General features: G+C 73.5%; 40 protein-coding genes and 2 tRNA genes. 20 read left to right on the top strand and 22 right to left on the bottom strand.

What is annotated here, in order from left to right; genetic code table 11:
* Positions 1-405: 405 nt before the first annotated feature.
* From QT381_RS13945 to QT381_RS13935, 3 genes are all read right to left on the bottom strand, one after another.
* Positions 406-1,410 carry an FtsX-like permease family protein gene (locus tag QT381_RS13945; RefSeq protein WP_289249642.1) on the bottom strand — a complete coding sequence of 335 codons (1,005 nt, stop codon included), beginning with the start codon at positions 1,408-1,410 and terminating at the stop codon, positions 406-408.
* Positions 1,411-1,489: 79 nt separating this feature from the next.
* Positions 1,490-2,146, bottom strand: coding sequence for an ABC transporter ATP-binding protein (locus QT381_RS13940; protein ID WP_289249641.1), 657 nt, complete (start codon positions 2,144-2,146; stop codon positions 1,490-1,492).
* Complete coding sequence (locus tag QT381_RS13935; protein ID WP_289249640.1) at positions 2,143-3,162, bottom strand: peptidoglycan-binding domain-containing protein; 1,020 nt, start codon at positions 3,160-3,162, stop codon at positions 2,143-2,145. Before QT381_RS13935 ends, QT381_RS13940 begins: the two co-directional genes overlap by 4 nt.
* A 584-nt stretch (positions 3,163-3,746) precedes the next feature.
* Between QT381_RS13935 and QT381_RS13930 the strand changes: the two genes are divergently transcribed.
* On the top strand, positions 3,747-4,133 hold the full coding sequence (locus QT381_RS13930) for a hypothetical protein (RefSeq protein WP_289249639.1): 387 nt from the start codon (positions 3,747-3,749) through the stop codon (positions 4,131-4,133).
* A 694-nt stretch (positions 4,134-4,827) separates the two neighbouring features.
* On the opposite strand, the gene QT381_RS13925 is transcribed toward QT381_RS13930, so the two are convergent.
* The 5 genes from QT381_RS13925 to clpX form a co-directional block, all read right to left on the bottom strand.
* Complete coding sequence (locus tag QT381_RS13925; protein ID WP_289249638.1) at positions 4,828-5,832, bottom strand: LLM class flavin-dependent oxidoreductase; 1,005 nt, start codon at positions 5,830-5,832, stop codon at positions 4,828-4,830.
* A 92-nt stretch (positions 5,833-5,924) separates the two neighbouring features.
* Complete coding sequence (locus QT381_RS13920) at positions 5,925-7,067, bottom strand: benzoate/H(+) symporter BenE family transporter (protein WP_289249644.1); 1,143 nt, start codon at positions 7,065-7,067, stop codon at positions 5,925-5,927.
* A 98-nt stretch (positions 7,068-7,165) separates the two neighbouring features.
* Entirely contained in the window at positions 7,166-7,534 is a 369-nt protein-coding gene (locus QT381_RS13915) for a type II toxin-antitoxin system death-on-curing family toxin (RefSeq protein WP_289249637.1), read from the bottom strand.
* Positions 7,531-7,737 (bottom strand): hypothetical protein, encoded by a 207-nt coding sequence (locus tag QT381_RS13910; protein ID WP_289249636.1) that lies wholly within the window; start codon positions 7,735-7,737, stop codon positions 7,531-7,533. The genes QT381_RS13915 and QT381_RS13910 overlap by 4 nt, the downstream gene beginning before the upstream one ends.
* A 334-nt stretch (positions 7,738-8,071) precedes the next feature.
* The gene (gene clpX, locus QT381_RS13905; protein WP_289249635.1) at positions 8,072-9,349 is read right to left on the bottom strand and encodes an ATP-dependent Clp protease ATP-binding subunit ClpX; all 1,278 of its coding nucleotides are present in this window, start codon (positions 9,347-9,349) and stop codon (positions 8,072-8,074) included.
* A gap of 152 nt (positions 9,350-9,501) precedes the next feature.
* Between clpX and QT381_RS13900 the strand changes: the two genes are divergently transcribed.
* The 3 genes from QT381_RS13900 (at position 9,502) to QT381_RS13890 (ending at position 11,439) form a co-directional block, all read left to right on the top strand.
* Positions 9,502-10,098, top strand: a complete 597-nt coding sequence (locus QT381_RS13900; protein ID WP_289249634.1) for a hypothetical protein — start codon at positions 9,502-9,504, stop codon at positions 10,096-10,098.
* 88 nt (positions 10,099-10,186) lie between these two features.
* Entirely contained in the window at positions 10,187-10,807 is a 621-nt protein-coding gene (locus tag QT381_RS13895; RefSeq protein WP_289249633.1) for a YcnI family copper-binding membrane protein, read from the top strand.
* Entirely contained in the window at positions 10,807-11,439 is a 633-nt protein-coding gene (locus QT381_RS13890; protein WP_289249632.1) for a copper resistance CopC family protein, read from the top strand. The genes QT381_RS13895 and QT381_RS13890 overlap by 1 nt, the downstream gene beginning before the upstream one ends.
* Before the next feature lie 173 nt (positions 11,440-11,612).
* Here QT381_RS13890 and QT381_RS13885 read toward each other — a convergent pair whose 3' ends face one another.
* Together QT381_RS13885 and QT381_RS13880 are read right to left on the bottom strand one after the other, a co-directional pair.
* Positions 11,613-12,272 (bottom strand): ATP-dependent Clp protease proteolytic subunit, encoded by a 660-nt coding sequence (locus QT381_RS13885; RefSeq protein WP_289249631.1) that lies wholly within the window; start codon positions 12,270-12,272, stop codon positions 11,613-11,615.
* Positions 12,273-12,293: 21 nt separating this feature from the next.
* Positions 12,294-12,908: an ATP-dependent Clp protease proteolytic subunit gene (locus QT381_RS13880; protein ID WP_289249630.1), complete on the bottom strand. Its 615-nt coding sequence runs from the start codon at positions 12,906-12,908 to the stop codon at positions 12,294-12,296.
* Positions 12,909-12,962: 54 nt separating this feature from the next.
* Here QT381_RS13880 and QT381_RS13875 point away from each other — a divergent pair, with 54 nt between their 5' ends.
* Positions 12,963-13,670: a tetratricopeptide repeat protein gene (locus QT381_RS13875; protein WP_289249629.1), complete on the top strand. Its 708-nt coding sequence runs from the start codon at positions 12,963-12,965 to the stop codon at positions 13,668-13,670.
* Positions 13,671-13,743: 73 nt separating this feature from the next.
* Here the strand turns inward: QT381_RS13875 and tig are convergent, their stop codons facing one another.
* Both tig and QT381_RS13865 read right to left on the bottom strand, forming a co-directional pair.
* On the bottom strand, positions 13,744-15,117 hold the full coding sequence (gene tig, locus QT381_RS13870; RefSeq protein ID WP_353889786.1) for a trigger factor: 1,374 nt from the start codon (positions 15,115-15,117) through the stop codon (positions 13,744-13,746).
* A 185-nt stretch (positions 15,118-15,302) separates the two neighbouring features.
* Entirely contained in the window at positions 15,303-15,491 is a 189-nt protein-coding gene (locus tag QT381_RS13865; RefSeq protein WP_289249628.1) for a hypothetical protein, read from the bottom strand.
* A gap of 151 nt (positions 15,492-15,642) precedes the next feature.
* On the opposite strand from QT381_RS13865, the gene QT381_RS13860 reads away from it, so the two are divergent.
* Together QT381_RS13860 and QT381_RS13855 are read left to right on the top strand one after the other, a co-directional pair.
* Positions 15,643-15,921 carry an ArsR/SmtB family transcription factor gene (locus QT381_RS13860; protein WP_289249627.1) on the top strand — a complete coding sequence of 93 codons (279 nt, stop codon included), beginning with the start codon at positions 15,643-15,645 and terminating at the stop codon, positions 15,919-15,921.
* A gap of 1 nt (position 15,922) precedes the next feature.
* Complete coding sequence (locus tag QT381_RS13855) at positions 15,923-16,315, top strand: VOC family protein (protein ID WP_289249626.1); 393 nt, start codon at positions 15,923-15,925, stop codon at positions 16,313-16,315.
* 101 nt (positions 16,316-16,416) lie between these two features.
* On the opposite strand, the gene QT381_RS13850 is transcribed toward QT381_RS13855, so the two are convergent.
* Both QT381_RS13850 and QT381_RS13845 read right to left on the bottom strand, forming a co-directional pair.
* Positions 16,417-16,491, bottom strand: a tRNA-Pro gene (locus QT381_RS13850).
* A 19-nt stretch (positions 16,492-16,510) separates the two neighbouring features.
* Positions 16,511-16,584, bottom strand: a tRNA-Gly gene (locus QT381_RS13845).
* A gap of 318 nt (positions 16,585-16,902) precedes the next feature.
* Between QT381_RS13845 and QT381_RS13840 the strand changes: the two genes are divergently transcribed.
* The gene (locus QT381_RS13840) at positions 16,903-21,024 is read left to right on the top strand and encodes an SCO7613 C-terminal domain-containing membrane protein (protein WP_289249625.1); all 4,122 of its coding nucleotides are present in this window, start codon (positions 16,903-16,905) and stop codon (positions 21,022-21,024) included.
* A gap of 115 nt (positions 21,025-21,139) precedes the next feature.
* On the opposite strand, the gene QT381_RS13835 is transcribed toward QT381_RS13840, so the two are convergent.
* Both QT381_RS13835 and QT381_RS13830 read right to left on the bottom strand, forming a co-directional pair.
* Positions 21,140-21,817 carry a response regulator transcription factor gene (locus QT381_RS13835; protein ID WP_289249624.1) on the bottom strand — a complete coding sequence of 226 codons (678 nt, stop codon included), beginning with the start codon at positions 21,815-21,817 and terminating at the stop codon, positions 21,140-21,142.
* 9 nt (positions 21,818-21,826) lie between these two features.
* Positions 21,827-23,380, bottom strand: a complete 1,554-nt coding sequence (locus QT381_RS13830; RefSeq protein ID WP_289249623.1) for a sensor histidine kinase — start codon at positions 23,378-23,380, stop codon at positions 21,827-21,829.
* 200 nt (positions 23,381-23,580) lie between these two features.
* On the opposite strand from QT381_RS13830, the gene QT381_RS13825 reads away from it, so the two are divergent.
* Complete coding sequence (locus tag QT381_RS13825; RefSeq protein WP_289249622.1) at positions 23,581-24,066, top strand: Dps family protein; 486 nt, start codon at positions 23,581-23,583, stop codon at positions 24,064-24,066.
* Positions 24,067-24,787: 721 nt separating this feature from the next.
* Here the strand turns inward: QT381_RS13825 and QT381_RS13820 are convergent.
* From QT381_RS13820 to QT381_RS13805, 4 genes are read right to left on the bottom strand one after another with little or no spacing between them, the layout of a single operon-like run.
* Entirely contained in the window at positions 24,788-26,227 is a 1,440-nt protein-coding gene (locus tag QT381_RS13820) for an amidohydrolase (protein ID WP_289249621.1), read from the bottom strand.
* Entirely contained in the window at positions 26,224-27,033 is an 810-nt protein-coding gene (locus QT381_RS13815; protein ID WP_353889785.1) for an FMN-binding negative transcriptional regulator, read from the bottom strand. The genes QT381_RS13820 and QT381_RS13815 overlap by 4 nt, the downstream gene beginning before the upstream one ends.
* A complete protein-coding gene (locus QT381_RS13810) occupies positions 27,030-28,010 on the bottom strand; it encodes an Fpg/Nei family DNA glycosylase (protein WP_289249620.1) in 981 nt (326 codons plus the stop codon). Before QT381_RS13810 ends, QT381_RS13815 begins: the two co-directional genes overlap by 4 nt.
* A gap of 4 nt (positions 28,011-28,014) precedes the next feature.
* A complete protein-coding gene (locus tag QT381_RS13805; RefSeq protein ID WP_289249619.1) occupies positions 28,015-28,500 on the bottom strand; it encodes a ribose-5-phosphate isomerase in 486 nt (161 codons plus the stop codon).
* 121 nt (positions 28,501-28,621) lie between these two features.
* Between QT381_RS13805 and pepN the strand changes: the two genes are divergently transcribed.
* The 11 genes from pepN (at position 28,622) to QT381_RS13750 (ending at position 41,251) form a co-directional block, all read left to right on the top strand.
* Positions 28,622-31,165 carry an aminopeptidase N gene (pepN, locus tag QT381_RS13800; protein WP_289249618.1) on the top strand — a complete coding sequence of 848 codons (2,544 nt, stop codon included), beginning with the start codon at positions 28,622-28,624 and terminating at the stop codon, positions 31,163-31,165.
* Complete coding sequence (locus tag QT381_RS13795; protein ID WP_289249617.1) at positions 31,162-32,073, top strand: ABC transporter ATP-binding protein; 912 nt, start codon at positions 31,162-31,164, stop codon at positions 32,071-32,073. The genes pepN and QT381_RS13795 overlap by 4 nt, the downstream gene beginning before the upstream one ends.
* Positions 32,070-32,897: a DUF2705 family protein gene (locus QT381_RS13790; RefSeq protein ID WP_289249616.1), complete on the top strand. Its 828-nt coding sequence runs from the start codon at positions 32,070-32,072 to the stop codon at positions 32,895-32,897. Before QT381_RS13795 ends, QT381_RS13790 begins: the two co-directional genes overlap by 4 nt.
* 101 nt (positions 32,898-32,998) lie before the next feature.
* On the top strand, positions 32,999-33,529 hold the full coding sequence (locus QT381_RS13785; protein ID WP_289249615.1) for a hypothetical protein: 531 nt from the start codon (positions 32,999-33,001) through the stop codon (positions 33,527-33,529).
* Between the two features lie 133 nt (positions 33,530-33,662).
* Complete coding sequence (locus tag QT381_RS13780; RefSeq protein WP_289249614.1) at positions 33,663-34,859, top strand: sensor histidine kinase; 1,197 nt, start codon at positions 33,663-33,665, stop codon at positions 34,857-34,859.
* Positions 34,856-35,488, top strand: a complete 633-nt coding sequence (locus QT381_RS13775; protein ID WP_289249613.1) for a response regulator — start codon at positions 34,856-34,858, stop codon at positions 35,486-35,488. Before QT381_RS13780 ends, QT381_RS13775 begins: the two co-directional genes overlap by 4 nt.
* A gap of 41 nt (positions 35,489-35,529) precedes the next feature.
* The gene (locus tag QT381_RS13770) at positions 35,530-36,537 is read left to right on the top strand and encodes a mechanosensitive ion channel family protein (RefSeq protein WP_353889784.1); all 1,008 of its coding nucleotides are present in this window, start codon (positions 35,530-35,532) and stop codon (positions 36,535-36,537) included.
* A 38-nt stretch (positions 36,538-36,575) separates the two neighbouring features.
* Positions 36,576-36,971 (top strand): globin, encoded by a 396-nt coding sequence (locus tag QT381_RS13765; protein ID WP_289249643.1) that lies wholly within the window; start codon positions 36,576-36,578, stop codon positions 36,969-36,971.
* The gene (locus QT381_RS13760; RefSeq protein ID WP_289249611.1) at positions 36,968-37,948 is read left to right on the top strand and encodes an asparaginase; all 981 of its coding nucleotides are present in this window, start codon (positions 36,968-36,970) and stop codon (positions 37,946-37,948) included. Before QT381_RS13765 ends, QT381_RS13760 begins: the two co-directional genes overlap by 4 nt.
* Positions 37,949-38,528: 580 nt before the next feature.
* Positions 38,529-40,169 (top strand): FAD-binding dehydrogenase, encoded by a 1,641-nt coding sequence (locus QT381_RS13755; RefSeq protein ID WP_289249610.1) that lies wholly within the window; start codon positions 38,529-38,531, stop codon positions 40,167-40,169.
* A 119-nt stretch (positions 40,170-40,288) separates the two neighbouring features.
* On the top strand, positions 40,289-41,251 hold the full coding sequence (locus QT381_RS13750) for a DUF2510 domain-containing protein (RefSeq protein ID WP_289249609.1): 963 nt from the start codon (positions 40,289-40,291) through the stop codon (positions 41,249-41,251).
* Positions 41,252-41,314: 63 nt separating this feature from the next.
* Here the strand turns inward: QT381_RS13750 and QT381_RS13745 are convergent, their stop codons facing one another.
* Positions 41,315-42,268, bottom strand: a complete 954-nt coding sequence (locus QT381_RS13745) for a nucleoside hydrolase (protein WP_289249608.1) — start codon at positions 42,266-42,268, stop codon at positions 41,315-41,317.
* The coding region (locus QT381_RS13740; RefSeq protein WP_289249607.1) for a DUF8185 domain-containing protein at positions 42,265-42,796 on the bottom strand (532 nt) is incomplete at its 5' end. The genes QT381_RS13745 and QT381_RS13740, both read right to left, overlap by 4 nt.

The following is a 42,796-nucleotide window of genomic DNA, read 5'->3' as shown; positions in this document are numbered from 1 at the left end:
CGCAGCGAGGCCGCGTCTCGAGACCACCACGGCTCCGCAACCCGCACAGGCCTGGTCTCGAGACGTCAGTTCGCTGCGCTCACGGACTCCTCGACCAGCGGACGCGACGCAGCACTTCGCGTCCGCCCCGCCGCCGCACCGCTGGTCGAGGAGCGCCCGCCCCCACTGGTCGAGGAGCGCCCGAGCGCAGCGAGGCCGCGTCTCGAGACCACAACCCCCGCCACAACCCCCACAGGCCTGGTCTCGAGACGTCAGTTCGCTGCGCTCACGGACTCCTCGACCAGCGGAGACCAACGGGCGCGACGGATACCAACGGAGACCAACGGACATGACGCATCCCGACCCTTCGAGGCGCCGCTCAGCGAGCGAGCGCCCCGAGCGCCGAGACCTTCTGCGCGGTGCACGTCACGGGACGCGCAGAGTTCTGACCGGGTCCCGCCATGCGGCCGTGAGCGTCGGCGGCACGGCTGCTATGACACCGATGACGACGACGAGAGCCAGGGCTCCGACGCAGAACGCCGCCGGGGGCGCCTCCCCGGTGAGCGCGGCGGTCGCGACCGCTCCCCCGATCGTGCCCAGGATCGCGCCCGCACCGATGGGGATCGCGGACTCCATGAGCGTGAGCGCGAGAAGGGCGGACCGGGTCGCGCCCAGGGCGCGACGTCGCCCGAAGTCCCGGCGCCGGTTCAGCAGTGACATCGTGACTGTCAGAGCGATCAGCAGCAGCCCGATGAGGATCGCGGAGAAAGCGAGCTGTCTCCCGAGCGTGCCGATCTGACCGGACACCGCGTGGCCGAGTTCGATCAGGTCCGGCGACGTGTCCACGGTCACGCTGTCCGTGTCCTCGATGCCCGAGAGCGCCTGCACCTCCTTCACGATCGATGCGACGTCATCCGCCTGATCGGCCAGAACGTAGAGCAGCGCCGCGGAGGCGTGCTGGCGATCGACGGGCTCGAAGAGCACCAGACGGCCGAGGCTCGAGAGCTCCGCCCTGGCCGAGAACCGGCCGACGACCGGGATGCGGTCCTCCTGGCTCACGACCAGACCCGATGGCTCGAGCAGGCGCAGCCGACTCTGCGTCGAGTCGGAGACGATCGCCTCGCCAGGTCGCGGCGCACGACCCGCCGAGATCGACACCTCGGGCGGCAGCGGTGTGGCGAGCTCCCGGCCGGCGACGTTCGTGCCGAGGCCGGCGAGCGCGGGGTGGACGTCCCGAGCGACCCCGAGGCCGAGCACCCAGGTGACCCCGCGGATGGCTTCGACCCGTGCGAGCGCGGCCTGGTCGAATCCGGGCGATGGCGCGGCGACGTTGATGGTGATGAGGCGAGGACCCGCACTCTCCACAGCGGCCTGGATGTCGCGCTCGGCTGCCGCAGCCCGCCCGGCGGTGAGCAGGGTGACGGCGCTCATGGCCAGGGCAATGAGCGCGAGCACGATCGTGCTGGGGGTGTGGCTGCGCGCGCTCCGCCACGCCTCCCCGGGCGCGGACCTAGGCGACAGCGGCACGATCGACCTCGATGATCCGATCGCACCCGTCGGCGCGACCGCGATCGTGGGTTGCGACGATCACGGTGGCCCCCGCATCCGCCGCATCCGCGAGCGCGCGCCAGACGACATCCGCCGTCACGCTGTCGAGGTTGCCGGTGGGCTCGTCGGCGAGCACGATCGAGGGCTCGTGCACGAGCGCCCGGCACAGGGCGACGCGCTGCGCCTGGCCGCCCGAGATCTGGCCGGGTCGGCGCAGCGGGTCGACGAGCACCCCGAATCGATCGAGCAGCTCCGCCGCCCGTCTTCGCGCCTCCACCCGCGGAAGGGCGGTGTAGAGCGCACCCTCGAGAACGTTGTCCTGGATGCTGCGAGCGGGATCGAGGATCGCATCCTGGAACACGAATCCCATCCGCGTGGCCCGCAGGTCCGCGCGGCGCGCATCCGACAGCCGGGCCGTCGGCACGCCGTCGACGACGATCTCGCCCTCGGACGGCCGAAGCATGAGCCCGAGCAGGTACAGGAGGGTCGACTTGCCCGACCCGCTGCGGCCGACCAGGGCCGTGATCATCCCCGGCTCGAAGCTCAGCGAGAGGTCGGCGAGCGTGCTCGGTGCGCGTGGTCCCCCGTAACGGAAGCCCATGCCGCGCGTCTCGATCATCCGCTCGCCGCCTCGGCGAAGAGCCGGATGGTGGTGCCGTCGGCGAGTCCGTCGACGACCGCCATCCCGTTCGCCTGCTCGTCGACCGTCACCGCGACCCGCTGCCCGGTGTCGTCGACCACGGCGTACCCGCCATCCGGCAGTACCGCGAGCGCGGACTCCGGCACGAGCACGCCGGTCGTCGTCGGCACGAGCTGAATGGTCACGGGGGTCTGCGACTGGATCGTGATCGCGAACGTCGCAGCGCACGTCGCGTCGCAGGGCGATGTGCCGTCCGCGGTCTCGATCGGATAGCCCAGGCCACCGTTGCTGTCGGACTGGGGCGAGCCGAGGGTGCCTGTCACGGCCGTCGTGCCCGAGCCCAGGGTCGCTGCCATGCCGGGCTGCAGCCCCAGGCCGCCGTCGGGATCGGAGACAGCGACCCGGGGGCGCGCCTGCACCGTCTGCACCACGACCGTCCCCGGCGACACGTACGAGCCGACCGCCATACCCTCCGCCAGGTATCCCCGCGTGGGCAGCTCGGGCAGGAAGACCACGTCGCCGAGCTCGACCTCACCGGTCGCGACGACGTGGTTCTTCGACTGCCAGGCGCGCACGGCCGCGGCGGTCGCCGAATCGAACGTCGTGCCGGATGCCAGCCCGAGCATGGACCTCAGCTGACGGATGTCGGGGCCGCTCTGCCCGAGTGCCATCGTGCGGAACGCAGGCACGGAACCCACCGCTGCGATGACGGGACGCAGGTCGACGGCATACAACTCGTGCCCGGCGTCGATCGTGCCGTCGGCGCCGATACTCGTCGAGGTAAGCGTTCCTGACACGGGAGCTACGGCGGGCGGGCCAGGGAGGAACGTGACCAGCGCCGACGCGGGAACGTCGGCATCCAGCACTCCGGTCGAGGCCACGTACGTCGCGGGCTGAGTCTCGTGAGACGTCGCGGTCGCGTACGGACGAACGACCAGCACGGTGCCCGTGACGGCCAGCGCGATGGCGACGACGAGCGCGATCGCCCACGCCACATGTACACGCCAACGCGGTCGGACCTGGGCGGTGGGTGAGTGATCCACATGCTCACGATACGAAAGATCCACCAGGGATGCCTACCCGGGGAGGCGCGCCCCGCCCGGGGGTAGACAGGTGCGATTGCAAAGGCGTGTAATACTTCCCAAAGGTCGACGTCGTCCGCTTGGACGGTCCCGTCCGGCGGTCAGCGCCGCTGATGATGCCAGGAGGAAACGATGCACCTTCGCAAGGTCGTCACGGGCGGGACGACCAAATCAGGTGGCGGGGCCCGGACGCAGACGGGCGGCATCACCGCCCATCTGGAGTACTGCCGGGCCCTCGGATGAGGGTTGCGCCGCCCGCCGGTTTGAGGAAAGAACGCCGCTCGGCCGCTGGGCGGCTCGTGCTCGGTGGCGTGGCACTCGTCGTGTCGATGGTCACCGCGACCACCCTCGTGGCGTGCTCGGCAGGCGACCGAGGCGCCGATTCCGCGGGGACGCCCGGACAACCATCAGATGCGTCTACCCGGCATGGAGGCCCCGCCCCGACCGCCATCTTCACGGGCACGCCCGACGAGTACACGACACTTGTGCGCGCCTGCATGGCCGACCACGGCGTGGCGACGGAGCCGGACCCGAACGACTCCGCCTCCTTCTCCTTTAGCGCACCCTCGGGCATGACCCCGGATCAGGCGGCCGAGATCGGACAGTCGTGTCAAGCATCTGTGGGCGAGATACCGTATGCGTCGCTGACAGACGCACAGTTGAAGGCCGGCTACGACGCACGCGTCGACCAGTTGGCCTGCCTTGTCGCCCACGGCTTCACCACCGACGCGACACCGATCAGCTACGACGTGTACCTCTCGCGGTACAAGCGCAGCAAGGGCAAAGACCTCTGGGAACCCACCGACGGGCTCGGCCGCATTGTCGTCAACGGCAAACCCGAAGGACCGTCGAACAAGTGCCCCCGCGTCGGAACCGCCTGGTAGGCATCCGTCCCGGGATGGTCTCGAGACGTCGGTTCGCTGCGCTCACGGACTCCTCGACCAACGGACGCGACGCAGCACTTCGCGTCCGCCCCGCCGCCCCCGCTGGTCGAGGAGCGCCGCCTCCGCTGGTCGAGGAGCGCCCGAGCGCAGCGAGGCCGCGTCTCGAGACCACCACGGCTCCGCAACCCGCACAGGCCTGGTCTCGAGACGTCAGTTCGCTGCGCTCACGGACTCCTCGACCAGCGGACGCGACGCAGCACTTCGCGTCGGCCCCGCCGCCGCACCGCTGGTCGAGGAGCGCCCGCCTCCGCTGGTCGAGGAGCGCCCGAGCGCAGCGAGGCCGCGTCTCGAGACCACCACGGCTCCGCAACCCGCACAGGGCCTGGTCTCGAGACGTCAGTTCGCTGCGCTCACGGACTCCTCGACCAACGGACGTGACGCAGCACTTCGCGTCCGCCCCGCCGCACCGCTGGTCGAGGAGCGCCCGCCCCCGCTGGTCGAGGAGCGCCCGAGCGCAGCGAGGCCGCGTCTCGAGACCACCACGGCCCCGCCGCCGCACAGGCCTGGTCTCGAGACGTCAGTTCGCTGCGCTCACGGGCTCCTCGACCAACGGAGACCAACGGAGACCAACGGACGCGACGGAGACCAACCGGGACCAACGCACGTGACGCATCCCGACCCTTCGCGGCGCCGCTCAGCGAGCGAGCGCCTCGAGCGTCGAGACCTTCTGCGCGGTGTCGGCGCCCTGGGGCACCACGATGACCTCGTCGGCCCCCGTCTCGCCGACGAGCGAACGGATGCGGCCCTCCACCGCGGAGAGGGTGCCGACCGCCTGGCTCGCGTTGCGCGACGCCACGAAGGCGAGCTCCGCATCCGTCCACGGGTGCGCGTCGGCCTCCTCGGCCGTCGGCGTGCGCCCGGGGGCGCCCGAGCGCAGCCGGATCATCGAGAGCTGCTGCGGCAGGGTGCGGCGGCGCGCCTCCTCGTCGGTCTCTCCGAGGGCGACCGCGACGGCGACGCCCGAGTGCGGCGCGTCGAGCCACGCCGAGGGCTCGAACCGCTCCCGGTACAGCTCGAACGCGGCCGGGGTCTGATCGCCGCCCGCGAAGTGGTGCGCGAACGCGAACCGCACACCGAGGATGCCGGCGAGCTGCGCGCTGAACCCGCTCGATCCCAGCAGCCAGATCTCGGGCGCGGCCCCCGCGCCCGGCGTCGCGACGATGCGCGAGCCGATGCCGTTGTCGAGCGGCGGCGCCATGCCGAACCAGGCGAACAGCTCGAGCACCTGGTTCGGGAAGTCCTGAGCCGTCTCGTCGACGCTGCCGCGGCGCAGCACGGATGCCGTGAACTGATCGGTGCCCGGCGCACGCCCCAGCCCGAGGTCGATCCGGTCGCCGTAGAGGGAGACGAGCGTGCCGAACTGCTCGGCGATCACGAGCGAGGAGTGGTTGGGCAGCATCACGCCGCCCGACCCCACGCGGATGCGTTCCGTCGCCGCAGCGACGCCCGCGATGAGCACGGCGGGGGCCGAGCTCGCCACCCCGGGCATGCCGTGGTGCTCGGCAAGCCAGAAGCGCTCGTAGCCCAGCCGGTCGGCGGCCCGCGCGAGCTCGATCGTGTGGGCCACCGCATCCGTCGTCGTCTCGTCGGACCGCACCGTCGAGAGATCCAGCACGGAGAGCGGCACGTCGACGGTCATGCGGGAGTCAACCCGCCGCACCGCCCGCAGATTCCGCTCAGGGGACGCAGATCGTCGTTATCCCGACCCGCAAAGCGACCGGATGCGTCCCCTCAGCGAGCGGCACGCCGGGGGTGCAGCCAGAGCATCACGACACCGCCGACGAGGAGGCCCCAGAACGCCGAGCCGATGCCGAGCACGACGACGCCCGACACGACGACGAGGAACGTCGCGATCGCGGCGATCCGGTGCGCGGGCTCCTCGAGCGCGCTCGTGACGCTCGTGACGAGGGCGCCGAGCACGGCGAGTCCCGCGACCGCGGTGATGAGCACGGTGGGCGCCGCGGCGACGAGCGCCGTCGCGACGCCCGCGACGAGCCCGAGCGGCACGTAGAGCGCGCCGTTGGTGAGGGTCGCGATCCAGCGCCGGGAGTGCTCCGGATGCGACTCGGGTCCCGTCATGATGGCGGCCGTGATCGCCCCAAGGTTGATCGCATGGCCGCCGAACAGCGCGGCGGCCGCCGAACCGAGACCCTGCCCGACGAAGGCGTAGCGCACGGGCGGCTCGTAGCCGTGCGCCTGCAGCACCGTGAAGCCGGGCACGTTCTGGCCCGCCATCGTGACGATGAACAGCGGTAGCCCGACGCCGACGACAACACTCGGATCGAGGGTCGGGGCGACGAACTCGAGGTGCGGCACGGCCCGCGCCGGATCGAACCAGCCCGTGCCGGCCGACACGAGGATGCCGACGACCGCGACGACCATCGCCGCCGGCACCGCCCAGCGCGGCGCGAGCCGGAACAGCACGAGCCACACGACGACGACCGGCGCCGCGAACAGCGGCAGCTGCGCGACCGCCTGCACGGGCGCGAGGCAGATCGGCAGCAGCACACCCGCGAGCATGGCGCTCGCGAGCGGGCGCGGGATGCGCGTGATGAGCCGCCCGAGCGCGGGCCACACGCCGCACAGCAGCATGAGCGCGGCCGAGACGAGGAACGCGCCGACGGCGTCCGAGAAGCGGATGCCGTGGTCGACCGCCGCGAGCAGCACCGCGGCGCCGGGCGTCGACCACGCGATCGCGACCGGGAGCCGCAACGCAAGCGCGGCCGTGATGCTCACGACGGCGGTCGCGAGGCACAGCGCGAACAGGCCCGAGGCGGCCTGGCCATCGCTCGCGCCCACCGCCTTCAGACCGGCGACGACGAGCGCGAACGAGCTCGCGAATCCCGAGATGGCCGCCACGAACCCCGCCGAGATCGGCTGGAGAACGGATGACGCGGCGATGCGATCCAGCGTATCGAGGGCCGCAACGCGCCCGGGTCACGGGAGGGGGGCCAATCGACGACGCGTGGACGTCAGCGCGCGACGAGATGCGCGCGGATCACGGATCCCGCCGCGTCGAGCTCGAGGTCGCCTCGCGCGACACCGAGCACGAGGTCGAAGGCGGTGTCCTCGGGCATGACCACGCGGAATCCGTTGAGGGCGAGGAACGCGAGCGTGAGGTACCAGGAGAACCGTTTATTGCCGTCGAACAGCGCGTGGTTGCGGGCGACGGAGTGCATGAGCGCGGCGGCCTTGAGGTCGAGCGTCGGGTAGGCGTCCTCCCCGAAGGCGCTCGCCGCTGGCCGAGCGAGGGCCGAGAACAGCAGTCCCTCGTCGCGCACGTGCAACCCGAGCCGAGCGGCGGCCGCGAGCGCCTGCTCGGGGTCGACGTACTCGGTCACGCGTCCTCGAGGCGTCGGATGAGGCCGGCGTACTCCCTGCTCGTCTCGTCGAGGCTCGCGAGCACTGCCTGGGTCCTTTGCTCGCGCATCAGGTACTCCTCCACTGCTCGTGCGACAACGACGGATTTGGGAGTCTGTCGCTCCTCGGCGAAGCGCTCGAGGCGCGCGTCAAGATCGATGGAGAAACGCACGGTCATAGCCATGGTCGGGATGATACCAAAGTGGTATCACTCGCGTCGAGCCATCCGATCTGGGGCCCTCGGCGGGGGAGAAGTTGTCCATACGATTCCTCAGTAGGAGATCGTCCGCGTCGCGCAGTGGCGCGCTGACCACGGGCCGTGCCCTCTCTCTGGCCCCCGCCCTCGCCCTCGTGGTTGCACCTCTGACCGTTGCTGCGGAAGCGGACGCCACCGTCTTGCCGCATGTCCGAATCTCGGGCGCGCCCCGGGTCGGCGAAAAGCTCTCGTCCGGCAGCGACAGCGATCCAAGGCTCCCCGCAGGCCCGCATCCGCTCTTCGCGGACGGCGCCCAGAGCGACTACGCGCTCTTCTCGCGGCGGAGGTCCTTGCGGGGCACGATCGTCGGCGCGGCGTTCGCGACCACGGCATCCTTCGTGACGATGACGCGCGCCACGCGGTCGTCGGAGGGCACCTCGAACATGATCGGCCCGAGCACCTCCTCGAGGATCGCGCGGAGGCCGCGGGCGCCGGTCTGGCGCAGCACCGCGAGGTCGGCGATCGCCTCGAGGGCGTCATCCGTGAACTCCAGGTCGACGCCGTCGATCTGGAACATGCGCTGATACTGCTTGACGAGCGCGTTCTTCGGCTGGGTGAGGATGTCCATGAGCGCCTCCTGGTCGAGAGGCGTGACGCTCGCGATGACCGGCAGGCGGCCGATGAACTCCGGGATGAGGCCGAACTTGTGCAGGTCTTCGGGCAGCACCTCGCTGAACAGGTGCTTCTCGAGCTTCTTGTCGTGCAGCGGGGCGCCGAAGCCGATGCCGCGCTTGCCCGCGCGGCTCGAGATGATGTCCTCGAGGCCGGCGAACGCGCCCGCGACGATGAAGAGCACGTTCGTCGTGTCGACCTGGATGAACTCCTGGTGCGGATGCTTGCGGCCGCCCTGCGGCGGGACGGAGGCGACCGTGCCCTCGAGGATCTTGAGCAGTGCCTGCTGCACGCCCTCGCCCGACACGTCGCGCGTGATCGACGGGTTCTCGGCCTTGCGGGCGATCTTGTCGATCTCGTCGATGTAGATGATGCCCGTCTCGGCGCGCTTGACGTCGAAGTCGGCGGCCTGGATGAGCTTGAGCAGGATGTTCTCGACGTCTTCGCCGACGTACCCGGCCTCGGTGAGCGCCGTGGCATCCGCGACCGCGAACGGCACGTTGAGCCGCTTCGCGAGCGTCTGGGCGAGGTAGGTCTTGCCGCAGCCCGTCGGGCCGATGAGCAGGATGTTCGACTTCGAGATCTCAACCTCGTCGCCGATCTCGTCGACGCTCGCGAGAGTGTTCTTCGCCCGCACGCGCTTGTAGTGGTTGTAGACGGCGACCGAGAGGGCGCGCTTCGCCCGCTCCTGCCCGATCACGTACTCCTCGAGGAACGCGTAGATCTCCTTGGGCTTCGGCAGGTCGAACTCGCTCTGCGCCTCCTCGCCGGCCTCGGCGAGACGCTCCTCGATGATCTCGTTGCAGAGCTCGACGCACTCGTCGCAGATGTACACGCCGGGACCGGCGATCAGCTGCTGCACCTGCTTCTGGCTCTTGCCGCAGAACGAGCACTTGAGCAGGTCAGCGCTCTCTCCGATGCGTGCCATCGTCGGTCTCCCGTTCCGCTCGTCCGGCGACCGCCGGCGGGTGTTCCAGGAAGCCTAACGCGATCGGGTGACGCACGCGGGCACCGTGTGCATCCGCGACGCGGCGCGTCGCCCCTCGTACCATGGGACCGACCGCAGCGGGAGGAGAGCGGATGCCGGCACGCGCCCGTCGCACGCTTCGCGGCCTCGCGACCGCCGTCGTCGCGACCGCGGTGGCGGCCGGCGCGCACGCCCTGGCCGGCGGGTACGTGCCCAACGCGCCGAGCCTCGCACTCGCCCTCGTCTTCGCCGCGCTCACGAGCGTCGCGCTCGCCGGCCGCCGCTCGCGCGCGTGGCGCACGGCCGCGTCCGTCGCCGTGAGCCAGCTCGCATTCCACACCGTGTTCGCCGCGATCGGAACGGATGCCACCCTCATCGCCGTCGGACACGGGCACGGCGGCGCGCACGGCGTCGCCCACGGCGGGTCGGTGCTCGTCACGGCCGCCGAGCACGCGCACACCGCCGACCCGCGAATGTGGATCGCCCACGTCGTCGCGGGTGCGCTCACCGTCGCGCTGCTGCGGCACGGCGAGTCGGCGCTACGCTCGCTGGGCCGGGCGCTCGTGCCGCGCGCAGCCACGGCATCCGTTCGTGCGCCGATCGCGCGGGTGCCGCTCGCTCCGGTCGGCGCGGAGCCGCCCCGCGCCCTCGCGCGGATGGCGACCTCCCTCTCGCGGCGGGGTCCGCCGACCGGGTGCGCCGCGCTCTGACGCGGCACGCGCTCACCCGATTCGGCGACGGGCCACCGCGCCGTCGCCACCCGACGCACGGTCGCGCCCGCGACCGGGGAAGAACCCCATGAGAAACAGAATCGTCCTGCCCGCCGCCGCCCTCGGCGCGGGCCTCGCCCTCGCGCTCGCCGCGCCGCTCGCCGCGAGCGCGCACGTGACGCTCGACGACAACACGGCCGCCGCCGGCTCGTACGCGCTGCTCACGTTCAAGGTGCCCAACGAGTCGGCGACCGCGGTCACCGACCGGCTCGTCATCACGCTGCCCGACGGCGTCGACGGCGCCTCCTACGTGCCCGTCCCGGGCTGGACGGGCAGCGTCGCCGACGGCGCCGTGACGTTCACCGCCGGACCCGACGCGGCCATCGCCGACGGCCAGCTGCAGCTGTTCCGGCTGTCGATCGGACCGGTTCCCGACGTCGACTCGGTCGCCTTCCGCGTCGAGCAGGACTACTCCGACGGCACCGTCGTGAACTGGTCCGGCGCCCCGGACGCGGAGGAGCCCGCGCCGGTGCTCTACGTGAACGCGACGCCGCCGGCCGCCCAGCACGGCGGGCACGCCGCGACGGTCACCGCGGATCCGGCGGATGCCGCCGGCACCGACGCGATCGGGCGCGTGCTCGGCATCGGCGGCCTCGTGCTCGGCGCCGTCGCGCTCGTCATCGCGCTCGCGTCACGGCGGCGGGCGTGATGACCCTGCGCACGCGCACGCGGGTCGGCGCGTCGGCGGCCGCGGGCCTCGCGCTCGCGGTCGCCGCCGTGCTCGCGGTGGCGGCCCCGGCATCCGCCCACAACTACGTCGTGTCGTCGACCCCGGTCGCGGGCAGCACCCTCGACACGCTTCCGGCCGAGTTCGCCGTCACGACGAACGGCCCGCTGCCCGACGCGTCGGGCGAGGGCCGCGGCTTCGGACTGCTGCTGACGGATGCCGCCGGCCGCTACTACGGCGACGGCTGCGTCACGATCGACGGCGACGGCATCTCCGCGCCCGCCGCGATCGGCGCCGCGGGCGACTACACGCTCACCTGGCAGGTCGTGTCGACCGACGGGCACATCGCGAGCGGCACGATTCCGTTCCGCTGGACGGGCGCGGCCACGAGCGACGGCTCGAGCGCGGTGCCCGACTGCGGGGGGAAGCATCCGCTCACGAGCGTCGTGCCGCCGTCCGCCGGCGCGCGGGGCTCGGCGCCGGAGACCGTCGACGTGAGCAGCCTGCTGTGGATCGGCGGCGCAGTGCTCGCGGTGCTCGTCGCCGTCGGCATCACGCTCGTGCTGGTGCGCCCCCGCAGACGCGCGGCCGACGACGATTCACCGGCCGGCTGAGGAGAACCGACGGAGCCCCGCCGACTGAGGAGCGCGCGAGCGCAGCGAGCCCGCGGCTCGAAGCCCCGGCCAGCAGAACCCCGCGCCGGCGCGCCTCCTCGGCCGGCAAGCCGAGGGCCGGAACGACGGATGCCCCGCCCCCGAAAGGGAGCGGGGCATCCGTTTGCGATGCGTCAGCGCGTGAGCGCCGGCAGCGACTTGCGGCTCGCGAGCACCTGGTCGATGAGGCCGTACTCGAGGGCCTCGTCCGCGCCGAGGATCTTGTCGCGGTCGATGTCCTTGTTCACCTGCGCGACCGTGCGGTTCGAGTGCTTCGAGAGCGTCTCCTCGAGCCAGGTGCGCATGCGCAGGATCTCGGCCGCCTGGATCTCGATGTCCGAGGCCTGGCCGCCCGAGCCGCCCGACGTCGCGGGCTGGTGGATGAGGATGCGCGCGTTCGGCAGCGCGAGGCGCTTGCCCGGCGTGCCGGCCGCCGCGAGCACCGCCGCCGCCGACGCGGCCTGGCCGAGCACCACGGTCTGCACCTCCGGGCGGATGTACTGCATGGTGTCGTAGATCGCCGTCATCGCGGTGAACGAGCCACCGGGCGAGTTGATGTACATGACGATGTCACGGTCGGGGTCCATCGACTCGAGCACGAGCAGCTGGGCCATGATGTCGTCGGCCGAGGCGTCGTCGATCTGCACGCCGAGGAAGATGATGCGGTCCTCGAAGAGCTTCGCGTAAGGGTCCTGGCGCTTGTAGCCGTAGGCGGTGCGCTCCTCGAAGGAGGGCAGGATGTAGCGGTTCTGGGGCAGGTCGCCCGCCTGACCGCGGAAGAGCATCTCGTTCATGGTTCTGATTCCTCGCGGCTCTCAGTTGGTCTTCGTCGGGTCGTCGGAGATGGTCTGGTCGGTGCCGCCGCCGCCGACGACGCCACCCGCGAACTCGCGGATGTGGTCGACGAAGCCGTACTCCAGCGCGCCCTTCGCGTCGAACCAGTTGTCGCGGTCGTTGTCCTCGAGCACCTGCTCGATCGACTTGCCGGTCTGCTCGGCCGTGAGCTCCGCCATCCGCTTCTTCATGTCGAGGATGACGAACGCCTGCGTCTGGATGTCGGCCGCGGTGCCGCCGAAGCCGCCCGACGGCTGGTGCAGCAGCACGCGCGCGTTGGGCGTGATGTAGCGCTTGCCCTTCGTGCCCGAGCTGAGCAGGAACTGGCCCATCGACGCCGCGAGGCCGATGCCGACCGTCACGATGTCGTTCGGCACGAACTGCATCGTGTCGTAGATCGCCATGCCCGCGGTGATCGAGCCGCCGGGCGAGTTGATGTAGAGGTAGATGTCCTTCTGCGGGTCCTCCGCGGACAGGGCCAGGATCTTCGCGCAGATCTCGTTCGCGTTGTCATCGCGCACCTCCGACCCGAGCCAGATGATGCGGTCCTTGAGTAGCTGGTCGAAGATGCTCGAAACCAGAGCCGGCTGGGCCATTGCGCTCCTTCAGTTGTCGCTTGCCGACGACGCTACCGGAGCGGTTTCGGGGCCGTGGCGCTGTTCGCTGGCGGCAGACCCGCGAGTCTCCGCTCGGGCGGCGCGCCGGTCGCGATCCTGGGCGCGGGCGTCGCGACGCTCGAGCTCTCGAACGCCGCCCGGGTCGCCTACATCGACCGCGTCGAAGGCTCCCCCGAGCCGGCGGGGCCGGTGCGCATCGCGCTGGAGGTGACGGATGCGGCTGCCGCGGCATCCGCTCTCGGCACCGCGGGCGTGCGCGCCATCGCGCCTCCGATCGAGACCCCGTGGCGCTCGATCAATGCCCGCTTCGCCGCGCCCGAGTCGCCGGTGCAGCTCACGGTGTTCGAAGAGCTCGGGCCGGATGCCGGCGAGGCCGGTGCGCTGTACACGGAGGGCGGGGAGCACGACAGCGCCGGGCGCGGGACCGCGGCCGAGCCGCTGTACCGCCGCGCGCTCGAGCTCGGTCTGCCCGAGCCGCTGCGCGTGCAGTGCCTGGTGCAGCTCGCGTCGACGATCCGCAACCTGGGGCGGTTCGACGAGGCGCTCGCCCTGCTCGACACCGCGCTCGCCGAGCACCCGGCCGACGAGTGGACGGGCCCGATCCAGGGGTTCCGCGCCCTCGCCCTGGCGTCGCTCGGGCGCGACCGGGAGGCGGCATCCGTTGCGCTCACCGGACTTTCGACGCGGCTCAGCCGCTACTCGCGCTCGCTCGGCGCCTACGCGGACGAGCTGCTGTCCTGATCCGCGGACGCTCGCACCGAGACGACGACGGCCCGGATGCTGCGCGCATCCGGGCCGTCGTACGAATCGCTCGTCAGTGCGAGTGACCCGCGTGGTCGTCGTCCGCGGCGTCGAGCAGGCTCGTCGTCGCGGTCGGGTCGAACTGCTCCTCGTCGCTCTCCGTCGGCTCGTCGAAGACCGCGGTGAACTCGGTGAGGTCGACGACCTTCTGGTTCGAGTCGGTCACCTTGGCGCGGCCGAGCACGAGCGCGAGGGCCTTGTTGCGGGCGACCTCCGCGATCATCGACGGGATCTGGCCGTTGTTGTCGAGGACCTGGATGAACTCGCCGGGCTCCATGCCGTACTGCGCGGCGCCCTGGATGAGGTACTGGGTGAGCTCGTTCTGGCTGACCTTGATCTCCTCCTTCTCCACGATCGCGTCGAGCAGGATCTGCGAGCGGAAGGTCTTCTCCGAGCTCTCGGCGACCTCCTTGCCGTGCTCCTCGTCGTCGGTGCGGTTCTCCGCCTCGAGGTGACGCTTCACCTCGTCGTCGATGAGCTGCTGGGGAACGGGGATCTCGACGCTCTTCAGGAGCTCGTCGACGATGAGGTCGCGCGCCTGCGCGCCCTGGGCGAAGACGGCGCTCTTCTCGAGCTGCTCCGCGAGGTCGGCCTTGAGCTCGGCGATGGTGTCGAACTGGCTGGAGATCTGGGCGAAGTCGTCGTCGGCGTCGGGCAGCTCGCGCTCCTTCACGGAGAGCACGTCGACCGTGATCTCCGCGGTCTCGCCGGCGTTGTCGCCGCCGAGCAGGGTCGACTCGAAGATCGCCTGCTCGCCCGCCGAGAGGCCGTCGAGGGCATCGTCGATGCCCTCGATGAGCTCGCCGGAGCCGAGCTCGTAGGAGATCGAGCTCGCGGTGTCGACCTCACGGCCGCCGATCTTCGCGACGAGGTCGATCTGCACGAAGTCGCCTGTGGTCGCGGGGCGGTCGACCGTGATGAGGGTGCCGAAGCGGCTGCGGAGCTCCTCGAGCTCCTTCTCGACGTCGTCGTCGGACACGGCCGCGGCATCCACCGTGAGCGCGAGACCGTCGTAGGCCGGAAGGTCGAACTCGGGACGCACGTCGACCTCGATGTCGAGCACGAGGTCGCCCGTGAACGTCTTGGCGTCGGGCCAGGTCGCGATGTCGGCCGTCGGACGGCCGAGCGTGCGCAGCTTCTCCTCGCGCACCGCATCCCGGAACACGCCGTCGATGGCGTCGCCGACGGCGTGGTTGAGCACCTCGTCGCGTCCGACGCGCTGGTCGATGAGCACCGCGGGGATCTTGCCCTTGCGGAAGCCGGGGATGGTGACCTGCGAGCCGATGTGCTCGTAGGCGTGGTCGATGCTCGGCTTGAGCTCCTCGGGGGTCACCGCGATGGTGAGCTTGACCCGGGTGGGGCTGAGCTTCTCGACGGTCGTCTTCACGGAACTGTCTCCTGATGTCGTGATGTGTCGGGGCGGGAACACGCCCGACGTGGTCGGCCGGAAGCGGTCCGGCGCGCCGCGGCGCCCCGTGGCCCCGTGGAAAGGCCGGCGCATGCGGGGGCGGCGCCGAACGGCCGCCCGCCAGCCTAACGGATCATCGCGACCGGCCTCGGGCCGGGGCGCGACTACTCGGCGGGCACTCGGCCGGAGGCGTCGAACCGGTCGCGGTTGGCCACGAGCTGGCGCCGGGTGCCGGTGCTGGTGCCGGTGCCGATGCCGGTGCCGATGCGGGTGCGGGTGCCGGGTGCCGGCGCGGGTGCCGGTGCGGGCCCCTCACCCGAGCGTGTTACTCGAGACGCCGCGGAATTCCGCATGGTTTCGAGCAACACGCTCGGGTGAGCGGGGTGGATGCGGCACGGGCGCCGACCCGGGCGCGGGCGCGCGCGCGATCGCGCGGGGTCGGCGTGCGCGGCGGCCACGCGCGGAGGCTTGTCATGCAAGTACTCGCTTGCCTATTGTGGCAGCGTGGGAGACCTGTACCAGGCGTTGGCCGATCCGACCCGGCGGCTCATCCTCGACGAGCTCACGGACCGCGACGGGCAGAGCCTGTTCGAGTTGTGCGGCCGCCTGGTCATGCGCCACGGCATCACCTCGAGCAGGCAGGCGATCTCCCAGCACCTGGCCGTCCTGGAGGACGCGGGCCTCGTCAGCTCGCACCGCTCGGGCCGGACGAAGCTCCACCATCTGCACACCGAGCCGCTGCGCGCGATCGCCGAGCGCTGGCCCGCCGAACCGAGGGAATGACATGGGCATCCGCATCAACGTGACGAGCGTGTTCGTCGACGACCAGGCCAAGGCACTCGCCTTCTACACGGAACGGCTCGGCTTCCTCCCGAAGACCGACGTGCCGGTGGGCGAGTTCCGCTGGCTCACCGTCGTCGGCCCGGGCGAGCCGGACGGCACCGAGCTGCTGCTCGAACCCGACCAGCACCCGGCAGCGAAGGCGTTCAAGGAGGCGCTCGTCGCCGACGGCATCCCGGCCGCGTCGTTCGCCGTCGACGACGTGGCGGGGGCGCACGCCGAGCTGTCGGCGAAGGGGGTCCGCTTCACCCAGCAGCCGACGACCATGGGGCCGGTCGTCACCGCGGTGCTCGATGACACCTGCGGCAATCTGATCCAGCTCACGAGTGCCGCGTGAGGAACGACGGGCCGCGGATGTCGCAGACCCGGGCGACGGATGTGGCCGGGCGACGGCCGCCACGCTGAAATTCCGGGCCGAACTGGCCGGGGCGACACAGGTCGGGGCGACAGGATTTGAACCTGCGACCTCCCGCTCCCAAAGCGGGCGCTCTAGCCAAGCTGAGCTACGCCCCGGACCTCGGGCATCGGCGCGTGGAGGGGATGACGGGAATCGAACCCGCGTAATCAGTTTGGAAGACTGAGGCTCTGCCATTGAGCTACATCCCCGCGCGATGCGCGCGCACCACTCTACTGGATGCCCCTCGCCCGCCCGCGCAGCGATCGAGTCGGCCGCGCGCCGCCGGGCCGCTCGTCCCCGGGCGCGATCCATCCCCATCTCGCGTCATCACCGCCTCCGACCCGCCCGTCGTCGCTACCCTGGCGCCGACGAGAGGGAGGCTCGAGATGTCGCCGCACCGTTCCGCTCCGCCACGCCCGGGGCTCGTCGTGTTCCCGCGCGCGGAGTCCGAGCTGCGCGATCGCACCGCGTGCCCGTCGTGCTTCACGCCGCTCGTGACGACGACGTGCGCCGTATGCGGACTCGACGTGAGCCGCCCCCTCCTCGCCGACGTCGCGGCGAGCGCCGACCGGGCCGCCGAGGCGCTCGCGGCACGGGCCGCACTGCTCGAGCGGATCCACGCGGAGCAGGCAGCGGATGCCGTGGCCGCCTCGGTCACGACGGTCCCCGCCCGGAACGACCCGGCCCCCGTTCCCGCGGGACTCGCTGTCGCCGCGGCGACGGCGGCGGCCGCACCGCCGGCAGCACCGGTGGTCGCCCCCGCTTCCCCCGCATCCGTGCCGCTGCGACCCGCCGACATCCCGGGCGCCGGCGCCCCGCCCGCCGCCGCCCCGGAAACCGCCCGCGGCCCGGCCGAAGCGCCCCCGGCTACGCCGGCTACGCCGGCCACCACCGGCGCCCCGCCCGCCGCCGCCCCGGAAACCGCCCGCGGCCCGGACACCGCATCCAGCCCGGCTGGGGCGCCCCCGGCCACTCCGGCCGGCCCGGCCACGACCGGCGGCCCGGCCGCAGCACCCCGCCGGTCGGGCGTGCAGGTCGTGCTGCTCGTCGTCGGCGTCTCGCTGCTGTCGATCGCGGCGACCTTCTTCCTTGTCTACGCGTTCATCAGGTTCGGGATCGTCTGGCGCAGCGCGATCATCGGCGCGCTCACGCTCGCCGCTATCGCCGGCGCGACCGTGCTGCGTCGCCGGCGGCTGCACGTCACCGCCGAGGGCATCGCGGTGTTCGCCGTGGTGCTCGTCTATCTCGACGCCTGGGCCGCGCGCGCGAACGCGCTGTTCGGCGCCGACCGCGCGGACGGCACCGCGTACTGGGGCGTCGTGCTGCTCGCGAGCGCGATCGCGTTCGTCGCCTGGTCGCGGCTCGCGCGCCTGCGGGCGCCGTCGGTCGTCGCGGCCGCCGCGTTCACCCCCGGGATCGCCTGCGCCGTGCTCGGCCTCGGGCGCGGCGCGGACTCCGCGGCGGTCTGGTTCGCGGCGGCGCTCGCCGCGACGGCGGGCGCCTGCGCCGCACGAGCGTTCCCCGCGGTGATCGAACGCGTGCTCCTGACGACCGGCGGTGCGCTCGGGGCCGCGAGCGCCATCCTCGCCGCGTTCTTCCTCGCCCCCGAGGTCGTGGCGGCACCGAGTCTCGCCCTCACAGGTGTCGCGGTCGTGGTCGCCGGGGTCGCGATCGCCCTGCGGAGGGACTCCGGCATCGGGCGCACCTGGGCGGGCATCGGCGGCTTCGTGCTCACCCTGGCCGCGGGCGCGTTCGTAGTGCGCCTCGACGACTCGCCCGAGGTCGGCGTGTTCGAACCACTCGTCGCCGCCACGGCGATCCTGCTCGCGCTCGACGTGCTGCGGCGGCGAATCGCCGGCCCACAACTCGACGCGGCCCCGCACCCGGGCCTGACCCCGCAACTCGGCGCGGCCCCGCACCCGGGCCCGACCCCGCAACTCGGCGCAGCCCCGCAACTCGACGCGACCCCGCCGCTCGGCGCGGCCCCGCACCCGGGCCTGACCCCACAACTCGACGCAGCCCCGCAACTCGACGCGACCCCGCCGCTCGGCCCGACCCCGCCGCTCGGCCCGACCCCGCCGCTCGGCCCGACCCCGCAACTCGGCGCGGCCCCGCAACTCGGCGCGGCCCCGCAACTCGGCGCGGCCCCGCACCCGGGCCCGACCCCGCAGTCCGGCGTCGGCCCGCGCCGCGCCGCCGGCCCGCAGCTCGACGCCGCGACGGTCGGCGCTCTCGTCGTGCCCGCGCTCGCGGCGCTCGCCGCGGCCGCCGTGGCGCTGCTGCGTCCGCTCGGCATCGCCGCGGCCGGCACTCGGGTGTGGCGGTTCGCGCCGACGGATGCGGTCGTTGCCCCCGGACGCGGCCAGGTCGCCGCGCTGTTCGCGCTCATCGCCGTGCTCGTGCTCGTCGCGCTCGCGAGCGCCGCGCTCGGTCGGCTCCGCTCGCGAGCGATCGGCCTCGGCGGCGCCGCGGCCGGGCTCATCGCGGCCGCGGCCGGCTACCTGCCGACCCTCGCTGTCGTGGTGAGCGCCTGGCTCGCACTCGGCGCGCTCGCGATCGCGGCGCTCGTCGTGCTCCGCGCGCGCCGCGTTGTCGAGGCGTCAGCCGAGCCGAGGCGATCCGGCGTGCGCCTCGCCATCGCGATGCCGGGGGCCGCCGCCCTCGTCCTCGGCTACCTCGCGAGCTGGGCGAGCGAGCCGACCTGGCTCGCCGGCACCCTGGTCGCGATCGGGGCGCTCGTCGCTGCGCGGTGGGCGGTGAGCGGGCCCGCGGTCCGCGCGCTGCTCGCGCTCGGCGCGTTCGGGCTGGCCCTCGTCGGCGCGGCGGCGCTCACCACGCAGGTCGGCTCACCCCGGCTGATCGGAGCGGATGCCGCGCTCGCCCAGACACGCTCGGTCGGCGCGCTCGCAGCGGCCGTCGCCCTCGCGGCATTCGCCGTGCCCCGGCTGCGGCTGCTCGAGCGCCGCGTGCTCGGGGGCTCCGCGCTCGTCGTCGCCGCCGGCGCCGAGGTCGCCGTGTCGGCCCTGACCGGCGGCCGGTCCGACGCGCACTCCTGGGCCGACGCGGTCACCGTATTCGCGGTGGCCGTCGCGCTCTCGCTCGCGGCGACCCGTCGATCGCTCACGGCATCCGAGCGCTACGCCGCGGCCGCGCTCGTGCCCCCGGCGTTCGCGGTCGCCCTCGCGATCGGGCTGCGCATCGGCACGGCTGCGGCGCCCTGGTGGGCACCCGCGCTCGTCGCGATCGCCGCATCCGCCGCCGGTCTCGCACTCGAGGCCGCGCGGGTCACCGCGCTCCCCCGCTGGACGATCGACGCGGGCGCCGCCCTCGTGACGGCCGCCGCGCTCGTGGCGGCGCTCGGCGACGCCGACGGCTGGCTCGGACTGCTGCTCGTCGGCATCGCCCTGCTCGTCGGCGCTCTGTCCCGCGACGGCCTCGTCGGCTCGGCGTCGCCGCGCAAGCACGTCGGCTGGCTCGCCCTGGGGGCCGGCACCGGCGCGCTGTGGTGGCGGCTCGCGCGCTCCGACGTCAGCGCGATCGAGGCCTACGTGCTGCCGGTCGCCGCGGCCGTGCTGGCGCTGTGGCTGCTGAGCGTGATCAGCGCGCGGCGGGAGCGCGGCACGGCATCCGCTCCGCTGCTCCTGGCCGCGCTCCTCGTCGCGCTCGTGCCCGTCGGTGCCGCCGGCGCGACCGGCCAGCCGACGCGTTCGATCGTCGTCGCGGTCATCGGCGCCGTGCTCCTGCTCGCCGGAAGCGCCCCCGTGCGCGCGACGACCGCCGTCGAGCGGCACCGCGACGTGGTCGCCGTCGCGGGTGCCGCGGCGCTCGTCGCGGCCGTCGCTCCGCGCGTCGCGATCGAGGTCGCGGACGGCGCCCGCACCGCGGCGTTCGACGCCTGGGTGCTCGCGCTCGTCGTGCCGCTCGCGGCGGCGGCGTTCGAGCAGGCCTCCCGCGAGGAGGATCGCATCCGCACCCTCGTCGCCCGGGTGCTGGGCGGCGCGGTGCTCGTCGGCGTCGCCGCCGCGGCCGTCACGGGGATCGCCGCTCCCCAGCTCGGCGAGCCGCGCGCGCTCCTCGTCGTGCTGCTGCTGAGCGGCATCCACCTGCTCGGCCGGCTCGTGCGGCACCCGGTCGTCGACGGCCCGGTGGCCTGGGTCGCGCTCGCCGGTGCGGGGCTCGTCGCGCTCGTGGCGGTGACGGCATCCGTCGTGGATCCGCTGGAGCTCGTCACGGTGCCGATCGCGATCGCGCTGCTCGCGGCGGGCGCTCAGCGCCTCGCGACGGATGCGGCGGCCCGCAGCTGGGGCGAGCTCGCGCCCGGCTTCCTCGTGCTCGTGGCGCCGTCGTTCGCGGTCACGCTCGCCGACCGGCCGGTGTGGCGCCTGGTCGCGCTGGGCGTGATCGCCGTGGCGGCCGTCGTCGTCGGCGTGGCCGCGCGGCTGCAGGCGCCGTTCGTGCTCGGGACGATCCTCGCGCTCTGGCACGGCATCGCGACGTTCGCGCCGCAGCTCCGCACCGTGTACGAGCTGTTCTACTGGTGGGTCTGGGCGGGCGCCGGGGGCGTGCTGCTCATCGTGCTCGCGGCGCGCTACGAGCACCGGGTGCGCGACCTGCGCCAGGCCGCGGAACGCATCGGCGCGCTGCGGTAGGCGCCCCCGCGACACGCCGCGAGCGCCCCGGGTCAGGTCGCGCGCGCCGCTCTCGGCGGGGCGCGCGCCGCGCCACTCGGCAGGACGCGCGCGCCGCTCGGCGCCGCGCCCCGGGTCAGCGCTGCAACCAGGCGAGCACGGCGAGCACGCGGCGGTGGTCGTCCCGCGAGTCGTCGAGGCCGAGCTTGCCGAAGATCGCCGTCACGTGCTTCTCGACCGCTCCGACGCTCACCACGAGCGCTGCGGCGATCGCGGCGTTCGTGCGCCCCTCGGCCATGAGCGCGAGCACGTCGAGCTCCCGCGGGGTGAGGCTCGCGAGCGGGTCGTGCCGGCGGCCGATGAGCTGGGCGACGACCTCGGGGTCGAGCACCGTGCCGCCCGCGGCGATGCGCTCGACGGCGTCCTGCAGCTGCGCGAGCGACGCGACCCGGTCCTTGAGCAGGTAGCCGACCGAGCCGCCGCCCGAGGCGAGCAGCTCCCGCGCGTAGGCGACCTCGACGTACTGGGACAGCAGCAGCACGCCGAGCGCCGGGGCGATGCGGCGCGCCTCGATCGCCGCGCGCACGCCCTCGTCGCGGAACGTGGGCGGCATCCGCACGTCCATCACGACGAGGTCGACCGGATGCCGCGGCAGGTCCGCGAGGAACGCCTCGGCGTCGCCGTGCTGCGCCACGACCGCGGCGCCCGCCTCGGTGAGCACGCGCGCCAGTCCCTCGCGCAGCAGCACGGAGTCGTCGACGATCGCGACGCGCAGCGCGGCCGCGGCGCTCGGCGGGGCAGGCGCATCCGTCACGGCGCCAGCCTAGGCTCGCGGGCCGACCGCGACCGTGCCGACCGGACCCGTGCCGACCGGACCCGTGCCGACCGGACCCGTGCCGACCGGACCCGTGCCGACCGGACCCGTGCCGACCGGACCCGTGCCGACCGGACCCGTGCCGACCGGACCCGTGCCGACCGCGACCGTGAGCGGCAGGTGCGCCCACACCTCGGTCGGGCCGCCCGCGGGGCTCGAGATCTCGAGCACGCCGCCGAACGCGCGCACGCGCTCCTCGAGTCCCGCGAGCCCGTGGCCGGGAACGGATGCCGCTCCCCCGCGCCCGTCGTCGGCGACGCCGAGGTCGAGCCACCACTCGTCCGCCCCGGGGATGCGTCGCGTGCGCAGGCGCACCGTGACGGCCGAGGCGCCCGCGTGCTTGACGGCGTTCGCGATGAGCTCGCTCACGATGAAGTACGCGTTGCGCTCGAGCTCCGTGGGCAGCGCAGCATCCGGCAGCAGCTCGGTCGTGAGCGTGACGGGCACGGCGGAGCGCGCCGCCGCGGCGTCGATCGCCGCGACCAGCCCGCGGTCGAGCAGCAGCGGCGGGGCGAAGCCGCGGCTGAGCGCACGCAGCTCCTCGAGCGCGTCCCGCGCCTGCTGCGCCGCCTCGTCGAGGAGCTGCCGAGCGCGCGCCGGGTCGGCGTCGAGCGCGCGGTCGGCGGCGGCGAGGTCCATCTGCAGGCGCACGAGACGCTGCTGCGGTCCGTCGTGGATGTCGCGCTCGAGTCGGCGCAGCGCGCTGCCCTCGGCCGACACCGCAGCGTCCCGGGACGCGGTCAGGCCCGCGACGCGACGCGTGAGCTCGGAGCTGCGGAATCCGCCGAGCAGCAAGCGGTCGATCGCGTGGTGGAGCAGCACGGCGCCGCGCGTGATGAACGGGAGCACGGCGACGAGCACCACGCCGAGCAGGAGCGACACGGCGATGCGAACGAGGATCGGAAGCCCGTTCTCGCTCGCGAGGATCTCGGTGCGGCCGAACGCGTCGATGGCGGTCTGGCCCGGCGCCGAGATGATCGCGGCGAGGATCGGCACGAGCACCAGGGTCGACACCGCTGCGCTCAGCGTCCCGACGAACAGCGTCGTCGTGATGGTCGCGACGATCGGGAACACGACGATCGCGTGCGCGAGGTACAGCCAGTAGTGACCGCTCGCGATGGGCGACACGAGCCGGGTGAACGCGTTGTGCGGCCAGCGCGGCGCCCAGTCGACGGGCCGCACGTCCGGCATCCGCGCCCACCGCATCCGCACCAGCTCGATCCAGCCGAGACCGCGCGCCGCCCACAGCGCGGCGACGACGAGGGCGACGCCGAACGCGACGAAGACGCTCCAGATCCCGCCCCAGACGGATGCGGTGAGCACCGCGTACGCGGTCCAGAGCAGCAGCGCGGTCAACGCCAGGTAGCCGGCGTCGCGCGGGAACCGGCGCCACAGGCCGAGGTAGCGACGCCAGGGCGTCGCGGCGGCGGGGGCGGGAGCGGGAGCGGGAGCGGAGTACGCGGTCATGGGTTCGGTCGATGGTGCCGGGATCGTGGTCGTCATGGCAACCATGCAACCGGGGCCGGCGGACGCGCGGAATGCGGCCGGCATCCGTTCTCGCGGGGGGATAACCCCCGTCCCGTCCGGCCCCGGCGGGCGGGCCGCCGGGTGAGGTCACCCTTCGTGAGGCTTGCCTCGGCTTGCTTGCGGAATGCCCGCGCGGCCGGGATCGTTGTCGTCGTCACCCCACGAAGGAGCCCACGATGACTGACACCACGACCGTTCCCCAGACCTCCATCGATGCCGACGCGGTGACCGCGGTCGCCCAGTTCCTCGCGCCGGTCGTCACCGACCTCACCGCGCTCTACGTCGACGGCAAGCAGGCGCACTGGCACGTGCGCGGCGCGAACTTCCAGGCCATCCACCTGCTCCTCGACGAGGTCGTGGAGCACGCCCGCGAGTACGCGGACACGGCCGCCGAGCGCGTCGTCGCCCTCGGTCTCCCGCTCGACGTGCGCATCAAGACCGTCGGCGAGAAGACGACGACCCCGGCCCTGACCGCCGGGTTCCAGCAGTCGGATGCGGTGATCGCCGAGATCATCGCCGAGATCGACGCGACCCTCGTCACCGTGCGCACGGCGATCGACGAGCTCGCCGAGCTCGACGCCGCGAGCCAGGACGTCGCGATCGAGATCGCCCGCGGCCTCGAGAAGGACCGCTGGTTCCTGTTCGCGCACCTCTCGAAGTAGCGCCGGGCCGGGCCTCGGCGGGGCGGGGCTCGGCGGGGCGGGCCGGGGGTCGGCGGGCCGGGTCGGGCCGGGCTCGGCGGGCCGGGGCTCGGCGGGCCGGGCCGGGCGGACCGGGCCGGGGCGGGGCGGGGCACGGCGGGGCGGGGCGGGCCGCGCGCCTGACTGTCCTCCTTCGTGCCCGGCTCGCGCCGCACCCCGCTCGCGCCGCTCACCCGAGCGTGGTACCCGAGATCATGCGGAATTCCGCGGCGTCTCGAGTAACACGCTCGGGTGAGCGACTCCGTCCGGGATTAGGGCTCGGGTGAGTGACTCCGTCCGAGATTGGGGCTCGGGTGAGCGACTCCGTCCGAGATTGAGGCTCGGGTGAGCGGTTCCGCCTGGGACCAGGGCTCGGGTGAGCGACTCCGTCCGGGATTGAGGCTCGGGTGAACGACTCGGTCCGGGATTGGGGCTCGGGCGAGGCCGGGCTGAGGCTCGGGTGACGGCAGGCTCATCCTTGTGCTCGTGCCGGGATCGGCGCTGGTGGCGGGCACCCGCCCGGCCGCGCCCCGCCCCGCCCCGCCCGGCCCCGCCCCGTCGCGCCCCGCCCGGCCGCGCCCCGGCCCCGGCCCGCGCCCGATCCGTTCCGTGTGAGGACGAATCGCGCGTGTGAGGACGGTTTGCGTCGACCTCACACGCGCAGATCGTCCTCACACGGATGAGACGACGACGCGGCCGGGGCTCACAGGGCGCTGAAGGTCGGGCGTCCCGCGAGCCAGGTCGCCGCGACGGGCATCGTGCGCAGCGCCGAGCCGTCGCGCGGGTCGGCATCGACCGCGACGAGGTCCGCGGGCCGGCCGACCGCGATCGACGTGCGGGCGGACGCCGCGAGCGCCTCGTCGGGTGTCACCGTCTGCTCCGGATGCCACGGCGCGCGCCCGTCGCGCGCCCGCGTCACGGCGGCGGCCATCGTCACCCACGGATCGAGCGGCGCGACCGGCGCATCGGAGCCGAACAGCACGCGCGCCCCGGCGTCGAGCAGGGAGCGCACCGGGATGACGCGCGAGCCGCGTCCCGCCCAGTACCGGTCGGCGACATCCCGATCGTCCATCGCGTGCTCCGGCTGAACGGATGCCGCAACGCCGAGCTCCGCGAAGCGCGGCAGGTCGGCCGTGCGCACGAGCTGCGCGTGCTCGATGCGCCCGCCGAGGCCGGCCCGGGCGGTGCCGACCGCGGCGAAGGCGTCGAGCGCGAGGGCGACCGCGTGGTCGCCGATCGCGTGCACGCTCGCCTCGATGCCCGCATCCGTCGCCTGGTGCAGCAGCGGCACGAGCTCCTCGGGCGGCACGACGAGCATGCCGTGCCCGCCGCCCGGGAACGCGTCGTCGCAGTACGCGGTGCGGGTGTTGAGGGAGCCGTCGATGAGGATCTTGAACCGCCCCACCGTGAGCAGCGCGTCGAGCGGCTCGCCCGTGCGCAGGCCGAGCTCGATCGCCCGGTCGAGGTTCCCCCGGTACACGCCGAACTCGACGCGCAGCGCGTCGAATCCGGCCGCGACGCGGCGGCGCCAGGTGTCGAGCGCCCACGTCATCTCCAGGTCGACGATGCCGACGACGCCGCGAGAGGCGGCGACGCGGGCCGCGTCGCCGACGAGCCGGTCGAGCTCCGCCGGCTCGAGCGCGTCGACGGCCTGCTCGATCGCGAACGCGTCGTCCTCGCGCAGCAGTCCGGTGGGGTGCTCGCCCCGGCCGTGCATCTCGAGCGCCGCCGAGTTGAGCCACACGCAGTGCAGGTCGCCCGAGAGCAGCACCACCGGGTGCGCTCCGGTGACCGCGTCGAGCAGCTGCCGGGTCGGCTCGTCGGCCCACAGCCCGTCGCGGAAGCCGACTCCGACCAGCGGATGCGGCGCGTCGCCGCGCGCGAGCCTCGCGCGCACGAGCGCGGCGGCCCCCGCGGCGCTCGTCGCACCGGACAGGTCGAGGCGGCTCGCGTAGAGCGCCCACTGGCCGAAGTGCACGTGCTCGTCCCAGAGCCCGGGCACGACCCAGCGGCCGTCGAGGTCGATGACCTGGGCGTCGGGCGCGGCGATCGACGCCGCGATGCCGCGGATCACGCCGTCGACGACCCGCAGGTCGACGAGGCGGTCGCCGACGCGCGCCGACGTCAGCAGGGTCTCGGTCATCGCTGCTCCTCGTTCCCGTCGTCGAGCCCGCGCACTCCGCCCGCCGGCGACGGCCGGGCCCCCGGATGCGCCGCCCCGTCGCCCTCCGACCCGCGCACTCCGCCCGCCGGCGACGGCCGGGCCCACGGATGCGCCGCCCCGTCGCCCTCCAGCCGGCGCATCTCGGCTGCGAGCCAGGGCTGCGCGTACGGTCCGTCGCCCTCGAGCGCCGCGATGATGCGCTCCCGCACGTGCGCGGGCTTGTTCTGGCTGAGCTTCGCACGGGCGTCGAACCGGGTGACCCGCAGCCGGATGCCGACGGTGCCCTTCGCGATGCGGCGCGCCGTCGCCTCGTCCACGTCCAGACCCACGGGGTGCGGCATCCGCTCCTCGAAGCGGTCGACGAGGTCGCCGAGCACCCGGAAGTTCTCCTCGTCCGAGAGGATCTCGGGCACCCCGTAGAGGTGCGCGGTGACGTGGTTCCAGGTCGGGATGAAGTCGCCCGAGTCGTAGGCCGACGGCGACACGTAGCCGTGCGCGCCCTGCACGATGACGAGCACCTCGTGCTGGCCGAGCTCGTGCAGCTGCTCGTCGGGCCGGCCGACGTGGCTGACCAGGGTGATGCCGCCGGCACCCTCCCCGAGCGGGGCGCCCTCCCCGAGCAGGGCACCCTCCCCGGGCCGGGCGCTCTCCTCGAGCAGGAACGGGTAGTGGCTCGCGACCAGGCCGGACGCCGCGTGGGACACGATCGTCGCCCACGGGTTCTCCCGGATGAGGCGCTTGACCTCGTCCGCGTCGGTGAGCAGGAAGTGCGGGGTGTGTCTCACGGCCGCACCTGATCGGTCGGGCACCAGTAGAGCTTGCGACCGGCGGCCGGCTCCATCACGACCGGGCTGCCGCACACGCGGCACGGGAGCCCGGCACGGTGGTACACCCAGTGCCGGTCGTCGCGGTGTGCGATCGCGGCCGCCTGCTGCTCGGGCGTGACGTCATCCATCGTGAGCATGACGCCGAGCTCGACGCCGACCGTGAGCAGGTGCGTCCAGTCGCGCCAGAGGCCGCGCACGACCTCCTCGGGCACGCTCCTGCCGGGCGTGTGCGGGTCGAGCCGCGCGCGGAACAGCAGCTCGGCGCGGTACACGTTGCCGATGCCGCTGATCACGGACTGGTCCATGAGCAGCAGGCCGATCGGCGTGGCCGTCTTCCGCACGGCGGCGACGAACCGCTCCTCGCCCTCGGCCGGATCGTCGACGAGCGGGTCGGGGCCGAGCCTCGCGAGCTGCGCGCGCACCTCCTCGGGGGTGAGCACCTCGCACGCGGTCGGCCCGCGCAGGTCGGCGACCGTGGCATCCGTCAGCAGCCGCACGCGCACCGCACCCACCGGCTCGGGCGGGAACGCGCCGAAGTCGGCATCGAGCTCCTTCTCGCTCTCCGCCATGCGGAGCCTCGTGCGGCGCGGTGCGCCGATCGACCAGTTCGAGTCCTCGGCCGCCGTCTGGTCGAGATACCGGCGGGGACCGTCGGCGGTCGCGAACCCGGGCTCGCTTCGCGCCGCCCCCAGCTCCACCGCGCCCGCGAAGTCCCACGCGCCGTACATGCCGAGGTGCACGCGCAGCCAGAGCTCGTTGTCGAACTCCAGGAACAGCTGCTTGCCGACCGCCCGCGACACGATCATCTCGCGGCCGTCGATGCGCTCGGCGCCGCCCGCGAACCGGCCCTGGGGCGACGAGACCGCGACCGGATGGCCGACGAAGTGCAGCGCGAACTGGCGCGCGATGCGGTGGACGCTGTGTCCCTCGGGCATGGCCTCAGTCGATCTGGCGTCCGGCGATGAGGCCGGTGCTCTCGTACTCGGCGAGCTGCGCGATCCGTCGCGCGTGCCGCTCGACGCCCGAGAACGGGGTCGCGATGAACGTGTCGATGAAGCCCTTCGCCTCGTCGACGGTGTGCTGGCGGGCGCCGATCGAGATGACGTTCGCGTCGTTGTGCTCGCGCGCGAGCTCGGCGGTGCTCTGGTTCCAGACCAGGGCGGCGCGGATGCCGTCCACCTTGTTCGCGGCGATCTGCTCGCCGTTGCCCGAGCCGCCGAACACGACGCCGAGCGTCTCGACGCCCGCGGCCTGGTCGCGCACCACGGCCGAGGCCGCGTTGATGCAGAACGACGGGTAGTCGTCCTCGGGGTCGAAGCTCGTCGGCCCGTGGTCGATGACCTCGTGACCGGCCTCGCGCAGGTGCCGCTGCAGTTCCTCGCTGAGCTCGAGTCCGGCGTGGTCCGTCGCGATGTGGATGCGCATGGCTCTCATCCTAGGAGCGCCCGCGCGGGCGCTCCGGCTCCCCGCGAACGGGGGTGCGCACGCCGGTAGAGTCGCTTGCGGCGCGATCCGCCCGTCCCAGACGAACGACAGGGAGCACGAGATGCCGTCCGACAACATCACCCGCGTCGAGGCCGCCGAACGCAAGGCGCTCCTCGAGGTCGAGAGCTATCAGATCGTCCTCGACCTGACGACCGGGCCGGAGGTGTTCCGTTCCACGACGACGGTGCGCTTCACGGCGAACGCCGCCGCCTCGACGTTCATCGACGCCATCACGAGCGCCGTGCACGCGATCACCCTCGACGGGGCGAGCGTCGACACCGGGGCCGCCGACGGCATCCGCATCGCCCTCGACCTCACGGCGGGCGCCCACGAGCTCGTCGTCGACGCGGACTTCGCCTACACGAACACCGGCGAGGGCCTGCACCGGTTCGTCGACCCGGTCGACGGCGAGGTCTACCTGTACTCGCAGTTCGAGGTGCCCGACAGCCGCCGCGTGTTCGCGGTGTTCGAGCAGCCCGACCTCAAGGCGGAGTTCGCCTTCACGGTCACCGCGCCCGCGCACTGGCAGGTGGTCAGCAACCAGCCGACGCCCGAGCCGGCGCCGGTCGGCGACGGCACGGCGACGTGGTCGTTCGGCGCGACGCCGCGCATCTCGAGCTACATCACCGCGCTCGTCGCCGGCCCCTACGACGTCGTGCGCGACGAGCTCACGAGCTCCGACGGCCGCACGGTCCCGCTCGGGGTGTTCACGCGCAGGTCGCTCACGCCCTACATGGACGCCGACTACGTGTTCGACATCACGAAGAAGGGCTTCGCCTACTACGAGGAGAAGTTCGCCTACCCGTACCCGTTCGACAAGTACGACCAGCTGTTCGTGCCCGAGTTCAACGCGGGCGCCATGGAGAACGCGGGCGCGGTCACGTTCACCGAGACCTACGTGTTCCGCTCGAAGGTGACGGATGCCATCAGGGAGCGCCGCGTCGTCACGATCCTGCACGAGCTCGCCCACATGTGGTTCGGCGACCTCGTGACCATGAAGTGGTGGAACGACCTCTGGCTCAACGAGTCGTTCGCCGAGTGGGCGTCCACGATGGCGACCGCCGAGGCCACCGAGTGGGTCGAGGCCTGGACGACGTTCCAGGCGATGGAGAAGAGCTGGGCGTACCGCCAGGACCAGCTGCCGTCGACGCACCCGATCGTCGCCGACATCCGCGACCTCGAGGACGTGCAGGTCAACTTCGACGGCATCACCTACGCGAAGGGCGGCAGCGTGCTCAAGCAGCTCGCCGCCTGGGTCGGCATCGACGCGTTCTTCGGCGGTGTCGCGGCCTACTTCGCCAAGCACCACCACGACAACACCGAGCTCGCCGACCTGCTCGCCGAGCTCGAGGTCACGAGCGGCCGTGACCTGTCGGAGTGGTCGAAGCAGTGGCTCGAGACGGCGGGCGTGAACACGCTGCGCCCCGCGTTCGAGGTGGCGGATGACGGCACCTTCTCGTCGTTCCAGGTGCTGCAGTCGGCGATCGCCGACCACCCCACGATCCGCCCACACCGCCTCACCATCGGCCTGTACGACCTGGACCCGGAGGGCGTCGTGCGCCGCACGCGGCAGGTCGAGGTGGACATCGACGGCGAGCGCACCGAGATCGCCGAGCTCGTCGGCGTGACGAAGCCCGACCTCGTGCTGCTCAACGACGACGACCTCGCCTACGCGAAGATCCGTCTCGACGACGCGTCCCTCGCCGTCGCGATCGAGCACCTCAAGGACTTCGAGGGTCCGCTCGCGCGCGCCGTCGTGTGGGGCGCCGCGTGGGACGCGACGCGCGACGGCGAGACCCGCGCGCGCGACTACGTGCAGCTCGTGCTGAACAACATCGCCGCCGAGACCGAGTCGACCACGATCCGTCTGTCGCTCACCCAGCTCGCGACCACCGCCCGGCTGTACGTCGACCCGGCCATCCGTGCCGAGACGATCGAGCTGGTCGGCACCCAGCTCTGGGCGCTCGCCCGGGTCGCGGAGCCGGCATCCGACGCGCAGTTCCAGTTCGTGAAGTTCTTCGCGCAGCTCGCCTCGACGCCCGAGCACGGCGCGACGCTCCTCGGCCTGATCGACGGGTCGGTCGCGCTCGACGGTCTCGAGATCGACGCGGACCTGACCTGGGAGCTGCTCGAGGGCGCCGTGCTCGCGGGCGTCGCGGGCGAGCCGGAGATCGCCGCCCAGCTGGAGCGGGACAACACCTCGAACGGCCAGCAGGCCGCCGCCCGCGCCCGCGCCACCATCCCGACGGCCGAGGGCAAGAAGGCGGCGTTCGACTCGCTCGTGCTGAGCGACACGCTCCCGAACGTCGTGGTCCGCGCGACGACCGTCGGCTTCCAGCACAACAACGACACGGCCGCGCTCGAGCCGCTCGTCGAGCCCTACTTCGACGCGATCGCGGACGTCTGGAACTCGCGGTCGTACAAGATCGCCGAGTACGTGATCGCGGGCCTGTTCCCGGTCGATCTCGCGTCCGAGGCTCTTGTCACGCGCACGCGCGCGTGGCTCGAGGCGTCGCCCGACATCCCCGCGCTGCGCCGCCTCGTGATCGAGCCCCTCGCCTCCGTCGAACGCGCGCTCATGGTGCAGGAGCGGGATCGCACGTGATCGAGGTCACGCACCTGACCAAGCGCTACGGCGCGAAGGTCGCGGTCGATGACGTGTCGTTCGTCGCCCGGCCCGGGCTCGTGACCGGCTTCCTCGGCCCGAACGGTGCCGGCAAGTCGACGACGATGCGCACCATCGTCGGGCTCGACCGGCCCACGTCCGGCACGACGACCGTGGGCGGCCGGCGCTACGCGGAGCACGCCGCCCCGCTCACCGAGGTCGGCGCCCTGCTCGACGCGAAGGCCGTGCACCCAGGGCGCACCGCCCGATCGCACCTGCGCGCGGTCGCCGCGACCCACGGCATCGGCCGCCACCGGGTCGACGAGGTCATCGCGCTCGCCGGCATCGGCTCCGTCGCGGACCGACGGGTGGGCGGCTTCTCGCTCGGCATGGGCCAGCGGCTCGGCATCGCCGCGGCACTGCTCGGCGACCCGGCGACGCTCATCCTCGACGAGCCGGTGAACGGGCTCGACCCGGAGGGCGTGATCTGGGTGCGCACCCTCGCGAAGCAGCTCGCGCGCCAGGGGCGCACGGTGTTCCTCTCCTCGCACCTGATGAGCGAGATGGCCCAGACCGCCGACCACATCGTCGTGCTCGGCCGGGGCCGGGTGATCGCGGATGCCCCCGTCGCCGAGATCCTCGCGGGGGCCACGGGCCGGGCGGTGCTCGTGCGGACACCGGATGCGTCCCGCCTCGCGCAGGCGATCCTCGCGGCCGGGGGCGCGGCATCCGTCACGGGCGTCGACCGCATCGACGCGACGGGCCTGCCCGCGGAGCGCATCGGCGAGCTGGCCCACGCGGCGGGCGTCGTGCTGCACGAGCTCACGCCGCAGTCCGCATCGCTCGAGCAGGCCTACCTCGAACTCACGCGGGACGACGTCGAATACGCCTCGGGCGGTGCGGCATGACCGCGCCGCGCCTGACGTTCGACCACCTGCTGCGCTCCGAGTGGATCAAGCTGTGGAGCGTGCGCTCCACGTGGTGGTGCCTCATCATCACGCTCGCGATCATGGCCGGCCTGGGGCTGCTCATCGGCGGCGCGAGCTCTCCCGGAACCGACGAGACCGGCGCCGTGCGCCCGGTCTCGGCCGACGTGCTGCTCGGCTACTCCACGCTCGGCACGAGTTTCGCGCAGCTCGTGCTCGGCGTGCTCGGCTGCCTCGTCATCACCGGCGAGTACGGCACGGGGATGATCCGCACGACCATGCTCGCCGCGCCCCGCCGCACCGGCGCGGTGCTCGCCAAGGGCGTGCTGTTCACGCTCGTCACGCTCGTGCTCGCCGTGATCGCCGTGAGCCTGTCGGCGCTCGCCGTCGTGAGCCTCACGAGCGCGCGCGGCTTCGACATCGTGCTCGACGACGCGCAGCTCTGGCGGGGGCTCGCCGGCGACGCGGTCTACCTCGCGCTGGTCGCGGCGTTCGCGACGGGTGTCGGGCTCATCATCCGCGTCTCGGCGGGGGCGATCGCGACCGTGCTCGGCATCCTGCTCGTGCTCCCGATCGTGGCGAACCTCTTCGCGAGCCTGACGCGGAGCGAGTGGCTCGGGAACGCCGCGCTGTTCCTGCCGTCGAACGCCGGTTCGGAGCTGTACGGCTACGAACACGACGACGGGGCGCAGGTCGGCGAGTCGGTCTTCGCGCTCACCTGGTGGCAGGGCGGGCTCGTGCTCCTCGGCTGGGTCGCTCTCGTCTGGGTCATCGGGATCGCGCTCGTCAAACGCCGCGACGTCTGAGCCACGGGCGGCCCGCGGCGCGGCCGATCTCCACCCGGTCTCCACCCGGGCTCCATCCCGCGGTGGTGCTCGACGGTCGGCGGGCACGGGAGTCTCGAGGCATGGACATCACCTCCCTCCTCGAAGCCCTCGCCGCCCTCGCCGTCATCGTGTGGATCAGCGCGAGGCAGCTGCGCTGGGCGCCCGTCGTGCCCGGCAACGCCTGGCGGATGCCGGTCATCCTCGCGATCATCGGCGTCGTGACGGTCGCCCAGAGCCACGTCACGACCGTGACCCGGATGGATGTCGTCATCCTGCTCGCGAGCGCCGTCGCGGCCATCGCGACCGGAGCGCTCATGGGCGCGATCGCGCGGTTCCGCCCGATCGGCGACGCGGCGCTCGCCCGCGTGATGGCGAGCCGTCGCGCACCCGATGTTCTGCCCACGGTCGAGAGCCGCACGGGCTGGCTCGGCATCGCGCTGTGGATCGTGCTCATCGCCGTGCGCGTCGGGCTCGACGTCTACGCGCACGTCGCCGGCGCCGCGCTCGCGGCATCCACGGGCGTCATCCTGCTCGCGATCGCGGTCAACCGCGGCAGCCGGCTGGCGGTCATGCTGCTGCGCCTGGAGCGTCACTCGGCCCTCGTCGCGTGACGCGGCCCTCGTCGCGTCACTCGGCCCTCGTCGCGGGATACGGCTCTCGTCGCGGGATGCGGACGGGGCGCGTGCCCGGCCCGATCCGCGCCGGGCGCGTGCCCCGCATCCCGTGCGGCGCGAGGATGGTGCCATGAGTCTCGCAGCACTGGAGGTGCGCAGCCCGCTCCGCGTCGGGCTCTCGGCGCTCGGCGTGCTCGCCGTCACGGTCTCGCTGGTGCGCAACATCGTGCTGCACGCGGACCCGTGGTCGGTGGTCGCGCTCGTGCCGGTGGCGCTGTGGGTCGCCCTCACGATCGTCCGCCGCGTGCCCGACACCGTCGTGGTCGTGACCGCGGCGGTCGCGGCGGCGCTCAGCGGGCTGAGCTCGGTGCCGACCCAGGTGCTCGGGATCGTGGCCGCGATCGCCGTCGTGCTGCGGGTCATCGCGCGCAGCGACCGGCCGGTGCGCGACGGCGTCGCGGTGCTCGGCTCCGCCGTGATCGGGATCGGCGCGGGCGCCCTCATCGTGCCGACCGATCCGCTCGCGATCCTCGGCTCGTTCGGCGCGATCGCCATCGCGACCCTCTCGGCCATCAGCCGCCGCCAGTTCCGCACCGCCGACGCGCAGAGCCGCGCGCTGCTCGAGGAGCGCGCCCGGTCGGCCGCGAGCGACGAGCGCGCCCGCATCGCGCGGGACATCCACGACGTGCTCGCGCACAGCCTCGGCGGGCTCGTGCTGCAGCTCGACGCCGTGGACGCCGAGCTCGACGCGGGAGCGACGGATGCCGCCCACGCGCGCGTGCGCGCCGCGCGCTCGCTCGCCGCGGACGGCCTGACCGAGGCCCGCGCCGCGGTGCGCGCCCTGCGCGAGCCCGAGCACGCGCCGGTCGACCTGCCCGCGGCGCTGCGGCGGCTCGTCGAGGAGCACCGCGCCCACGGCGGTTCGGCCGCGCTCGCCATCTCTCCCGGGATCGAGCTGCCCCCGCGCTCGGCGGCCGAGCTCGCGCTCGTCGCCCGCGAGCTGCTCGTCAACGCGCGGCGGCACGCCCCGGGCGCGGCGGTCGACGTCGAGCTGCGCACGGACGGCGCGGACGTCGTGCTGCGCGTGTCGAACCGCGCCGACCCGCACCCCACCGGCACGCACCCCGCCGACCCGCACCCCACCGGCACGCACCCCACCGGCACGCACCCGGCCGCCACGCACCCTGCGGGCGCGTCCGAGGGCGGCGGGTCCGAGGGCGGCGGGTTCGGCCTGCGCGGCGTGCGCGAGCGCGTCGCCGGGCTCGACGGCACGGTGCGCATCGACGACAGGGACCCGTTCGTCGTGACGGTGCGGGTGGCGCGGTGAGCGGCATCCGCGTGCTCGTCGTCGATGACCAGGCGATCGTGCGCGACGGCCTCGTGACCGTGCTCGCGCTGCTGCCCGGCATCGAGGTGGTCGGCCAGGCGTCCGACGGGGTCGAGGCGATCGACGCGGCGCGTGAGCTGCAACCCGACGTCGTGCTCATGGACCTGCGGATGCCGCGGCTCGACGGCGCGGACGCGACCGCCCGCATCCGTGCCGACGTGCCCGCGGCGCGCGTCGTCGTGCTCACGACCTACGACGACGACGAGTCGATCGCGCGGGCGCTGCGCGCGGGCGCGATCGGGTACCTCACGAAGGACGCCGGGCGCGCCGAGCTCGAGGCGGCGGTGCGCTCGGCGGCGACCGGGCAGATGACGCTCGCTCCCGCGGTCGGCGCGCGGCTGCTCGGCGCGGGCCTCGCCGCTCCCCCGCGACCGGCGCTGCCGAGCCTGACGCCGCGCGAACGGGAGGTGCTCGACCTCGTCGTCGCGGGACGCACGAACGCCGAGATCGCCGCGACCCTCTACCTGGGGGTGTCGACGGTGAAGAGCCACATCAACGCCGTGTTCGCGAAGCTCGGGGCGCGCGACCGCGCCCACGCGATCGCGATCGCCCTCGGCACCGACGGCTGATCGGCGCGGCCGCCCGCCCCGACGCTCCTACGATGGGTGCCGTGAAGGGTTTCTACGACAGCGAGTTCTGGCAGTCGTGGGGCACCCTGATCGGCGTCGTCGCGATCGTCGTCATCTCGATCGTGCTGCGCCTGGTGCTCCAGCTCGTCATCCGCGTCACGGTCAGCCGCATCGTGACCGGAGTGAAGTCGCGGCAGAACGTCGAGGACACCGCCGCTCTCACCGCGTCCCCGCTCGTCGCCGTGCGCGTCGTGCAGCGCACCCGCACGATCGGCTCGCTGCTGAGCAGCGTGGTCACGGTCGTGATCGTCATCGTCGCGCTCATCCTCGTGGTCAACACGCTCGCGCCCGGGGCGACCGGCGCGTTCTCGCTCATCACGGCGGCGCTCGGCGCCGGCCTCGGCTTCGGCGCGCAGAACATCATCAAGGACGTGCTCAACGGCCTCTTCCTCGTCATCGAGGACCAGATCGGCGTCGGCGATGTCGTCGACACCGGCTTCGCGACGGGCGTCGTCGAGGCGGTCGGCATCCGCGTCACGCAGGTGCGCGACGTCAACGGCACCCTCTGGTACGTGCGCAACGGCGAGATGGTGCGCGTCGGCAACCTCTCGCAGGGCTGGAGCCGCGTCATCCTCGACCTCGCCGTGCCCTACGACTCCGACGTCGACCTCGTGCAGAAGCGGATGCTCGCGACCGCCACCGCGCTCGCGAGCGACCCGAAGTGGGTCAGCCGCATCGTCGAGAAGCCGCAGATCTGGGGCATCGAGTCGATCTCGTCGGAGGCGGTCGTCATCCGTCTCGTGATCAAGACCACGGCGAGCGCGAAGGACGACGTCGCGCGCGAGCTGCGCGCCCGCCTCAAGCGCCTGCTCGACGACATGGAGGTGCGCCTGCCGAGCCTCAACACGGTCGTGCTCTCCGGCTTCGAGGGCGCCGCGAGCGTGAAGGGCGCCCGTCCGCCGCGCACCAAGCCGATCCCGACCCAGGCCCGGTCGGAGACGGATGCCGCTCCCGCGGCCCGCGGGCGCAGCAGGAAGGCGAGCGAATGAGCATCCCCACCGGCGGAGGCGACCCCGTGCGGCTGCGCATGGGCGCGGGCGGCGAGGCCGTCGGCGGCAACTTCTGGCAGCAGGTCGGCGGACGCCCCACGTTCGAGCGGCTCGTGCGCCGGTTCTACGAGGGCGTCGCGACCGACGAGGTGCTGCGGCCGATGTACCCGGAGCACGACCTCGAGGGCGCGATCCAGCGGCTCACCGGCTTCCTCGAGCAGTACTGGGGCGGCCCGACCACGTACAGCGAGGAGCGCGGCCACCCGCGACTGCGGATGCGCCACCTGCCGTTCCGGGTCGACGCCGACGCGCGCGACCGCTGGCTCGCGCACATGCGCGTCGCGGTCGACGACCTGCACCTCGCGCCCGCGGACGAGGCGATGCTCTGGGGCTACCTCGAGCGCGCCGCGATCGCGATGGTGAACACCCCGTGACGCTGCCCCGCATCCGCATCCTGGCGACCGGGGGCACGATCGCGGGATCGGCGTCGAGCGCGACGGATGCCACCGGCTACCGCGCGGGCACCGCATCCGTCGACGAGCTCATCGCCTCCGTTCCGGCGCTGCGCGAGCTCGCCGACCTCTCGGGCGAGCAGTTCGGTCAGCTCGACTCGAGCGACCTGACCGACGCGCTGCTGCTCGACCTCGCGCGGCGCGTGCAGCAGCTCGTGGACGACCCGTGGGTCGACGGCGTCGTGGTGACGCACGGCACCGACACGCTCGAGGAGACCGCCTACCTGCTGCACCTCGTGCTGTCGACCGAGAAGCCCGTCGTGCTCGTCGGCGCGATGCGACCGGCGACCGCGCTCTCCGCGGACGGACCGCGCAACCTGTTCGCGGCCGTCACGGTCGCCGTCTCCCCCGCGACCCTCGGCCGCGGCGTGCTCGTCGTGCTCGACGACGAGGTGCACACCGCCCGCGACGTGACCAAGACGACGAGCCTCGGCGTGCACGCGTTCGCGTCGCCCTACGGCCCGCTCGGCGTCGTCACCGACGGCCGGGTCGCGTTCTACCGCTCCGTCGACCGCCCGCACACCGCGCGCACGGAGTTCGGCATCCCCGAGGCGCTGCCGCGCTCCGCGGTGCTGTTCGCGCACACCGGGCTGGACGCGGCATCCGTCGAGGCGCTCGATGGCGTGGACGTCATCGTGCACGCGGGCTTCGGCAACGGCACGGTCTCGGCCCGGCTCGTCGACGCCCTCGACGCCGCACGGGCGCGGGGGGCGCTCGTGGTGCGGGCGTCCCGAGTCGGCAGCGGCACGCTCACCGTCGTCGGCGCGAGCGCGGATGCCGCCAACCGCTGGGTCGCGGCGGACGATCAGAACCCGCAGCGAGCCCGCCTGCTCGGCGCACTCGCCCTCACCGTGACGCGCGACCCGGCCGAGGTGCAGCGCATCTTCCACACCTACTGACCGGGCCTCCTGCCCGACGGAGCTTCGTGACCGAGCCTCCTGACCGGGTTCCTGACCAGGTCCCTGACCCAGGGCCCTGACCGACGGGGCTTCCTGACGGGGCCTCCTGACCGGTTCCCCGACCGGGTCCCTGACCGGGTCCCTGACCGGCCTCGTGGCCACCGCACGGCGACGGGTCCGCGTCAGCGCGTTCACAACTCCGGACCCACGAGCGTGCGACCGGTCGTCCGCCCCGCCACTCCGGGACCGCGTCAGAACGCACCAACGATTTCTCCGGAGTTCCGAACGGCGGCGCCCGATCCGAACCGGCGCCACGTCCACACACCCCTGACCGGGTCCCTGACCGGCCTCGTGGCCACCGCACGGCGACGGGTCCGCGTCAGCGCGTTCACAACTCCGGACCCACGAGGGTGCGACCGGTCGTCCGCCCCGCCATTCCGGGACCGCGTCAAAACGCACCAACGATTTCTCCGGAGTTCCGAACGGCGGCGCCCGATCCGACCCGGCGCCACGTTCCGCCGAGAAGGCAGACAACGAAACTGATGCGGGTATCGTCGCGACGAACGAAGGAGCTCTCGACATGGCGAACTCTCCCGACGCGATCGTCATCGGCGCGGGGCTCGCGGGCCTCGTGGCGACCGCCGAGCTCGTCGCCGCCGGGCGGTCGGTCGCCCTGCTCGACCAGGAACCCGAGCAGAGCCTCGGCGGACAGGCGTGGTGGTCGTTCGGCGGGCTGTTCCTCGTCGACTCGCCCGAGCAGCGCCGCTTCGGTGTGCACGACTCGCTCGAGCTTGCCCGGCAGGACTGGTTCGGCTCCGCGGGCTTCGACCGGCCCGAGGACGACTGGGGCCGCCGCTGGGCGGAGGCGTACCTCGACTTCGCCGCGGGCGAGAAGCGCGCCTGGCTGCGCGAGCGCGGTGTGAGCTTCTTCCCCGTGGTCGGCTGGGCCGAGCGCGGCGGGTACACGGCGACCGGCCACGGCAACTCCGTGCCGCGGTTCCACATCACCTGGGGCACCGGTCCCGGCATCGTCGAGCCGTTCGAGCGCGCCGTGCGCGACGGCGTCGCGCGCGGCCTCGTGAGCCTGCAGTTCCGGCACCGGGTGGACGAGCTCGTCGTCGACAACGGCCGCGTCGTCGGCGTGCGCGGGCGCGTGCTCGCCCCGGATGACGTCCCGCGCGGCGAGGCGAGCGGACGCGACGAGATCGGCGAGTTCGAGTTGCGCGCCCCGGCGGTCGTCGTGGCCTCGGGCGGCATCGGGGGCAATCACGACCTGGTGCGCGCGGCCTGGCCGGCGCGGCTCGGCACACCGCCCGAGCGGATGCTGTCCGGCGTGCCCGCGCACGTCGACGGCCGGATGCTCGGCATCGCCGCCGCGGCCGGCGCCCGGCTCGTGAACGGCGACCGGATGTGGCACTACGTCGAGGGCATCGAGAACTTCGCGCCCGTGTGGGCGCGGCACGGCATCCGCATCCTCCCCGGTCCCTCGAGCCTCTGGCTCGACGCGACCGGCCGCCGCCTGCCCGCGCCGCTGTTCCCCGGCTTCGACACGCTCGGCACGCTCGAGCACCTGCGCACGACGGGCCATGACCACTCCTGGTTCATCACCACCCAGGCGATCGTCGAGAAGGAGTTCGCCCTCTCCGGCAGCGAGCAGAACCCCGACCTGACCGGCCGCAGCGTGCGCGAGCTGCTGCGCCAGCGCCTCGGCCGGGGCGCGACGGAACCGGTCGAGGCCTTCAAGCGCGAGGGCGCGGACTTCCACGTCGCCGCCACGCTCGACGAGCTCCTCGCCCAGATCGCGGACGGCGTGCTCGATCCGGTCCGGGTGCGGGCCGAGGTCGCCGCGCGCGACCGCGAGCTCGACAACGCGTTCACGAAGGATGCGCAGCTCACCGCCGTCCGGCAGGCGCGCCACTACCTCGGCGACCGCCTCATCCGGGTCGCCAAGCCGCACCGGCTGACGGATGCCGCGGCGGGCCCGCTCATCGCCGTCCGGTTGCACGTGCTCACGCGAAAGAGCCTCGGCGGCATCCAGACCGATCTCGACGCGCGCGTGCTCGACGGCGCGGGACGTCCGATCGCGGGCCTCTACGCCGCCGGTGAAGCGGCCGGTTTCGGCGGCGGCGGCATGCACGGGTACCGGTCGCTCGAGGGGACGTTCCTCGGCGGCTGCCTGTTCAGCGGCCGCGTGGCCGGACGCGCCGCCGCGCACCCCTGAGCGGTGCGGTGCCGACCCGGGCCGCGGGCGCCGGGTCGGCTCGCGGCACCGCGGTCGGCTCGCTCGCGGAGTTCTCGGACCCGGGCTGGGTAGGCTCCGAGGGAACCCGAGGAGCACGGATGTCTGACGCACCGACCCCCGCCGCCGGCTGGTACCACGACCCGAGCGGCACACCGCAGCAGCGCTGGTGGAACGGCACCGCGTGGACCGACGACGTGCTCCCGCTCGACCCGACGCCGGACGTCGAGCCCGCGCCGCACGAGCCCGCGCCACACGCGCCCGCCCCACACGCGCCCGGGCCGCACGGGACTGGGCCGCACGAGCCCGCCCCACACGCGCCCGCCCCACAGGGAGCGCAGGCCGCGTCGCCCTCGCCCGCACCCGTCGGGGCAGCGCCCGCGCCGCACACGCCCGGGGCGCACACCCCCGCGCCGCCCGCACCGCCTGACCCCACCCCGTACGGAGCCGCACCCCACGACGCCACCCCGTACGGGGCCACGCCGTACGGGTCGCCGAACCACTACCCGGGCGCGGCCCACTACCCGAGCGCGGCGCACTACCGGGCCGCCGCGCCGGGTGGGCACCCGTCCGCTGCGGCATCCGCGCCCGGCGCCCCCGCCGCGCCGGGCGTCGACGGCTGGCCGATCTGGCTCGCCGTGCTGCTGCACCTGGTGCCCGTCGTGCCGTTCCTGTTCTGGGACCCGGTCGCCTACGCCGCCGACCTGCTGGCCCCCGCCTACCGGTACGTCGCGCCGCCCGTCGCGGCGCTGCTGCCCGCCGCCTACTGGGCGATCGTCGCCCTCGGGCTGATCGCTTACGCCGGCGCCGTCGTGCTCGCGGCCGTGGACGCGAGGCGCCTCGCGGCCCGCGGCGTGGTGAACCCGTTCCCGTGGGCGTTCGCGTTCCTCGGCGTGCTCGTCTACGTGATCGGCCGCACGGTCGTGGTGCGCCGCCGGCTCGGCCGCGGCGGAATCGGCCCGCTGCTGACCTACGTCGGGGTGGCGCTCGTCTCGGTCATCGTGTCGAGCGTGTGGGCGGTCGCGGTCGTCGTCGCGTTCGTCAGCCGGATGCCGACGCGCTGAGCCGCCTCAACCGAACGCCCACGAACCCGGCCACCTCGACCGGACGCCCACGAACCGAGCCGGTCAGCGCGACGCGAGCAGTCCGCGCAGGTGGGCGTAGAAGCGCTCGCCGTCCGCGCGCTCGACGACCGTGACGTTCGGATCGTCCGCGCGCCAGTCGAACACCGTCGCGCCGCGGGTGAGCTCGCCGGCGGTCTCGACGTCCAGTCGGTAGCGTCGCGTCTCGAGCGCGAGCGACGGGTCGAGAGCGAGGGCGGCGGTCAGCGAGTCGGGATGGGTCGAGCCGCCGAGACCCGCGGCCGCGTCGAACGCGAACGTCGCCGCGTTCGCCCGCACGAAGAAGCGGGCGAGTTCGGTGTCGAGCTCGGCGATCCGCTCGATCCGCGCCGCGTCGAAGACCGCGTCGCGCAGGGTCAGCGGATCCCAGCTGACGATCACGACATCCGGGAACCCCGCACGCACCACGGTGTCGGCCGCCTCCGGGTCGACGTAGACGTTGTACTCGGCGGCGGGCGTGATGTTCCCGCGCGCGTTGACGCTCCCGCCCATCACCAGGAGTCGGCGCACCCGGTGCGCGAACTCCGGATCCCGTCGCACCGCGAGCGCGAGGTTCGTGAGCGGGCCGATCGCGACGACCACGAGCTCGCCGTCGTGCTCCCGGGAGAGACGGATGAGTTCCCCGACCGCGTCGTCCCCGTCCGGTTCGGCGGGCCCCGCGAGCCGCAGCCCGCCGACGCCGTCGCCGTGCACGTCGACGGCGTCGACCCAGTCCCGCTCGAGCGGTCGTCTCGCGCCCGTGAACACGGGCGATCGGCGGCCCGCGAGCTGCATCGTGAGCAGCGCGTTGTGCACCTGCTGGTCGAAGCCGACGTTGCCCGCGACGATCGTCACCGCCCGCAGGTCCGCGCGCGGGTCGATCAACCCGACGAGCAGCGCGAAGCAGTCGTCCGCAGCCGTGTCGGTGTCGATGACGAGCGGGATGCGCGCGGCCGGCTCGCCGGGCGACGTCGCGGTCATCGCGACATCGACCAGGACCGGCGCTTGACCAGCACGTGCCCGCGCGGGGACGACAGCCGCGTCCAGGTGCCGGTCTCGTAGACCGGGACCGCCTCGGTGTCGCCGTCGTGCACGAACCCGAGCGCGCGCGCCGCGAACGCGGCGCCCGCGGGCACGCTCTCCAGCTCGCGCAGCGGACGGCCCCACACCTCGGCGCGGGCGCGGTGCACGAGCGCGCCGCCCACGGCATCCGGTACCGCCGCCGCGATCTGCTCGATGCCGCCACGGGCGACCCGGTCGAGCACGCCCGGCTCGAGCGATCCGACCGGCGTCCACCCGCCGCGCGGGGGCGAGATCGCCGCCCAGGTGACGGTGTTGACCGCCGCGGGCAGGCCGAATGCGACGGGCGATGCGGCATCCGTCGTCGAGGACGCACCGTCCGGGCCGCCCGCGCCATCCGCGCCGCCGCCCGCACCGTCCGGGCCGCCCGCGCCGCCCGCGCCGCCGCCCGGGCCGCCCGCGCCATCCGCGCCACCGCCAGCGCCGCCC

The sequence above is a fragment of the Galbitalea sp. SE-J8 genome (genome assembly GCF_030345695.1).
Taxonomy (GTDB): domain Bacteria; phylum Actinomycetota; class Actinomycetes; order Actinomycetales; family Microbacteriaceae; genus JAUASV01.
This window is presented reverse-complemented; position numbering and strand designations above follow the sequence as displayed.

Excerpts from the sequence above, each read along its gene's own strand:
- QT381_RS13925 (WP_289249638.1), bottom strand. The coding sequence starts at position 5,832 with ATGACCGTCGACGTGCCGCTCTCCGTGCTGGATCTCTCGACGGTGCGG.
- QT381_RS13805 (WP_289249619.1), bottom strand. The coding sequence starts at position 28,500 with ATGCGCATCCACATCGCGACGGACCACGCCGGACTCGAGCTCAGCGAG.
- pepN (WP_289249618.1), top strand. The coding sequence starts at position 28,622 with ATGCCGTCCGACAACATCACCCGCGTCGAGGCCGCCGAACGCAAGGCG.
- QT381_RS13945 (WP_289249642.1), bottom strand. The coding sequence starts at position 1,410 with ATGAGCGCCGTCACCCTGCTCACCGCCGGGCGGGCTGCGGCAGCCGAG.
- QT381_RS13755 (WP_289249610.1), top strand. The coding sequence starts at position 38,529 with ATGGCGAACTCTCCCGACGCGATCGTCATCGGCGCGGGGCTCGCGGGC.
- QT381_RS13785 (WP_289249615.1), top strand. The coding sequence starts at position 32,999 with ATGGACATCACCTCCCTCCTCGAAGCCCTCGCCGCCCTCGCCGTCATC.
- QT381_RS13780 (WP_289249614.1), top strand. The coding sequence starts at position 33,663 with ATGAGTCTCGCAGCACTGGAGGTGCGCAGCCCGCTCCGCGTCGGGCTC.
- QT381_RS13880 (WP_289249630.1), bottom strand. The coding sequence starts at position 12,908 with ATGGCCCAGCCGGCTCTGGTTTCGAGCATCTTCGACCAGCTACTCAAG.
- QT381_RS13930 (WP_289249639.1), top strand. The coding sequence starts at position 3,747 with ATGGCCGACCACGGCGTGGCGACGGAGCCGGACCCGAACGACTCCGCC.
- QT381_RS13865 (WP_289249628.1), bottom strand. The coding sequence starts at position 15,491 with ATGCGGAATTCCGCGGCGTCTCGAGTAACACGCTCGGGTGAGGGGCCC.
- QT381_RS13895 (WP_289249633.1), top strand. The coding sequence starts at position 10,187 with ATGAGAAACAGAATCGTCCTGCCCGCCGCCGCCCTCGGCGCGGGCCTC.
- QT381_RS13830 (WP_289249623.1), bottom strand. The coding sequence starts at position 23,380 with ATGACGACCACGATCCCGGCACCATCGACCGAACCCATGACCGCGTAC.
- QT381_RS13750 (WP_289249609.1), top strand. The coding sequence starts at position 40,289 with ATGTCTGACGCACCGACCCCCGCCGCCGGCTGGTACCACGACCCGAGC.
- QT381_RS13890 (WP_289249632.1), top strand. The coding sequence starts at position 10,807 with ATGACCCTGCGCACGCGCACGCGGGTCGGCGCGTCGGCGGCCGCGGGC.
- QT381_RS13940 (WP_289249641.1), bottom strand. The coding sequence starts at position 2,146 with ATGATCGAGACGCGCGGCATGGGCTTCCGTTACGGGGGACCACGCGCA.
- clpX (WP_289249635.1), bottom strand. The coding sequence starts at position 9,349 with ATGGCACGCATCGGAGAGAGCGCTGACCTGCTCAAGTGCTCGTTCTGC.
- QT381_RS13825 (WP_289249622.1), top strand. The coding sequence starts at position 23,581 with ATGACTGACACCACGACCGTTCCCCAGACCTCCATCGATGCCGACGCG.
- QT381_RS13855 (WP_289249626.1), top strand. The coding sequence starts at position 15,923 with ATGGGCATCCGCATCAACGTGACGAGCGTGTTCGTCGACGACCAGGCC.
- QT381_RS13885 (WP_289249631.1), bottom strand. The coding sequence starts at position 12,272 with ATGAACGAGATGCTCTTCCGCGGTCAGGCGGGCGACCTGCCCCAGAAC.
- QT381_RS13790 (WP_289249616.1), top strand. The coding sequence starts at position 32,070 with ATGACCGCGCCGCGCCTGACGTTCGACCACCTGCTGCGCTCCGAGTGG.
- QT381_RS13900 (WP_289249634.1), top strand. The coding sequence starts at position 9,502 with ATGCCGGCACGCGCCCGTCGCACGCTTCGCGGCCTCGCGACCGCCGTC.
- QT381_RS13765 (WP_289249643.1), top strand. The coding sequence starts at position 36,576 with ATGGGCGCGGGCGGCGAGGCCGTCGGCGGCAACTTCTGGCAGCAGGTC.
- QT381_RS13910 (WP_289249636.1), bottom strand. The coding sequence starts at position 7,737 with ATGGCTATGACCGTGCGTTTCTCCATCGATCTTGACGCGCGCCTCGAG.
- QT381_RS13810 (WP_289249620.1), bottom strand. The coding sequence starts at position 28,010 with ATGCCCGAGGGACACAGCGTCCACCGCATCGCGCGCCAGTTCGCGCTG.
- QT381_RS13820 (WP_289249621.1), bottom strand. The coding sequence starts at position 26,227 with ATGACCGAGACCCTGCTGACGTCGGCGCGCGTCGGCGACCGCCTCGTC.
- QT381_RS13745 (WP_289249608.1), bottom strand. The coding sequence starts at position 42,268 with ATGACCGCGACGTCGCCCGGCGAGCCGGCCGCGCGCATCCCGCTCGTC.